Source organism: Vibrio sp. 2-Bac 85 (assembly GCF_037546705.1).
Classification (GTDB): domain Bacteria; phylum Pseudomonadota; class Gammaproteobacteria; order Enterobacterales; family Psychromonadaceae; genus Psychromonas.
In genome coordinates this window covers 1-57,671 of record NZ_JALAAB010000004.1, presented here as the reverse complement: position 1 = coordinate 57,671, position 57,671 = coordinate 1, and the positions used below count along the sequence as shown (strand labels likewise).

The 57,671-nt window shown below is 37.1% G+C and carries 44 protein-coding genes and 2 pseudogenes (1 of these 46 running past the window's edge); 22 read left to right on the top strand and 24 right to left on the bottom strand.

The features are described 5' to 3' along the window. Positions 1–581, bottom strand: the start of a protein-coding gene (locus MT390_RS06020) for a DNA internalization-related competence protein ComEC/Rec2 (RefSeq protein ID WP_499440139.1). The gene continues 2,062 nt to the left of window position 1, outside the view; the window shows 581 of its 2,643 coding nt (coding positions 1–581); the start codon lies at positions 579–581; its stop codon lies beyond the left edge, outside the window. Between the two features lie 33 nt (positions 582–614). Here MT390_RS06020 and MT390_RS06015 point away from each other — a divergent pair, with 33 nt between their 5' ends. Further along, entirely contained in the window at positions 615–1,133 is a 519-nt protein-coding gene (locus tag MT390_RS06015; RefSeq protein ID WP_166369097.1) for a DUF2062 domain-containing protein, read from the top strand. Between the two features lie 569 nt (positions 1,134–1,702). Next, positions 1,703–2,338, top strand: a complete 636-nt coding sequence (locus MT390_RS06010; protein WP_499440137.1) for an outer membrane beta-barrel protein — start codon at positions 1,703–1,705, stop codon at positions 2,336–2,338. Positions 2,339–2,464: 126 nt separating this feature from the next. On the opposite strand, the gene pepN is transcribed toward MT390_RS06010, so the two are convergent. Continuing rightward, complete coding sequence (pepN, locus tag MT390_RS06005) at positions 2,465–5,080, bottom strand: aminopeptidase N (protein ID WP_499440364.1); 2,616 nt, start codon at positions 5,078–5,080, stop codon at positions 2,465–2,467. Positions 5,081–5,269: 189 nt separating this feature from the next. Further along, positions 5,270–8,020: a bifunctional acetate--CoA ligase family protein/GNAT family N-acetyltransferase gene (locus MT390_RS06000; RefSeq protein ID WP_499440136.1), complete on the bottom strand. Its 2,751-nt coding sequence runs from the start codon at positions 8,018–8,020 to the stop codon at positions 5,270–5,272. 257 nt (positions 8,021–8,277) lie between these two features. On the opposite strand from MT390_RS06000, the gene MT390_RS05995 reads away from it, so the two are divergent. Continuing rightward, positions 8,278–9,621: an MATE family efflux transporter gene (locus tag MT390_RS05995; RefSeq protein WP_299664614.1), complete on the top strand. Its 1,344-nt coding sequence runs from the start codon at positions 8,278–8,280 to the stop codon at positions 9,619–9,621. A 213-nt stretch (positions 9,622–9,834) separates the two neighbouring features. On the opposite strand, the gene MT390_RS05990 is transcribed toward MT390_RS05995, so the two are convergent. Both MT390_RS05990 and MT390_RS05985 read right to left on the bottom strand, forming a co-directional pair. Next, complete coding sequence (locus tag MT390_RS05990) at positions 9,835–10,686, bottom strand: hypothetical protein (protein WP_499440133.1); 852 nt, start codon at positions 10,684–10,686, stop codon at positions 9,835–9,837. 33 nt (positions 10,687–10,719) lie between these two features. Beyond that, positions 10,720–11,649 carry a LysR family transcriptional regulator gene (locus MT390_RS05985; protein ID WP_499440131.1) on the bottom strand — a complete coding sequence of 310 codons (930 nt, stop codon included), beginning with the start codon at positions 11,647–11,649 and terminating at the stop codon, positions 10,720–10,722. A gap of 262 nt (positions 11,650–11,911) precedes the next feature. Here MT390_RS05985 and MT390_RS05980 point away from each other — a divergent pair, with 262 nt between their 5' ends. Further along, positions 11,912–12,910 carry an NADP-dependent oxidoreductase gene (locus MT390_RS05980; protein ID WP_499440129.1) on the top strand — a complete coding sequence of 333 codons (999 nt, stop codon included), beginning with the start codon at positions 11,912–11,914 and terminating at the stop codon, positions 12,908–12,910. Positions 12,911–13,189: 279 nt separating this feature from the next. Then, a complete protein-coding gene (locus tag MT390_RS05975; RefSeq protein ID WP_499440128.1) occupies positions 13,190–13,873 on the top strand; it encodes a haloacid dehalogenase type II in 684 nt (227 codons plus the stop codon). 428 nt (positions 13,874–14,301) lie between these two features. Here the strand turns inward: MT390_RS05975 and MT390_RS05970 are convergent, their stop codons facing one another. Both MT390_RS05970 and MT390_RS05965 read right to left on the bottom strand, forming a co-directional pair. Then, the gene (locus MT390_RS05970) at positions 14,302–14,925 is read right to left on the bottom strand and encodes a LysE family translocator (protein WP_499440126.1); all 624 of its coding nucleotides are present in this window, start codon (positions 14,923–14,925) and stop codon (positions 14,302–14,304) included. Position 14,926: 1 nt separating this feature from the next. After that, positions 14,927–15,118, bottom strand: coding sequence for a DUF1127 domain-containing protein (locus MT390_RS05965; protein WP_499440124.1), 192 nt, complete (start codon positions 15,116–15,118; stop codon positions 14,927–14,929). Between the two features lie 287 nt (positions 15,119–15,405). Here MT390_RS05965 and MT390_RS05960 point away from each other — a divergent pair, with 287 nt between their 5' ends. Together MT390_RS05960 and MT390_RS05955 are read left to right on the top strand one after the other, a co-directional pair. Then, positions 15,406–16,821 carry an aminotransferase-like domain-containing protein gene (locus MT390_RS05960; protein WP_499440123.1) on the top strand — a complete coding sequence of 472 codons (1,416 nt, stop codon included), beginning with the start codon at positions 15,406–15,408 and terminating at the stop codon, positions 16,819–16,821. A gap of 209 nt (positions 16,822–17,030) precedes the next feature. Then, complete coding sequence (locus MT390_RS05955) at positions 17,031–17,843, top strand: phytanoyl-CoA dioxygenase family protein (RefSeq protein ID WP_499440121.1); 813 nt, start codon at positions 17,031–17,033, stop codon at positions 17,841–17,843. A gap of 252 nt (positions 17,844–18,095) precedes the next feature. Here MT390_RS05955 and MT390_RS05950 read toward each other — a convergent pair whose 3' ends face one another. Further along, positions 18,096–18,614: a TetR/AcrR family transcriptional regulator gene (locus MT390_RS05950; protein ID WP_499440119.1), complete on the bottom strand. Its 519-nt coding sequence runs from the start codon at positions 18,612–18,614 to the stop codon at positions 18,096–18,098. Between the two features lie 200 nt (positions 18,615–18,814). Between MT390_RS05950 and MT390_RS05945 the strand changes: the two genes are divergently transcribed. Both MT390_RS05945 and MT390_RS05940 read left to right on the top strand, forming a co-directional pair. Next, complete coding sequence (locus tag MT390_RS05945) at positions 18,815–19,441, top strand: glutathione S-transferase family protein (RefSeq protein WP_499440118.1); 627 nt, start codon at positions 18,815–18,817, stop codon at positions 19,439–19,441. 215 nt (positions 19,442–19,656) lie between these two features. Beyond that, positions 19,657–20,349: a cupin domain-containing protein gene (locus MT390_RS05940; RefSeq protein WP_499440116.1), complete on the top strand. Its 693-nt coding sequence runs from the start codon at positions 19,657–19,659 to the stop codon at positions 20,347–20,349. 311 nt (positions 20,350–20,660) lie between these two features. On the opposite strand, the gene MT390_RS05935 is transcribed toward MT390_RS05940, so the two are convergent. The 6 genes from MT390_RS05935 to MT390_RS05910 form a co-directional block, all read right to left on the bottom strand. After that, positions 20,661–20,960, bottom strand: a complete 300-nt coding sequence (locus tag MT390_RS05935; RefSeq protein ID WP_166369065.1) for a 2OG-Fe(II) oxygenase — start codon at positions 20,958–20,960, stop codon at positions 20,661–20,663. 598 nt (positions 20,961–21,558) lie between these two features. Next, positions 21,559–23,613, bottom strand: a complete 2,055-nt coding sequence (gene glgX / locus MT390_RS05930; protein WP_499440114.1) for a glycogen debranching protein GlgX — start codon at positions 23,611–23,613, stop codon at positions 21,559–21,561. Between the two features lie 269 nt (positions 23,614–23,882). Continuing rightward, positions 23,883–25,847, bottom strand: coding sequence for a putative bifunctional diguanylate cyclase/phosphodiesterase (locus tag MT390_RS05925; protein WP_499440113.1), 1,965 nt, complete (start codon positions 25,845–25,847; stop codon positions 23,883–23,885). 468 nt (positions 25,848–26,315) lie between these two features. Then, complete coding sequence (locus tag MT390_RS05920) at positions 26,316–27,125, bottom strand: Cof-type HAD-IIB family hydrolase (RefSeq protein WP_499440111.1); 810 nt, start codon at positions 27,123–27,125, stop codon at positions 26,316–26,318. Between the two features lie 114 nt (positions 27,126–27,239). Next, complete coding sequence (locus MT390_RS05915; RefSeq protein WP_499440109.1) at positions 27,240–29,144, bottom strand: RecQ family ATP-dependent DNA helicase; 1,905 nt, start codon at positions 29,142–29,144, stop codon at positions 27,240–27,242. Between the two features lie 87 nt (positions 29,145–29,231). Then, positions 29,232–29,729 carry a MarR family winged helix-turn-helix transcriptional regulator gene (locus tag MT390_RS05910; RefSeq protein ID WP_299664659.1) on the bottom strand — a complete coding sequence of 166 codons (498 nt, stop codon included), beginning with the start codon at positions 29,727–29,729 and terminating at the stop codon, positions 29,232–29,234. A gap of 106 nt (positions 29,730–29,835) precedes the next feature. Here MT390_RS05910 and MT390_RS05905 point away from each other — a divergent pair, with 106 nt between their 5' ends. Beyond that, positions 29,836–31,065 carry a multidrug effflux MFS transporter gene (locus tag MT390_RS05905; protein ID WP_499440108.1) on the top strand — a complete coding sequence of 410 codons (1,230 nt, stop codon included), beginning with the start codon at positions 29,836–29,838 and terminating at the stop codon, positions 31,063–31,065. Between the two features lie 190 nt (positions 31,066–31,255). Here MT390_RS05905 and MT390_RS05900 read toward each other — a convergent pair whose 3' ends face one another. The 6 genes from MT390_RS05900 to MT390_RS05875 form a co-directional block, all read right to left on the bottom strand. Beyond that, the gene (locus MT390_RS05900; protein WP_166369055.1) at positions 31,256–31,552 is read right to left on the bottom strand and encodes a hypothetical protein; all 297 of its coding nucleotides are present in this window, start codon (positions 31,550–31,552) and stop codon (positions 31,256–31,258) included. A gap of 68 nt (positions 31,553–31,620) precedes the next feature. Continuing rightward, on the bottom strand, positions 31,621–32,043 hold the full coding sequence (locus tag MT390_RS05895) for a BLUF domain-containing protein (protein WP_166369053.1): 423 nt from the start codon (positions 32,041–32,043) through the stop codon (positions 31,621–31,623). Positions 32,044–32,164: 121 nt separating this feature from the next. Beyond that, entirely contained in the window at positions 32,165–32,545 is a 381-nt protein-coding gene (gene gloA2, locus MT390_RS05890; protein WP_166369051.1) for an SMU1112c/YaeR family gloxylase I-like metalloprotein, read from the bottom strand. Positions 32,546–33,770: 1,225 nt separating this feature from the next. Continuing rightward, positions 33,771–35,753 carry an LTA synthase family protein gene (locus MT390_RS05885; RefSeq protein ID WP_499440107.1) on the bottom strand — a complete coding sequence of 661 codons (1,983 nt, stop codon included), beginning with the start codon at positions 35,751–35,753 and terminating at the stop codon, positions 33,771–33,773. Positions 35,754–36,385: 632 nt separating this feature from the next. Further along, complete coding sequence (locus tag MT390_RS05880) at positions 36,386–37,012, bottom strand: DNA-3-methyladenine glycosylase family protein (protein WP_499440106.1); 627 nt, start codon at positions 37,010–37,012, stop codon at positions 36,386–36,388. A gap of 220 nt (positions 37,013–37,232) precedes the next feature. Next, a complete protein-coding gene (locus MT390_RS05875) occupies positions 37,233–39,032 on the bottom strand; it encodes a sensor domain-containing diguanylate cyclase (protein ID WP_166369045.1) in 1,800 nt (599 codons plus the stop codon). A 619-nt stretch (positions 39,033–39,651) separates the two neighbouring features. On the opposite strand from MT390_RS05875, the gene MT390_RS05870 reads away from it, so the two are divergent. From MT390_RS05870 to MT390_RS05860, 3 genes and pseudogenes are all read left to right on the top strand, one after another. Next, positions 39,652–40,587 carry a helix-turn-helix domain-containing protein gene (locus tag MT390_RS05870; protein ID WP_499440104.1) on the top strand — a complete coding sequence of 312 codons (936 nt, stop codon included), beginning with the start codon at positions 39,652–39,654 and terminating at the stop codon, positions 40,585–40,587. Positions 40,588–40,787: 200 nt separating this feature from the next. Then, positions 40,788–41,906 (top strand): MBL fold metallo-hydrolase, encoded by a 1,119-nt coding sequence (locus MT390_RS05865; protein ID WP_499440102.1) that lies wholly within the window; start codon positions 40,788–40,790, stop codon positions 41,904–41,906. A gap of 103 nt (positions 41,907–42,009) precedes the next feature. Then, positions 42,010–42,176: pseudogene (locus MT390_RS05860) on the top strand (nitroreductase family protein); the annotation flags it as partial. A gap of 335 nt (positions 42,177–42,511) precedes the next feature. On the opposite strand, the gene MT390_RS05855 reads toward MT390_RS05860, so the two are convergent. Genes MT390_RS05855 through MT390_RS05845 form a run of 3 tightly spaced genes read right to left on the bottom strand, consistent with a single transcriptional unit; the run spans position 42,512 to position 47,166 of the window. Further along, positions 42,512–43,828 (bottom strand): c-type cytochrome, encoded by a 1,317-nt coding sequence (locus tag MT390_RS05855; protein WP_499440101.1) that lies wholly within the window; start codon positions 43,826–43,828, stop codon positions 42,512–42,514. 6 nt (positions 43,829–43,834) lie between these two features. Then, positions 43,835–44,368: a (2Fe-2S)-binding protein gene (locus MT390_RS05850; protein WP_499440099.1), complete on the bottom strand. Its 534-nt coding sequence runs from the start codon at positions 44,366–44,368 to the stop codon at positions 43,835–43,837. Beyond that, the gene (locus tag MT390_RS05845) at positions 44,365–47,166 is read right to left on the bottom strand and encodes a xanthine dehydrogenase family protein molybdopterin-binding subunit (RefSeq protein ID WP_499440098.1); all 2,802 of its coding nucleotides are present in this window, start codon (positions 47,164–47,166) and stop codon (positions 44,365–44,367) included. The genes MT390_RS05850 and MT390_RS05845 overlap by 4 nt, the downstream gene beginning before the upstream one ends. Before the next feature lie 947 nt (positions 47,167–48,113). Here MT390_RS05845 and MT390_RS05840 point away from each other — a divergent pair. From MT390_RS05840 to MT390_RS05800, 9 genes and pseudogenes are all read left to right on the top strand, one after another. After that, positions 48,114–49,364, top strand: coding sequence for an ABC transporter substrate-binding protein (locus tag MT390_RS05840; protein WP_166369039.1), 1,251 nt, complete (start codon positions 48,114–48,116; stop codon positions 49,362–49,364). Positions 49,365–49,465: 101 nt separating this feature from the next. Then, positions 49,466–50,362, top strand: coding sequence for a carbohydrate ABC transporter permease (locus tag MT390_RS05835; protein WP_499440096.1), 897 nt, complete (start codon positions 49,466–49,468; stop codon positions 50,360–50,362). Continuing rightward, the gene (locus tag MT390_RS05830) at positions 50,352–51,197 is read left to right on the top strand and encodes a carbohydrate ABC transporter permease (RefSeq protein WP_499440094.1); all 846 of its coding nucleotides are present in this window, start codon (positions 50,352–50,354) and stop codon (positions 51,195–51,197) included. The genes MT390_RS05835 and MT390_RS05830 overlap by 11 nt, the downstream gene beginning before the upstream one ends. Positions 51,198–51,207: 10 nt before the next feature. After that, positions 51,208–52,320 (top strand): ABC transporter ATP-binding protein, encoded by a 1,113-nt coding sequence (locus MT390_RS05825; protein ID WP_499440092.1) that lies wholly within the window; start codon positions 51,208–51,210, stop codon positions 52,318–52,320. A 349-nt stretch (positions 52,321–52,669) separates the two neighbouring features. Continuing rightward, on the top strand, positions 52,670–52,858 hold the full coding sequence (locus tag MT390_RS05820) for a hypothetical protein (protein WP_499440091.1): 189 nt from the start codon (positions 52,670–52,672) through the stop codon (positions 52,856–52,858). Positions 52,859–52,909: 51 nt separating this feature from the next. Then, the gene (locus MT390_RS05815) at positions 52,910–53,233 is read left to right on the top strand and encodes a carboxymuconolactone decarboxylase family protein (protein WP_499440090.1); all 324 of its coding nucleotides are present in this window, start codon (positions 52,910–52,912) and stop codon (positions 53,231–53,233) included. 369 nt (positions 53,234–53,602) lie between these two features. Further along, positions 53,603–53,896: a putative quinol monooxygenase gene (locus tag MT390_RS05810; protein WP_499440088.1), complete on the top strand. Its 294-nt coding sequence runs from the start codon at positions 53,603–53,605 to the stop codon at positions 53,894–53,896. A 189-nt stretch (positions 53,897–54,085) separates the two neighbouring features. After that, the gene (gdhA, locus tag MT390_RS05805; RefSeq protein ID WP_499440086.1) at positions 54,086–55,429 is read left to right on the top strand and encodes an NADP-specific glutamate dehydrogenase; all 1,344 of its coding nucleotides are present in this window, start codon (positions 54,086–54,088) and stop codon (positions 55,427–55,429) included. Positions 55,430–55,596: 167 nt separating this feature from the next. Further along, a pseudogene (locus tag MT390_RS05800) lies at positions 55,597–55,872 on the top strand (type 2 periplasmic-binding domain-containing protein); the annotation flags it as partial. Between the two features lie 340 nt (positions 55,873–56,212). Here the strand turns inward: MT390_RS05800 and MT390_RS05795 are convergent. After that, positions 56,213–57,211 carry an LLM class flavin-dependent oxidoreductase gene (locus tag MT390_RS05795; RefSeq protein WP_499440084.1) on the bottom strand — a complete coding sequence of 333 codons (999 nt, stop codon included), beginning with the start codon at positions 57,209–57,211 and terminating at the stop codon, positions 56,213–56,215. Between the last annotated feature and the right edge of the window lie 460 nt (positions 57,212–57,671).

Below are 57,671 nucleotides of genomic sequence, written 5' to 3'. Positions count from 1 at the left end.
AATTGGTGCACTTGGCCCGCTTGAACTTGCAGGCTAGGTTTATACCAACGCATTTCAACTAATGGGCAAAAATCACAACGTTGTTCATTGATGGAAATAATACTTGCTATAAAATAACCAGTATTTTTTGTATTGATTAATGATTTAACCCTGACAATTATGGTATTGTCTTGTTTGCTAAGTGTAGAAGAGGTCTGACTTACTTGTTGCTTATGTTTCTTAATGTTTGAAATATTATTTACTAATTGATGATTCCCTGGTTCAAAATTGGATAGTGAAGTACGCGAAGTTGACTGCAGATGAGCTAAATCCTTTGCTAATAAAGGTGTTGCTAACAGATCATTGGCAAGTAGCGGTTTATAGTTAATGGATTCAAAAGACCCGCCAAATAAACTAACGTAACTAAAAAGGCTAAAATAAAGTGCTGTAAATGGCAAAATTGCCAAATACCGCCACTTTGGCCAACATAAAAAAACAAAAATACACAGCGCACAACTGAATATACCACTATAATTGACTAATTGTGGCCAATACAGAGTGGTAACAAAAACAGCGATTGAGAGCCATATTGTTATTCTCATTTTTTCCCGTTTACAAAGATAAAGTTTAATTATATGCCAAAAAAATTTATTAAACGTTTTTCCCCTAATCCAGAAACATTAAAAGCCCACCCGCATTTAAAACACTTTGGCGCTAAATTACAAAACCCCAATTTATGGCATATAAATAGGCGAAGTGCAGCAGGTGCGGTTGCCGTTGGATTATTTTGTGCGTGGATGCCGATCCCTTTTCAAATGTTACTTGCCACTTTTGTGGCGATGTTTTTTTCTGTGAACCTACCAATATCAGTTGCTCTGGTTTGGTTATCTAATCCATTCACTATGCCGCCATTGTTTTATGGCGCCTATCGTTTGGGTGCATTTATCCTGCAACAACCTTTAATGGACTTTCATTTTAAACTTTCATTTCATTGGATTATTAATGCCTTAGAAACCATTGCACCGGTTATGTTTTTAGGTTGTTTTATTCTTGGTTGTATTAGTGCATTTGTTGGTTATTGGGGCTTTACCGTATTCTGGCGTTATAGTTCTGCACAGAAATGGAAAAAAAGAAAACGTACGCCAAAACGTTAACTTGTCTATTAAACTTTGAACCTAAAGTAATAACCTAACGATTAAATTCTATGCCAAAAATATCATTAAGCTTAGATGACAATCGCTAAAATAATATTCATTCTCAATATTTGGTTCAAATTCCCTCGCATTTGTCACTTAAATTGAAGAGTAAATAGCCATCAAGCCTATGTGATTTCGCTTAATGCATTGGGCGGATTGATATGACACATCCATTCACTCTTGTCTTGGGATAATTTAATTTTTGCTTGAGATAGCTTGGAATAATAGGATAGAACGCTGTCATTGTGATAATAAATTACATTTTACAGTTCGGTTCATTTTGTGCACTTCAAAGCTAATTATCAAATTTTGAATTCAAGTATTAACTGAACGCTAATAAAGCGCTCGAGTTTATGGATTATTTAATTTATTCTATCTCTACATCAGCATTGTCAATATTATTGAATATTTTTTATTGTTCTCAATGCTTACTCATTATCGGTTAGCCCTAATCCTTCAACTTTAGTTGTTTTTAATAAAGTCAGTTATTAGTGGTGATCTTCAAAATTTTAACATTGGAAACGCCCATGAAAATGTATCAATACATAATGCCTACTTTACTACTTAGTACTTTTTCATTGCCTACTTTGGCAGAAAGCCTAAGCACGGAAACCGAAGCTAGTAACGATTATGTGACCATTACAGGCTATTTAGGCGCTCGTCTCAATCAAGATATTAAGAATGATTACAGTGGGCAAGATGTTGACATTAGTTCTGAGCTCGCACAGGCCATTTCTCTCGGCTGGTATTACGCTAAAAACGCAGAGGGTGAGTTAATATTTTCTAATAGTAAGCAAAACTTCTCATCTCCAAATGACTTCGATATTGATGTTTATGTGCAATACCTACACGTGGGTGGCAGAATATTATTTAGAACTAACTCGCCATTCTCATCAAGCATTGGATTAGGGATGGGTGCGACTCACTTTAATCCATCGGGTAGTCGTTATGATGCAAAATTTGCTTTTTCTGGTAGCGTTTCAGCGGGTATACGTTATCAATTGACTGAGCAGTTTGCACTACGTAGTGATTTACGTGTTTATGGAACCTTTTTAGAAAACAGTGACGAGATGTTTTGTAATAATGGTAGCTGTTTATTAGATGCTTCTGATCATCTGTATGTCGACGCAGAATTATTAGCGGGCATTGAATACAAGTTTTAAAGATCTATCCTTCGATTCTTATTTCTACAAAAAAACCTTTCTAATTTAGAAAGGCTTTTTCTCAAATTTGATTACTGTACCACTACAAGTGAGCGTTTTTAAAATAACAGCTTAGCAAATGTAAGTTTATTTTTGCGCTAATGCTTTAGTCACTTTTTCGTACAGATCAACAGCCAAATCAGGTAATGCGAGTAAGCGATTTAACTGCACTTTTATTAGCTCAATACGCTTTTTATCAAGACGTTTAAATTGAGTTAATGGCGTTATCAAACGTGAAGCGACCTGTGGATTTTGACGATTAAGTTTAATCAATTGATCCGTTAAGAACGCATAACCACTGCCATCAATATTGTGAAAGCGATAAGTATTGTTCTGTGCAAATGCCCCCACTAAAGAGCGTAATCGATTAGGATTATTAAAATCAAAACTGCGATGAGTAAATAACACTTCGATATTATTAAGTGCATTATCTGAAGGAATGCTAGCTTGCAGTGCAAACCACTTATCCATCACCAAACCATTCTCAAACCATTTATCATCAAAAGCCTGCATAACGGCTTCACGGCAAGGTAATAAACCATTGTTAGCGGCAGTTAACGCACCCAGATAATCGGTCATGTTATTACAATTTGCAATTTGTGCTAACACATATTCATCTGCTAATTGTTTATCAACACGGGCAATGAAGGTTAACGCTAAATTTTTCAATTTACGTATCGCAATATCATTAATATCGGGCTGATAAGCTTTTAACTGTTTATGGCGTAAATAAGTATCTACAAACAACTCATGCAACTGTGTTGCAATCTCTTGCAGCATAAAATCACGCGCTTCATGAATAGCATCCACATCAACTACTTCAAACAGCTCACGCGCACCATTTTCACTAGTAAAAGTAAACATATCAGCAACTAGAGAAGGATCTAATGTTTCACTAACTAATACAGATTTAAATCCATCAATGAAAATAGAAGGTAATGACAGTGTTTGACCTTTGTGTAAGGCACGTACATTACTTACTAAATATTTATTAAATAAGGTTTGCCCTGCATCCCAACGAGAGAACTCATCGGTAGCAAAGCTCATGATATCTAATAACTGCTCATCACTATAAGCATATTGATATTTAACCGGCGCAGAGAATCCACGGAATAAACATGGCACCGGGTGACTTTGAATATTTTTAAATACAAAGGTTTGCTCTTTTTGAGTCAAACTTAACACGCGATTCTTTTTACCCGCTAATAATTCAATTGAATTACCATTGCTATCTAGCAACTCAATATCGATAGGAATATGCAGTGCGAGCTTTTTGCTTTGGTCTGCAGTTGGCATCGTTTTTTGCTTAAATGTAAGCTGATAGGTGCGATTAGTCGCATCATAATGATCAGTAACAAAGACATTAGGTGTACCCGATTGTGAATACCAACGTTTAAATAAAGTGAGATCAATACCACTTGCATCTTGCATTGCAGCAACAAAATCATCACAGGTAACGGCTTGACCATCGTGGCGTTGCACATACAATTGCATACCTTGTTGGAATTTTGTTTCACCTAATAGTGTATGAAGCATACGGATAACTTCTGAACCTTTTTCATACACGGTTAAAGTATAAAAATTATTCATCTCCATCACACTTTCAGGACGAATAGGATGAGACATCGGTCCGGCATCTTCAGCAAACTGATGGTCACGCATAGTCATCACATTAGCGATACGATTAACGCTGCGGCTACCTAAATCAGAACTGAATTCTTGATCTCGGAAAACCGTTAATCCCTCTTTTAAGCTTAACTGAAACCAATCTCGACAAGTAATACGGTTACCTGTCCAGTTATGGAAATACTCATGTCCAATAACCGCTTCAATGCCCAGATAGTCTTGGTCTGTTGCGCTTTGGGAATTAGCTAATACAAACTTAGAGTTGAAAACATTTAACCCTTTGTTCTCCATCGCGCCCATATTAAAGAAATCAACGGCAACGATCATATAGATATCTAAATCGTATTCTAAATTAAAACGTTGCTCATCCCATTGCATGGATTTTTTAAGCGAGATCATCGCGTGTTGTGTTTTGTCTAAGTTGCCTTTATCAACAAACAAAGCCAATTTCACATCGCGTCCACTTTTTGTTACGTAACTATCTTCTAAACAATCAAAGTCACCAGCTACCAATGCAAATAAATAAGCAGGTTTAGGGAATGGGTCTTGCCAACAAACAAAGTGACGACCGTTATCGAGCTCACCTTGGTCTACTTGATTACCGTTAGATAACAAAAAAGGATAAAGCGTTTTATCTGCAATCACTTTAGTCGAGAATTTAGCCAACACATCGGGACGATCTAAGTAATAAGTAATACGACGGAAACCTTCAGCTTCACATTGTGTACAGAAAGCATCACCCGATTTATATAAACCCTCAAAAGCTTGATTCGCTGCGGGGTCTATTTCAGTATTAATTTCTAACTTAAATGACGCGGGCAGGTTGTTAATGTTCAAGCCTCCCTCAACCAATTCAAAATCAGTATAATCAACATCATCTACTAAAATAGAAACTAAATTTAGTGCCTCACCAAATAAAAATAAAGGCGTGCTCGCTTGGCTAACACGTTCAACACGACTAACGGCTTTGACCTTTGTTTGGTTATCAAACAAATCGAATTCAAGGTCAATACTGGTAATTGTATAATCTGATGGACGGTAATCACTTAGGTGTTTTTCTTGTGGATTTTTTTCTATATTCTCTGCTACGAGAGAGTCGACTTGGCTCATTATTTATACACTCTTAAGTCTGGGGAAATAATACGCTTAATATACAAGAAGGCTTACTATTTACTAAGCCTTATTTGCATAGAATCTTGACACACAATGATCTAAACATTGAATTAGTCATGTTAATAGGTTGAACTAACATGTAATCTCGGCTAATCAGACCGAAGGACTTTTGTTTAGTTCCATATGCATATTAATCACCCCTTCTTCTATATCTCTTTCTGTAGAAAAGCCTAATTTTTTGGCCAATGTTGCCATGCCTCGATTACTCAGCATGGTCATTCCAGCCAGATATTTAGTACCTTTTGATGTTTGATAACTAATTAATTTATTGAGCAGAACTTTACCTAACCCTAACCCTTGCATCTCGGAACTAACCACCATCCCAAATTCAGCTTCGGTATTATCTGGATCAGTAGAAGCGCGAATCACTGCTAACGTTTCTTGCTCTTCAGAACCCACTAAACGCACAGCAATAAAAGCCATTTCTCGCTGATAATCTATTTGCGTTAACATCGCCATCTCTTCGTGAGTCATTGATCCTCGTTGTGAGAAATAACGTTTGTATCTATCTTCTTTGGTTAACCCATCATCAAAAGTTTGATGCCTGACTTCATCTTCAGCTTTAATCGGGCGAACTAATACCTTCTGACCATCTTTGAGCGTGACTACCTCTTCTAATTGCTTTGGATAAGGGCTAATAGCAAAACGATTAGCTAAATTATCGCTATTGTTAGCGTTAGTGCGAGATAATTTCACTTGGCTATCAACGATGATCACATCACTGCCAGAAACTAATACCGGATTTAAATCTAAATCGTTAATTTCTGGATTATCCAACAACATTTGAGATATCTGCGTTAACATCAAACATACCGCTTGCATATCAAAGTCCTTAGCATGTTGCTTCACTTTGATTTTTTTATCCTTAATACCTTGAATCACTAGGTAACGTGCAAGCGCCATATTTAATGGAGGTAAGGCAACCACTGCATTCTCTAAAGTGGTTTGTAAATCACGCGCATCGCTGTCCTGTGAAATAGCAATAACGGGACCAAAAATAGCATCTTGCTTGATCATGACTCGTAGCTCTAATGCTAGTCCAGACGCCACCATTTTCTGTAACGTAAAACCATTTAATCGCACATCAGGCAAAGCGGTTTTAATACGTAATTTAATGGAATTTAAGGCAGAGTCTAATTCTCTGGCGTTATTAATGTTTAACATCACACCATGCACTTGAGATTTATACTGAATATCAGGTGAATTAATTTTTACCGCCAATGGATAACCAATAACTTTTGCTTTTTCGATAGCATCTTCAATATCTTTAGCGATAGCGGTATCAATGGTATTAAGATGATAGGCGTCTAATAAAGGCTTAGTAAAATAAGTATCCAATTTAACGTTTTGTGGCAATAGTTGTCGATCATGATCTGCAAACTCACAGGTGGCCTGCAGTTCAAAACGCTGCTTAATGTACTCGGCAGCGATATCAGCTTCGTAAATTAAATGATCAGGCAATGTTGTTGGAGTTTCCATTAATAACTTTTTATTACGACGATATTGTACTAAATGCATAAAAGCCGTGATCGCACCATTAGGCGTACGAAATGTCGGAATTTTTGCATTAGCAAACATTTGTCGCGCCGGTTTAGCCGCTTCTTCTCCGGCCCAATTGGTTAAAATATTAATCTGTTTACGCTTTGGATGCTGCTTAATTACATCGATAATTGCTTGAGCTGTCTCTTCACTGTCAGATAAAGCAGAGGGTGAATGCATGATCAGCACAGCATCTACTTTATCATTGTCCATTAAATGCCCTAATGCCGTAGCATATCGCTTAGGATCCGCATCTCCAATCATATCAATGGGATTGTTATGCGACCAATTCACTGGCAAACATGCATTTAATTTATCCATTACTGTGTCGTCTAGTTCCGCTAACCGGCCCCCTTCTTCCACTAAATTATCCACGGCTAAAACACCTAAGCCTCCGCCATTACTAATAATAGCAAGTCGTTCTCCATGTAAATAATTGGAATAGGCAAGTGTTTCTACTGCGGCAAATAATTCGTGTAAATCATGTACTCTAAGCATGCCGGCACGCTTAATTGCCGCATCATAAACACTATCATGGCCAAAATCACCGCGACTGTGCAACGCCGCTGCTTTAGCGCCAAGTACTGAACTACCTGATTTAATCACCAACACCGTTTTATGTTGTGCAATAGCCCGTGCTGCAGATATAAAATCGCGCGCATTATCAATATTATCGATATACAGCAAAATAGATTGGGTTTTAGGATCTCTAGCTAAATAATCTAATAGTTCAGCAAAGGAGATATCTTGCGCATCACCTAGCGAAATAAAGGCAGAAAAACCGATTCCCTTGCTGGTTGCCCAATCTAATACCGTGGTACAAACCGCAGCAGATTGAGAAATAAAAGCAATATTACCCGGTAGCGCATTACAGTGCGCTAAACTAGCATTCACTAAATTATGTGGATTAATGATACCTAGGCTACTCATGCCTAATAGACGAATTTTATGTGTCGCTGCAATATCATAAATACGGGTAGAAACGACATGGTCGCTTTCGGTGGTTACAATAATAGCGGCATGGCAACCTTTATCCGCTAATGCCTCCAATATTTTTGGAATGCGAAACTCATTAGTACAGATCACAGCTAAATCAGGCACAATTGGCAAGTCACTTACCTGTTTATAAGCAAGCACACCATGTACAGAGGTATATTTAGGGGTTACAGGCATAATAGGCCCGTTAAAACCTGCAGCTAATAAGTTATTCATCACTAAATAACCCGCTCGCTTAACATTAATAGATGCTCCGATAACGGTGATCGACTGCGGATTGAAAAAGTGTTTAAGTAACTGCAAACTCATAGAAAACTCGCCTCATATAAACATTAAAAAAATTGCTATTTGCTATCATTCACGACAAGCCAATCATGAGCCGCGGAATAAACAGATTATGTACATAAAAGTGAAAATATAACGGCTATAAGTTTACCCTTTAAAACGAATCCTGCTGTGTTTTTTAAACAAAATCAGAGCCATATCATTTAAATATTTTACGAATTCATTTGCTCACTTTGAGTACTAAGCTTACACTCGCCCTTTTGCCCTGCTCGGAGTGATTTGTGCCTTTTATTATTGAATCTAAAAAAATTATTAAACTCAGCTTACCGATATTTATTGCGCAGTTTGCACAAACTGCAATGGGGTTTGTAGATACAGTAATGGCAGGTGGAGTAAGTTCAACGGATATGGCAGCAGTAGCCATCGCATCGAGCATTTGGCTTCCTTGTATTCTGTTTGGAGTGGGTGTGTTGATGGCTATTGTGCCCTTAACTGCACAGGCACATGGTGCAAACGATCTGCTACAAATTCCTAAAACAGGGCAGCAAGGTTTATACCTAGCATTATTATTATCTATTCCAATAGCCGTGATTTTATTTAACGCCGGCTTGTTAATGAATATAATGGATATTCATGATTTATTAGCGTCGATCACCGTACAATATTTGTATGCCATGATTTTTGCTATACCTGCTTTTTTGCTGTTTCAGGCCCTGCGCAATTATATCGAAGGTTTATCACTAACCAAACCAGCAATGGTGATTGGATTTTTAGGCCTGATCGCAAATATTCCACTTAACTGGATGTTTGTTTACGGTGAATTGGGCGCACCAGCTTTAGGTGGTGCAGGTTGTGGAGTCGCCACTGCAATTGTTTATTGGTTGATGACATTTGCATTAGCGGGTTATGCTTTTTATACAAGAAAATTAAAGCATTATCCTCTGTTTACACAATTTACAAAACCCGACTTTAAACATCTATTGTCTATCACTAAGTTAGGCTTGCCTGTCGCCGTTGCTTTGTTCTTTGAGGTCACTATTTTTGCCGCAATAGCGGTCTTAATTGCACCGCTAGGTGCTAATATTGTGGCCTCCCATCAGATTGCGATTAACTTCTCAAGCATGGTCTTTATGTTACCAATGAGTATCGCTAATGCGGTTAGTATTCGTGTTGGCTTTAATCTTGGCCAAAAAAGAAACGAAGAGGCAAAACAAGCCAGCTATGCAGGACTTGCTATTGGTTTAGGCCTGTCGGTAATAACAGCGCTATCTACTGTTATTTTTAAAGAAAACATTGCCTTATTATATTCAGATAACCGAGCAGTTATCGACCTAGCTATTACGCTGATTCTTTTCTCTGCTATTTACCAATGTGTTGATTCGATACAAGTAGTGGCAGCCGGCGCATTGCGTGGTTATAAGGAGATGACGGCTATTTTCACACGTACTTTCATCTCTTACTGGGTAGTTGGGTTACCACTGGGTTATATCTTAGGCATGACTGACTTGTTAGTTTCGCCACTTGGAGCCAAAGGATTTTGGATAGGTATTACGGTTGGTTTAACCGTAGCTGCGATCCTATTAGGTCAACGCCTATATACGGTACAAAAGCATCGCTTTGCCTAATAACTCGAATAAGAGTGGTTAGTTTAAAAGGTGATAAACTAAAGTTATAGCAATAGTGATCGATATAGTTATTAAAGCAAAAGCCTAATAATTGGCATTGATGAATAATACTTTAATCAATGCCAATATTTTTTAAATCACCTTTCGACATTTGCTTTAAGGTTTAAATGGGCTTAATGTTTAAAAGTACTTAATGCATAATTGTACTTAATGTTAAAATGGGCTTAGCCCTTTAAATAACTGCCACGTCATCCTATAGACTAATAAACAAAGTAATAACAAACTGGCTAAGATAATCCCTATCACAGACAGCGTTGATAATAAATTCAATCCCCCTGTTAAACCAGAATCCCATTCACCACCTAAATATTGATAAAATCCTTGTACTATTAGGTAAATGACCAGTAAAAGTATCAACCCGCTCCACGATCCTTTTAGGTCCTCCTTTGAAGGAGATAAATGTAAACTGATCGCAGCACATAAATAAGCCCAAGTAGCAACATGATAAGGAGAAGTTAAATAAGCACTTTTAAAGAAGTAGAAAAGGTCACTGCTTAAAGCAAGTAGCGAATGCAATTGAAGGGAATATAAGTCGTTCAGGAGTGCGCTTTTGATTATAAACAATAAAGTACCGCTATCCTCTAACATTAACAATGTTAGTAAATAAATACAGCCCAGCCCGCCGAATAAAGGTGCGATACCAATCAGGAAGTTACCCAACACTTTCCATAATTGACGGTTATCATAAGAGTGTGTCACATAACCTAATGTGCCACGTCGGTCAGGATTAAATAAAACCATCCGCTGAATTTTATGACCGAATAATACACAACATAATGCATGACTTAGCTCATGAACAGGCGTGCCAATCCAAGCACTGATATAAATGAGTCGGCCACTTAACATGTTATTTGCAAATATCAATATCGATTTTTGTAAAAGAAAGAGGATCCCTACCAATACAAAAAACACACCCACATGACCGCACAAGGTAACTAACTGAGTCACTGACCAAGATAACCACTCAACCGAGAGACTATTTATAAACTCTAGAAATGCTGACATTAAATTGTGCCTACTAATAAGTTTGGTTACTTTTTAACGTGATACTTGCCCGGAGTCTACTTGATAAGCTTTAATCCTTGCCACCAAAAAATCTATTGCCGCTTTTAACTTAGGCACTTTATAACGTTGTTTTTGATACAGTAAATATATGCCTAAATTAGGATTCTGAGTTATGACTAAAGCAGGTTTTATTGCTAACTCGATTAATTCACCGGATTGTAAATAAGGCACTAACGCCCAACGAGGCATCATTAAAATACCTTTACCAGCAATAGCTTTCTTTAATAACCAAGGTCCATGATTAGAAATTAACACGGGTGGCGCAGATACATCCTGCCATTGTTCATTAATTTCACATAACCATGGTGTTGGTCCATTTGGGGTTTTAAAATACAACCCATGATGTTGCTGCAGGCTTAATGCGTTATTAGGATAACCGAAGCTAGCAATATAACTTTCTGCACACACGGCAATAAAATCATTATCCATTAATCTGATCGCCACAACACGTTCATCGGGGGCGTAACCGCCTCGAATCGCGATGTCAACTTGATCTCTTGCAAGTGTAGATAATTCATCACTTAAATTAACATTTAAGGTTATTTTCGGGTACAAACTTGAAAACTCATCTAACAGAGGTAATAGAATTTGTTCACCAAACCCAACCGTGGAACTAATATTTAGTACTCCCATGGGTGTACTTTGATATGAACGCACAGACTCATCGGTTATTTCCAATGATTTTAAAATTTCACTGACTTGTTGGTAATAACGCTGACCAATCTCAGTTAATGTCACCACGCGAGTTGAACGCTTTAATAACGTAGCACCGAGACTCTTTTCTAAATCAGCAATCCGTCGAGACAGAGAGGAAGGCGGAACAGAAAATACGTCTGCAGCCTTAGTGAAACTTCCTGCATCAACAACTTGAACAAAATATTTAAGGGCACGTAGCTGGTCCATAAGATTCCTAAAATGTTTTAGTGTTTGGCTTACTTTTTAAGGTACTTTATATGTGTATATATCTATTCATTGCTCAACGAAATGAATACTGATCAGGATTGAATTTTCTAATATCCAGTTCAGATGCTATCAATCTATTAAATATCTTTATTATTGTCTTTAAGACAATAGTAAATGCTAAATTAGCTACTATATCTTACTGTTTAAAGTTGCCATAATGATTTCAAGCAATACGTTCAATCTTTAATAAAAGGAACATACAATGACAACATTTACAGCCATTAACTTAGTTAAACGCCCTCAAGGCGGAGCAATTGATTCTTCGTTATTTGATGTAGTACAAAAACAAATACCAAGCGTTGCACCGGGGCAAATTTTAGTAAAGCAAAATTACATGTCATTAGATCCTGCTATGTTTGGTTGGATGAGTCCGGACACTAATAGTTATATTCCACCCGTTGCATTGGGTGATGTAATGCGTAGTTCTGGCATTGGTGAAGTCACCGTTAGTAATCACCCCGACTTTACCGTTGGCGACCGAGTAATGGGTATGATGGGATGGCAGGAATACTGTTTAAGTGACGGCCAAGGTCTTAACAAAGTAACAGCTCCCCTTCCTGATGAAAGTATTTTATCAGTGTTCGCGCTACCAGGTTTAACAGCTGTACAGGGTTTGTTTAATGTAGGTAAACCTCAAAAAGGCGAAACCCTAATCGTTACTGGTGCAGCAGGATCAGTAGGCTCTATTGTTGGCCAACTTGCAAAAGCCGAAGGCTTACGTGTGATTGGTGTGGTGGGTAGCCAGGAAAAAGCAGATTGGATTGTTAATGAATTAGGATTTGATGCTGCCATCAATTACAAAAGTGATGATTTAGATGCTCAATTAGCTACCGCTGCACCCGATGGTATTGATTTATTCTTTGAAAATACCGGGGGCCCTATTCAGCATTTAATCTTCGATCGAATCAATGCGCATGGGCGAGTAGTTGTTTGTGGTCTAATTTCAGATTATCACAACGAAGTACCCGCAGCAGGACCAAGTTGGTTAAATATCATTAAACGTCGCATTACTATTCAAGGTTTCACTATGCCTGATCACTTTCATCAAGTACCTGAGTTATTAGAAAAATTAACTCCCTATGTGATGGCCGGAAAAATAAAACATCGCACGCATTTATTGGATGGATTAACCTCTGCCATTGATGGTTTGAATCTTTTCAGCACCGGCGCTAATAAAGGCAAGTTGATCGTTAAATTATAAAAAAAGCTGAAATTATAAAAAACTTGAACTATAAAGAGCTTAAATTATAAAGCTCTTTGATTTGTTACTATGGGCTTAACACGGGCTGAAGATTACATTTTAATTGGCAATGAGTAATCGCCAAATCCCAAATGTAACTGCTTTAGATTTGCCGCACACTTTGCATGTGTGGCTTTTTATTTGTATTGTTTAGCAAATAATTAATTAAGTTAACTTTCAAAGTAGAACCAACTGAACCAATTGGAAGAACTGAAACCATTAAGCTAAAGAGGAATAACGATGACTCGCAACACCATATTATTTGATATCAATGAAACCGTGCTTAATTTAAATTTATTAAAACCTAAGTTTGCTCAAGCCTTTGGTGATGAATCGGTCACCGCACTTTGGTTTTCTACCCTATTACATTCATCAACGGTAGCTTCATTAACCGGATTAAAAACTGGTTTCGCAGCATTAGCCGCTGATATTTTAGATAACATAGCCGCCCGAAAAGGCATTAATTTATCGGCTAGTGACCGAGATGAATTGCTTGCAACTTTCGCTAGCCTAGCGGCTCATGATGATATAAAACCTGCATTAACACATTTACGTGAGCAGGGTTACCGCACTATTGCTTTCTCAAATTCATCATTAACCTTAATTAACAAACAAATACAAAACGCAGGGTTAACGGATTACTTTGATGAAGTTGTTTCCGTTGAAGAAACCGGTAGCTTTAAACCCGATCCTAAGGTTTATAAATTTGTGGCTAATCACTTAGGGCAACCTATTTCATCCCTACGTTTAGTGGCGACACATGATTGGGATACACATGGTGCAATGTCCGCTGGTATGATGGCGGCCTATATAGATCGTTCTGGTGCCCCTTATCACCCGCAATATTTGAAACCAGCTATTGAAGCCACCAATATGAAACAAGTGGTTGAGCAAATAATCAAAGAAGACAGCGCGAGTGAATAATTTGAAGTAGGCAATCTAAAGCTGCTAATCAGTAGCTTCTAATTGGAAGCTGCTACTCGGAAGCTTCTAATCGGAAATAAGGAATCATACAAAAGCCAATAAAAGAAATTAATAAATAGCCTCTAATCATTGATTAAATCTATCTTTAGTAAAAAACACCGGTTCGTATTTAACTGAATCGGTGGTTTTATATTTCAAGAATATTATTGCAAATACTCAATACTGTTTTATAGCGTCTAACATTCACATCATATTTCCTGCACATAATTTATTTATGATTTAAACCCAAGACTCAAAGAAAAAACCGTTTTAATGATACTAGCAATAATAGTCATTGTTAGAATGGTAACAGTAAAAGTAGTTATATATGAATATTGCTACTACAGTTAATTCTTGATCTTGAGTCGAATAATAATGTGCTATTTAAACTAATTTAAAATGAAAAATAGCGTGCCTACTGTCAACCCACCCATTACATAGTTAAAGTATTTTTTACGTTTTGGCGTGGTTAATAGTTGAGAAATGGTTACACCGAGATAAGCCCAAAGACTAATTGCAACAAAACCAGTGATAGCAAAACAGAGCATGATCCATAATCCAGACTCAATATACTGCTCTCCTGCAATCGTAAAGCTACTGATACTTCCAACACTCATCGCCCAAGCTTTTGGATTTACAAACTGAAAGCAGGATGCTGAAAACAGGCTCATTGGTTTACTCTTAATATCTTGGTCATCAACTTGTGAAGGAGCTAACGTTGCAACCTCAGTAGATGCCGTTGTTATCTTCCAAGCAAGCCAAAATAAATACAATGAGCCGACGATGTTTAATACTTGATATAACTCAGGGTAACGCTCAAACACAATACCAAAGCCTAATAATATAGACGCTAATAAACAGGCAATGCCAATCACAATACCAAAAATATGCGGTAAGGTTCTTTGGTAACCAAATTGGGCGCCAGAGGCAAGCAACATAACATTGTTAGGACCTGGCGTTACCGACATAACAAATGCAAATACGGCTATAGCCAACAATAATGACGAATCCATATTAGCCTCCCTTCAGTAGATAGAGAAAATGGCTAGCAGCAAGATTAAGTAACTTATTTTTATTTAATTCTTGTGCGATCTCAGCTTTAGTTAGCCCTATATCCTGAAGTATAAAATCAGGTAAATTTTGTAATTGTTTACGCGTTTTATAAAGTTTGATCAGCTTTCCTATTTTGTTTATTTTATTCTCCATACCCATCTCCTTAACAATTACTGTGAATATTCATTGTAAACAAGCCGACAACTCAATACAGATCCAAATAAAATTACTTTATAGATACAGATGACCAATATAAATGACTGTATGGCTCACAATGCATTAAACTGTATGGTTATAATTTAATATTGACGAGTATATTAATACAGATAGAAGTATCATAAATGTATCAGTCCGTTTCTATTGAGCTAGAAACAATAAATTGAATTTAAGATTTATCACTTAATGATTGAAATCGATATTAATAGGGAAGCAGGGATAGCATGAAATTATACGATAAAGTCGCAAAGGGCTTACGAGAAAATATTCACAATGGTTTGTTTGTCGCCGGAGATAAATTACCTTCAATTCGTCAACTGGTTGCAGAGCATAGCGTCAGTATTTCTACCGTACAACAAGCTTATCACCAGCTTGAGATGGAAAACTTAATTGAAGCCCGCCCTAAATCTGGCTATTTTGTTGCTTATAAACCGATCGCTGCCACACTGCCAGTGACCTCTCGCCCAGCCCAACGCCCAATCGAAGTCTCACAATGGCAACAAGTACTAGAAGTACTGCTTGCCAAAGAAAATGTTTCAACAGTACAACTACAACATGCAATGCCTGATATGACAGTACCCAGTTTAGCGCCACTATTAAAAAAGATGACCTCACTGATGCGACACCAAGCCTCACTGAGTTTACCCTATGGTAATATTGAGGGCTCCTTAGTGTTACGAGAACAAATAGTTAAGCTCGCGACTTATTCGGGCTGTGCACTGCACCCTGATGATCTGGTGATCACTTCCGGCTGCCAAGAAGGTTTATCCGTCTGTTTACGTTCTGTTACAGAACCTGGCGATATAGTTGCCGTTGAATCACCGAGTTTCTATGGTTCAATGCAAGCCATTAAAACCGCCAACTTAAAAGCTATTGAGATCCCAACTAATGCTGAAAGCGGATTAAGCTTAGAAGCCTTAGAGCTTGCACTAGAGCAATGGCCAATTAAATCTATTTTAGTGACTCCTACCTGTAATAATCCAATGGGTTACAGCATGCCAGAAACGGCGAAAAAACGCCTTTATCAGCTCGCTCAGAGTTATGATATTACCATCATTGAAGATGATATTTATGGTGATATAAGTTACCAATCTCCTCGTCCAAAAAGTATTAAATCCTTTGATGAGGATGGCCGTGTTTTATTGTGTAGCTCTTTTTCTAAAACCGTTGCTCCAGGGATCCGTGTTGGTTGGATCGCACCCGGTCGTTATCGAGACAAAGTGACCCACGTAAAATATGTAAGTAGTTCAATGTGTCCAACTTTACCACAATTAGCGATAGCAGATTTTATCAAAGGTGGCGGTTATGAACGGCATACTAGAAAAGTACGTTTACTTTATAAACAAGGGCGAGATCACCTTATTCAATGTATCAAACAATACTTTCCTAGTGATACTCGTATCAGCTATCCGGAGGGAGGTTATATTCTATGGGTAGAATTGAATAAACGTTATGATGCGGTCAAATTGTCGACGCAGTGTAAGCAAGGTAGCGTCAGTATTGCTCCGGGTATTTTATTCTCTGCTACGGGTAAATATAGACACTGTATGCGTCTTAATTTTAGTGAAAAAACAGAATTAGAACGTGAACAGGGTATAAAACAACTTGGTCATTATATCGCTAAACAAGAACAGGATTAAGCTTGTAACTTCTTGGGATGTTTTGTTGCAATATTTTGTTGCAGTGTTGGCATGATTAGTTTTTTGATTTTAATTAATTTGCAGTTATTATACGCAGCAATTTAGTTAGCTAAACATTCAGAATCAATGATTAATTAGCCATTAACTAATATCCGCTATATCTGTTATTTCTTAAATATACTTTTATTCGCTCGAGGCACTGCTCGTTAATGTTCAACAACACTCAAGACATGAAACAAACATATGACCATCAAGGTTACTTTGTGATACGTAACTATTTTAATGATGCTCAAATAACTGCGCTTAGAGAAGTAATTTTAACCTTTCATAATGCATGGAAGCAGGCCAATAAAAGGTTTTACCAAGAAGAAGCATTTAACTCGTCACTCATTACTGGCAGTGAGTATCTAAATGATGATGATCGAGTTTCTCTTTTTAATTTTATCAGTTCAAATAAAATAATGGATATTGTTAATGCGGTGATCCCTAACCACCCTGCTTTTATGAATACTCAATTGTTTTTTAATCCATACAATCAACAACAAGAGAACTTTTGGCATCGAGACTGTCAATATGATCACAATCTTGCCGATCAACAAAAAGCGATTCAAGAAACACAAGTTTTGCACCTTCGCGTACCACTATTCGACGAACCAGGTATGGAGCTTGTTCCCGGGTCCCATAAACGCTGGGATAGCACTGAAGAATTAGATGTACGATTAGCGCGTAAAAGAAAATTTAGCAGCGATGCTTTATCGACAGGTAAACAAATTGAATTAGCAGCAGGTGATCTATTAGTATTCTCTGCGGATATGATCCATCGTGGAATATATGGTTTAGATAGGTTAGCTTTTGATATTTTAGTATTTGATTCAGCAGGCGATTTTGTAGATTATGTTGATGATGACTGTTTGCCCAATCAACAAATGTTAAAAGAAATAAATAACCCTAGTTTATTTAACAACACCCTAAGATTAAAAGCATTACAGTTAGCCAACCACAGCGACGAAGTTATCGTTTAAAAAGCACACTTAACAAGAGTTCTGGGGATCAGTTCCGAAGATGGGTTTCGTAAATTAATTCCGGAGAAGCCAACTACTTAACACAACTAGTCTGACACAGAGGGCTAATGGCTATTTTGGTTATGCAGTTCCGTTAGTTTTGCATAGTTCAAGGCGAATTATTGAAGCAATAACTGGTTATTGAGAGATTATTTAACGAAGAAATCTGCGGAAATAACGATGTTGTATCGCTTTGCTTATCCAAAATTGAAGTTATTTAGTTAACAACTTAAAATAACTATGATCATTCAGTGCCTTACTGATCATCATTCCTCCTTCCAACACACTCATTGTCATGATAGCTGCATAAGCTGGATCTTGTTCATTATTTGCGCTATGTGCTGTTCGCAACCAAGATAAATTTAGTTCGAAAAAACGTTTAACTTCTAAACGCACTTTATCGGGTAAACTTTCACTTTGAGCACCTAATAAACCACATAGACACATTTTGTCATCCTCTAAAAGTGCCTGTCGAAAAAGGTCAGTATAAATATCAATAGGATTTTGGCCTTTTTCTTTAATCTCGTTAGGCTCACCTAATGCAGATAAAAAAGAATTAGTATATTGATAAGCAAGCGCGGCACCTAAATCAGCTTTAGTTGGAAAATGGTAATGCACACTGGCACTTTTAATGCCGACTTCAGTCGCCAGCTCTCTAAAGCTAAAATTATTATAACCACCAAGACGAACTTTATTTTCCGCCGCTTTTAAAAGTGCTTCTTTTTTACTCATTCTCAAATTTCCTATTAATTAGAAAGAAATTATCGGCCAGTTGATCCTTATTTACAAGGGGTTTTAATGCTTTAGCTGCATTCTATTGTTAACTCATATTATTTTAAATGTTGACTTGAGGTAAACTTCATAATATAACCTACCTATCGGTAGATAGGCAATGTAAAAACATTGTAGTATAAACTTATAAAGGAAACCCCATGAAAATTTATGACGTAGCAAACTTCCCTAATCCCCTTCGTGTTCGTATTGCTTTAGCAGAAAAAAATGCGCTAGATAAGGTTGAGTTCATCCCAGTTGATATAATGAATGGCGAACACCGTAGCGACGCCTTTTTAGAGAAGAATCCGCAGGGCACTGTTCCACTGCTTGAATTAGATGATGGCACTTATATCTCAGAATGTTCCGCCATCATTGAGTACATTGATGCAGAATTTTCTGGCACTTCATTAACCGGTACAACGCCAAAACAACGTGCAGTAATTAGTATGATGCAAAAACGTGCAGAGGAAAATGTATTGGATGCAGCTGCTACATACTTTCATCATGCAACCGATGGCTTAGGTCCAACATTAGAAACCTATCAAAATGCAGAATGGGGTCAGAAGCAAGGTAAAAAAGCACTACACAATATGGTTTATTTCAATAACGTATTAGCAAAATCAGATTATGTCGCCGGCGATACCTTTACTGTCGCCGATATCACGTTATTTGCAGGGTTGATTTTTGCAGGGTTCGCACAAATTTCTATCCCTAGTGAATTAACATCTTTACTCCAATGGCAAGAAAAGCTGTCAAAACGAGCAAGTGTTATGACGGTATGTTGATCTTTAACGATTTTTTCATACCAGTATTTTAATACCAATGATACTAACTATATTAGCTAACATAGTTAGTATGCCTTACTTTTTATTAGATATTTAAACTAACGTAAACACATGTTTTACATGTAAAAAATAACAAAAAAAGTGATTCAAGCCAGTAAAATAGGTGCATCGCTATTATGATTGGTTTAATTTAAGAATCGAAAATAGGAATGAAAATGAAAATATCAGCAGATTTTAGCCAACGTAAAGTTGTACATAGCGAATCACTTGAATGGCTGTCATCTCCGATGATAGGTGTTAATAGAAGACCGCTTGATAGAGTTGGAGATGAAGTTGCTCGAGCGACTACTATCGTACGCTACGCACCTGGAAGTGAATTTTCTGCACATGTACATACAGGTGGTGAAGAATTTCTGGTACTTGAAGGCACATTTCAAGATGAACATGGTAGTTTTCCAACGGGCTCATATATAAGAAATTCCCCACAATCTAAACACCAACCTCGTTCAGAAACAGGTTGCATAATGTTAGTTAAGTTGTGGCAATTTCAACCTGAAGATAGAACTCATGTGCGATTACAAACACAATTTATGGGGCAAGTTGCACACCCTGATCATAAAGGAGTCTATCTAACCCCACTTTACAAAGATAATTATGAAGAGGTAAGTTTGTTGTATTTTTCGCCTGATAGTGAAGTCAATATGAAGGTTGAGGGAGGTGCAGAGTTACTAGTACTCGCAGGCGCATTATTAGAGCAGAACGATAAATTAATAAAACACAGTTGGTTACGAATACCGGTAAAGGGAGAGTTTAATGCAAAAGCCGGTCCTGAAGGAGCAAAAGTATGGATAAAAACAGGCCACTTAACCGATGTTGATAAACAGATAGAACGGGTTGAGAAAGTATAATTAGCTTGAAATGCAACATGAAGAATTTATTAAGTTATAAATTAGAGCTATTCACAGTTGCCGTTGAGCACTTAGATTCAGATCATAAGTAATTAACGTGAAAGCTAACTGGTAAATATTTACTGATCTACATTTTAGTAAAGTACAAAAAAGTAAACATAAGCACAGTTCCAGACTAAACAAGCTAATTTTACAAGCTCAATGTACAGGTAGAAGTGTCAGTGACTTTAATCATGTTGCTAATTGAGCTATTTCTAATTAAAGCCACGTTGCTAATACACTTACATCTTTCAGAGCCTTAGTGTTTCCACCTAAACGTGTAAAGCAAAACTGAGTAATACTCGCTTACCGGATTCAATTTTTGAAACGCTATGGGGGTATAAATCAGGTCGAAATAAATAGATGCGGTTGGCTACATTAATAATACTCTTAGCACACTTAAACACCCCTCCCACCTTAGGCTGTCGTAATATAAAATTAAGTTTGTAATAACGTCCTTTTTCTACCAAATCAATATGTTCCATCACACTGTGGTTAATAGGGTAAGTGACATAATTAATAGAAAATAGTTTACTACTAAATATGCTCTTATTGGTGACTGTGTTGGTCATAATTCCTCAATTGATATCGATTTAGTTGTTGTTCTTATTTAGGTTATACAGTAGCGATTTAAATTGCAGTGCCGACTTACTTTGCAGTATCGATAACATTAAAAATGTGTTGGAAATGATAATGATCCAATAGACATTTTTAACCTGAACGAAATGAAACTAACATGAAATAGCAATAACTTACAGTCATTGAAAAGTGAAGTTTTTTATCAATAACAGACAACCTAGGGGAACTAGCCTAGCGCCTGATGCTGTTATTAAAGTTAATTATACTTAGGAACAAAATATTATAACGACTAGCAATACCAAGAGAAAAGATTAGCGACTATTGCAGTTTTGAAAAGTAATTATAGTGCGGTTCGCTTTATAACGTTAATCCGTGAATAACGTTATATTGTTTATACTGGTACTCACGTTTATACCCATGCAACGTCGTTAACATTTATCGGTGCATTACCCCTACAACCAAGCGTTTTACACCAAAACAACTAGCAAAGACTACCCCCCCTTTTTAGTCTTTGCATCGAGCAAGTGCCAGTTTAGGAAGTATCACCTGACTCGAGAATCGATGTTTAACACAAAACACTAAAATCGCTCTTTAACTTGTCAAAATAACAACTGACCGAGGTGCAGCTAAGTAGCTATCCTTGAACCAGTACTTTTTATCACCTTCAATATGTATATCTTTTCCACCACTCAAAGCCGTATCCACCGCTCGTAACCATTTCCCTGAAGGGGAAGTAGGTAATTCGAAATGTAATTCTTCCCAATAAGCATTAAAAATGACATATGAAACACTACCACAATGAGGATGCTGACTTTCTAGTGCAATCGCATGTGAGTCATCGCTCCAATTCGGTTTATTAAGTTTTATTCCATGCCAACTGATACCGGCCTGCGCGATAATGTCATGTAATGAATTTCGGTTTGTCTCATCAAAACAAACCAGTTCCAACATTGAACGTTGATCCAGTAACGCTTTAGTAAAACGAAATTGTTCACTATTTTTTTCAAGGTCAGTCCAATCAAGCCAAAAATCAATATTATCCTGACAATAGCCATTATTATTGCCTTTTTGTGTTCGTCCTATTTCGTCACCCATCAATAACATCGGAGTGCCCAAGGATAACAAGTTAATCACCATCATATTTTTCATTTGTTGAGCACGTAACCTTAAAATTTCCGGGTCATCCGTTTCGCCTTCAACTCCATGATTCCAACTAAAGTTATGGTCACAACCATCTTTATTATTTTCACCATTTTCTTGATTGTGTTTGTCGTTATAACTAACCAAATCAGCCAAGGTAAAACCATCATGACAAGTAATAAAGTTGACCGATTTAGCAGGTTCAAGAGAGCGATCTCCATAAATATCTGGACTGCCAATTAAGCGAGCTACAAACTGTTTGATCATGCCGTTATCACCTTTGACAAAGCGACGTACATCATCACGGAAGTGCCCATTCCATTCTCGCCAACGCTGTCCAGCTAAACTGCCAACTTGGTAAAGGCCACCTGCATCCCATGCTTCTGCAATTAATTTAACCGGAGAAAGGATCGGATCAGTATCGATACTCCACAATGTAGGCGGGCTTAACATCGGCTGCCCTAACTCATCTCGCGATAAAATTGATGCTAAATCAAATCTGAAGCCATCGATATGCATTTTTTCAACCCAAAAGTGCAAGCTATCAATGATCATGCGGCGTACCACTGAATGAGTGCCATTTAGCGTATTACCACAACCGCTGTAGTTCATATAATGTTTCTTATCTTGCGATAAAATATAATAATCTGAACTATCAAACCCGCGAAATGAATAAGTCGGGCCTTGCAAGTCGCCTTCTGCTGTATGGTTATAAACTACGTCTAAAATCACTTCTATATCGGCGGCATGTAATGCTTTGACCATATCTCGAAACTCGTTGATTGGCCCAAGCAAAGATTTATCCGCACTGTATTCACGGTGTATTGAAAATAAAGAGATGGGGCTATAACCCCAATAATTTACTAAGCCAGCATGGTGCTCGTTAGGGTCAAATTGATAAACAGGCATTAGCTCTACAGCTGTAATGCCTAATTTTTGTAGATACGGTATTTTTTCTATAATGCCTGCGTAGGTGCCTCGTTTATCTTGATCCAATCCAGAGCTTGGATGACGTGTGAATCCACCCACATGCATTTCATAAATAACTGTTTTTGCAAAAGTATGACGTGGATGACAATCATCTTCCCAGTCATAATTATCAATATCAACAACAACACCCTTTAAGCATTTATCAACATTTGCATGTTGTCCAAGTGCAGCATCGCGAGAAAAATTATCGCCTCGTTCAACTAATAAAGCATAAGGGTCGAGTAATATTTTTTTAGGATAAAAATTTACTTTCTTATTCGGTCGATAAGGGCCATCAACACGAAAACCATATAATTGCCCAGCTTTTACACCTTTTACAAAAATGTGCCAATAAAAGGCCGTTCTATTATCTACATCAGATAATTCAAAAACATGAGAAGGTAACAGTGCATCTTTATGATCGAAAAAGATTAATTCTACTGTTTTAGCAAGACGAGCATAAACACAAAAATTTGCACCTTCAGAGGTAAATGTAACGCCTAATTTGTCAGGAACACCATCACAAGTTAAAAACATATCTCTCTCCCAGATATCTTACCAATCTCAAATAACTTTACTGCATTAAGCATGTTCCTTTGTGCTCAATAAAGCAAAAAATAAAAATCAAATTAAACGGAATGAGCAGATAATAATAATCAGATAATAATGATCAGGGGTATTAGTCAGATTACTTTGATGTGATACAGAAAAAAGAAAAAACAGTTACTTCCAATTGCCCGTATAGGTTAAATAGTCTGTATAAGTTACATGAGCGCTATTAATAATTATTCTTAGAATTAATGACTTCACTCAGTTGAATTAGCAATTTTATTGGAGTCTGTGGAGAGTAGATTAAAATTACTTTGCAAATAATCATTAACTTGCTTACTTTCTATCGGTTTGGAGTATTTATAGCCTTGCACATAATGTACACCAAGTTTTAATAAAGCATCGGCTTGTGCCTCGGTTTCTACACCTTCAGCGACTACCGAGAAACCGAGTGTGGCAGCAATATGCATCACTGCAGAAATAATGGCCCCACCATGACAATCTATGTTATCCACGAATGATTTGTCTATTTTAACCATATTAACGGCTAAGTTTTGCATAACGGAAAGTGAAGAATAGCCAGTGCCAAAATCATCAATCGAGACTTTAATTCCCATTGTTTGAAGCTGCTTAATCTGTTCCTCTATAAACACAATATCAGACGCAAAAACAGACTCAGTAATTTCTATATACAACCGCTCAGGTACTAATTTGCTGTTATTTAATGCATCCTTAACGATGTTTATAAACCCAGCATCTTGGAGTTGGATCACCGAGACATTTACACAAATAGCAAGTGATTGTTCGGACTGCCATTGTGTTGCTTGTGCACAAGCGGTTTGTAATACCCACGCCCCAACTTCATGGATCAACCCATATTGTTCAGCAATACCAATAAAATTATCTGGTGGGATATTTTCTCCATCAATTTGCCACCTTAATAACGCTTCAAAAGAAACCACATTAAGCCCTTGCGCAGATAGAATAGGTTGATAGACCAAACGAAGTTGTTGCATTTCAATTGCTTTAGACAGGCCATTTTTTAAATGTAGCTCGTAGGAATAAAGCTTTTCCATTTGCTCTGAAAAAATACCCACAGTCGATCGCATCTGTTTTTTTTGATAATACATTGCCATATCAGCAAATTGAATAAGACGTTCCTCTGTATTGGCTTGTTGTGGATAAAGCGCAACACCTATGGTCGCACCAACCGACAAAATACTATTTTCAATAGCAATAGGTTGAGATAAAACGTCTATTAATTGCTTCGCATTTTTAACGATAAGTTCGGGATCATACTCTTCAAATATAACTAAAAATTCATCCCCACCCCATCGACACAATAGCGGTGAATTAAGCATAAATACTTTTAACCGCTCAGCAGTTTTTCGTAATATTTCATCTCCAGCTTTATGGCCAATGCTATCGTTTATTTTTTTAAAACCATCTAAATCAATAAACAGTAGTGCAAAAGGAGAACTGTTGGTTGTTGTTAATTGCTTTAGCTGGTTTAGGAAGGCAGTACGATTATATAAATGAGTTAAAGGGTCAAGGTTTGATAGTTCATAAATTTTTTGAGTTCGTTGCTTCACTTTCTCTTCCATACGGAGAATTAGGTTAGCATTTTGATTTTTTAAAAAAAGTGTATGTCGCGTAAAGTCAGCAGACTTTCTAGCAATAACGATGATCACCAGAGTAAAAGAGATCCCTAATACACCGAGTAATTGAAAATTATATTTATCAGATAAAAGTAGCGAAATTGAACCCGGTAGTAACAATATCAAAGGGTAAAACATGACCGTAAATTTATGCGCAGTAAGTACAGCAACAGAGCCACCAGCCATAGAAGCAATAGCGATAATAGTGGTTGCTACTTCAATATCCTCATTCATGGTTGTACTATGTACTAAATAGATAGCCCATAAAACTGCAGTTATATTTGCCCCTGTGACAAAAAATAAAACAGATCTTTTACCATCAAATTCAGTATTTTGTAACTTTATTTTCCACCATGCTACATCGACAAGCCTGACTAAAAGAACAAAAGTCATCACGAACCACCAATCTAACGTGAAATGCTCAACGGAAGGATAAGTAAAAGCAAATACTAAAAAGGTAGACGTAATAAAGGTAATAAAAAGGCCAGCGAATGCATTGCCATATAATAATATAGCTGCATCACGGTCCATGTCTTTATCAAATTTTGTAGTAGTGTTGGTCACAAAGAATGCTCGATATTATCTAAAGTATTAATTCTTGAATTCAGCAAGAATGTATCAATATACACCATTATTGGTATTTTTGTATTTCAAGGAATTTTCAAATAAGTAACTGAGAGTAATTGATCGTTAATATTTCCTAGACTCGCATCATAAATGAATACGTATTTAAACAATAATTGCTTGGCTATTACAGTAGGTTATAACAACTTGGCTATTACAAACAGATAGACTAGGCATGGTATGAACTTTAGGAGAATAGGAATGATGTGAATCTTAGGAGAATAAGAATGCATGCTTATTATGCATGCACTCAATTATTTTTCTTTTGTAGGTGAGATTATTTACACTCGCTAGCATTCAAAATTACTGTACCACTACAAACTAGCAAGCAGCGAGAAAATAGCATCCTGCCAGGTAAAACCTATTAGGCATAAAGATTAAGATCTAACTTAGAATGATATAGTTGATTTATACATTTAATACAAAATCATTGATTACTTTAGCAACACCATGCTGATCATTTGTCACGGTAATATGGTCTGCCACTGCTTTAATGTCATCGGTCGCATTACCCATTGCCACACCTAACCCTGCATATTGGAGCATATGAAAATCATTACCAGCATCACCCATACAAATAACCTGTTCAGCGGGAATTGATAAATGATCAGCTAAAGCTTTAACACCAATACCTTTATTACTGTCTTTATTTAAGAACTCTAAGAAAAAAGGAGCACTTTGCACAATAGTAAACTGCTCATATAAAGCGGCAGGTAATTGCGCAATAGCTGCAGATAATTTGTCAGCATGATCCACTAACATTACTTTTAAAATGGCTTCATCATCAGTTAACTCTTCAAAATCAATGAGTGTAATTGTATCGCCATTTATTACCGATTCATGAGTCGTGTAATCATTATGAGCGGGTGTAATTAGCCCTTTTTGAGGTGAAAAAGCATGAATATTTATATCCAATTGTTTAGCAAGATTAGCCAGTTGTTTCGCATCATGCCCTGTCAATATCTGGCTACGAATAATGGTCTCACTTTTTACTTTTTGCACTACAGAAGCGTTATAACTTAATACATAGTCATCATCTGACAACATATTTAACGCTTCCAAAGACTCTCTCATGCCACTCGTTGGACGACCTGATACTAGGACGACTCGTACTCCTTCTGCTCGTGCAGCGTCAATCGCAGCTTTATTTTCACTAGAGATTTGTTTATCGCTATTGAGTAAGGTGCCATCAAGATCTAAGGCAATTAATTTGTACATATTCACTCCGCTATATTCATACATCTTTATTTGAATAGTTTATTTAAAAGTATTGTTGTTAAAATGCTGTTCTTTAAAGTCGTATTGCTAAAATTTTTGCCACTAAAAAATCAATTATTGATTCTGTATCCAAGCTAAAACATCGGCAAAACGATAACGCTCTAAGGCTGCAAACCCAGAGAGTTGACGTGCTTTAATACGTGTAAAAAGCGGTGTTGTCAGACCACAAAAAAAGCGAGCCTGTAATACCTCGCTATTATGCTCACCCAATTTACTTGTAATTTCAGCACTCAATTGAGCAGCATTGTATTGTTGTAGAGGCGTTAAAGCCTCAACCACAGGCATGATTGCGGGGTGTCCAGCACACACGGAACAATGTCCACAGGGCCCCGTTAAATTATTATCAGCAAAATAGTTTGCAAGTTGTAAGTTTAAACACTGGTCACTGGCAAAGAAGTCCAACAAATGATGGATACGCTGAATTTCGCTACTTTCCTTTTGTAAAAATCGCTGCGTTAATTCACCGCGTAATTGCGCACTGATTTGTATTTTATTAACTTTATACACCTGCGTCATTTGCTTTGTTTGTAACTCGATCAAACCTTGTTGATCTAAATAGTCGATGGCGGTTAACACTCGGCTTCTTTCACTTTGATAAGTTTGCTGCATTTTTTCGAAGTTTAAAGTAAACCACGTACGCGCTCTATCCGACGTCGCTAAAATGGTTTGCACAAATTGTGCGCGTTCTCCATTAAAGCGATTAACTAACTCTTGTTCTGGCACTAAGAGTTTGTATTTATATTCAGCATAATAGCTATAGGCAGGTTCTATCACATGCTCTAATTCTAAGTACACCAATAAAGTTTTGAGTGCTAACAAACGGATATTAGACTGTGTTGAGAGGCTATTCATAACCACCTCCCAGTTACCTTCAGTTCGATCTATTTCATTAATAATAAAATCGATCGCCGTCCCTTCTGGTGTATCTGCATAAACAAAGTTTTCTAATACGTTCAGGTTATTTTTGTTGGCTAATACTAAACATTCAGAGCTGTTACCGTCTCTGCCTGCTCGTCCAATCTCCTGTGCGTAATTTTCAATTGATTTAGGCAAGTCATAATGCACTACAAAACGGATATCACTTTTATCAATACCCATACCAAATGCAATGGTGGCGACGATTAAAGATATCTGCCCCGCCATGAATTGCTGTTGAATCTGTTGTCTTTGTTCATTACCTAATCCCGCATGATAAGCAGTGGCTTGTATCCCTTGTCGTAATAAAGATTCAGCCACCTGTTGCGCGGTTTTTTGTAAAGTCACATACACAATACCTGCAGACTGTTGACGAGTCGTTAACCAAGGCACCAAGGTTGCTAATTTCTGCTCTTCACTTACCCCAGTAACGGCTAGGTTGAGATTGGCGCGATAAGAGCCCGTTAAGGTAATATGATTGAGTGCAATGTTAAACTTAGCGGCCATATCCTCAATTACTTGTTTTGTCGCCGTAGCAGTTAATAACAGCACTTGCGGGATAGCAAATTCTTCACGATAACGCGCTAACTTTAAGTAATCAGGTCTAAAGTTATGGCCCCACTCACTAATACAATGTGCTTCATCAACCACTAATAATGAAATAGGTACTTTCTTTAAAAATGCCCTAAAACGTTCACTATTAAGGCGCTCAACAGAAATAAACAAGATATCAATCTCTCCGTTTGCAACATTTTTATAAACCTGTGATGATTCTGCGGGACTCTGCATCGATTGAATACTTGCAGCAGCAATGCCTTTACTATGCAAAAAGTCTAATTGATCTTGAATCAAAGCTAATAAAGGAGACACTACCAAGGTAAGATGTGGCAGATGCAATGCAGGTAATTGATAGCATAATGATTTACCTGAACCGGTAGGAAATATTGCCGCTGCACTGTGGCCATTTAATAGCGCTTGTATGACGGGTTCTTGCCCGGGTCTAAATTGCTCAAATCCAAAATATTGCTTTAATGAAGCATGCATAATATAAAACCTAAATAGTATGTTAACGGTTATGACGCACTGATTGGTGAAAAACACGACTCATTATAGCGTTTATGATTTCCAAATTTATGATGTTCGACTCTCATTATGATCTAATACTTTTTGTAACAAACTTTCTAACTGTAAACTTTCATTCTCAGATAAGCCTGCGAGTAACTGCCGCCCTTGCTGCTGTATCGTCGGCATGATCGTTTCAACAAGTTGCTTACCTTTTTGATTAAGCTGTACCAGTTTACTGCGTTTATCATGCGGATTTTCTAATCGCTCAATTAACCCCGCCTCAGCTAATCGTACTAACACTTTTGTTAACCCTCCCGAACTAAAGAACATGCTTTGATATAATTCAGTTGGCGATAAACAATAGGGTAAAGGACTTCGTCTTAATGCTGTTAATACAATAAAATCTGCATGTTGTAACTGAAATTGTTCAATACATTGGTCGATGCCATTGTTAAAAAGGTTATGCAATCGTGACACTTTTAATAAAGAAAATGACATCGTCTTAGCACATTCGGGCCAATTCTGTTGCATCCCTAACTCAATTTCTCGCACACTATTTTTCACCGGACTTCCTTTAAACAGAGGTTTTAATAATCTAACACCAATATATCTTGCGAGAAAGATATGATCCACTTATTATCTTACTAGCAAGATAAAATAGAGGTCAAAAATGATTCAAACCCAACCAAAAACAGTCAGTATGGCATTAGTGATAACACTGTCATCTATTTATGCAGTTTCGCCCTTTGCTATTGATAGTTACCTACCAGCGATACCGATTATTGCAGAGGAAATGCAAGTCGATATTTCGATGCTGTCTGTTACCGTGAGTTTATACATTTTTGGCCTGGCAATTGGTCAGTTAATTGGTGGCCCGTTATCAGATAGACATGGTCGATTACCGATCATGATTCTAGGTTTAGGTATTTTCGCTTTTGCCAGCATGTTGCTCACTACTAGCTCCCATATTAGTATGTTATGGATATGGCGAATTTTGCAATCAATCGGTGGTGGCATTGCTATTGTCGGGGTACCAGCCACGATTCGAGATAATGCAGAAGGCAAAGAAGCCGCGAAATTGTTTGCCTTAGTTTCATTAATAATGATGATAGCGCCCTCTATCGCACCTACTATCGGTAATTTCATTTTATCTTTACATAATTGGCACGGGGTTTTCTACTTTATGACCGCCTCCTCTTGCTTCGCTATTTTGATGGCCATTAAGTTCGTCCCCCATCAATCATCGAAACGAAAAAAAGAGTTAGCCATCACCATCGAACGTAGAAAAGGGATTCGATTCATTGATGTGTTTAAGCACAAACATGGCATTGGTTACATGATTGCTCAGGGCTTTGCGTTTGCAGTGATGATGACGTTTGTGACCAATTCAGCAATGATTTATATGGGTGTTTTTGAAGTAAGCAGTGATGTTTTTTCAATGTTATTTGCGGCTAACATCGCAGGATTAATTGTTATCAATCGCTTGAATACGTTTTTATTAAACCGTTTTGAACCCGCTACTTTATTACGTTGCTTCCTGACTATGCAAGTGTTTGGCGCTCTATTGTTAGTGATATCCAGCCTGTTAGAGACTAAAATTCTAGCCTTTACTGTGGTCGCGTTTGTCATTACGATCAGTGCAAATGGTGGCATCATGGCCAACTCCAATGCCTGCTTTTTGAAACACTTTGGTAAAGATGCCGGAACAGCTTCCGCCGTATTAGGCGCTTTTCAATGTACCATGGGTGCAGCCATTAGTGCCTTTGCCGCTTTTATTAGCATGGGTTATCTACAACCGGTGGTTATCATTATGCTGATATCTTCTGCGACAGCACTGACAGCTGCAATTCACAGTAACAAACAAGCACAGATTGCGGAGGTAACGGACGAAGTTAATTGATGGGCAAAGCCAATTGATGCAAAAAATTAATCTAACTTTGCTTGATGGAGATATCAAGATGAGGAGCAGCTTAAACGAGCGTACTTTTTCTTCAAATCACCTTGTTTTTCAAGTAATTCTGCTTTTTCAAATTTATATTTATAAAAAATTACTGCTAAATGAAGCATACGTTTTATAGTGAATTTTAAAGCTATAGCAAACTTAAAAAATGACCATAGTAGATTTTTTCGCCCACCAAGGATTCAATTTCCAGACTGCTCGGAAAAGAGGCCCATTTTTTAGCCGTTGCTTTCACTGCGTCTTGGTTAACCCAAGTTAATTGCCAACAAAGCTGGTCATCTGACTCTGTATTTTGAATAATATCGTAAGAGCTAATCACAATACCCGCTTGGTTTATTTCATCAAACAGTAATAAACTCAATGCCATAACTCTTGGAATATGTTTTTTTTCAACTTTGAAAATAGCCACTTCATAACAAAGGCTCATACACTTCCTTTCTGGTTTAAATACAAGGTTATCAATACTTTTTTAAAGCTATGTGAAGGTATGTAATGTTAAGTAAAGTTATCACATAAGGAAATAAATACTTTCTTTCCTCTATTGTTACTCTCTTTCAACATATTAATTGGCGAAAGTGTTTTATCCAATCCTTCATACCCATTGGTAATTTTATTAATTGCAGCTTGGTCTAGTGATTTAAAAGCCATAGACCAATCTTTAAATGCTCTTTCATGAATTGCACCCTCATAAAAAACACTCACGCGAGTATGTCGAGGATCTTCAACAATAGTATCAAACAAGGCTTGAACAGCACTTTTCTCACCTTCTAAAATTTGCATGACCTCGCGTTGGTGATAAATCATCATACCCGAGATCCCAAGTTGTTTATTTTTGATGCGAGCTTTAGTCAATAACTCTAGCAATTCCTGTTCCGATAAACCTTGCGGGGCAATACTGGTATAAAGTAATTCAAACATATTGGCTTAACCTATTTTCCACCTAATTTATTGATTAATATGGGGTAGTGACTTCGATAAATTGCTCACTCCTTAAAAAAGGATACGAAATTATAAGAAATCATCAGCCATAAATAATACTTTATTCATAAATTTCTAACGGTAACCCATCGGGATCACTGAAAAAAGTATATTTTCTATTGGTATATTCATCAACCCTAACCGGCTCGACCTCAATACCAGCAGCAATTAAATAAGCTTTAACAGACTCTACTGAATCGACACTAAAGGCTAAATGTCTGAGCCCTAATGCTTCAGGATAACTTAGACGTTGTGGCGCATTATTAAAAGAAAACAATTCTATTTGCCCACCATCGGGTAATTGCAAATCAAGTTTATAGGAGTCACGTTGTTCTCGATAATTTTCAGCTACTATTTGTAATTTTAGAATCTCAGTATAGAAACGTTTTGAAACGGCATAATCCGAACAAATAATAGCGGCATGATGAATTGATTTGAGCATTTTAAATCCTATTTTAATATCGTCTAAATGTATAAGCATTGTTGAGGAAGCCAAACGAACGACACAGCTTAATATGAAAAAGATTAACATATTGATAGTTAATAGCATTAGGTTTTCATTTTCTGCAGATGAGATCATATTCTTGAATTCAAGTAATAAAAGATAAGTAGCCCGTGAAAAACTCTCATTTATGATCGAACAACTGAATAAACATAATAATGTAGAACAATGTAAAAATATTGTTTATATCATTAGCCAAGTCACACCAATAACCTCTTTGTCACACCAACCTCTTTTTTTGAGATAAGCATTACTTAATACCCCTCTCACTCATGGCATTCAGTGATACCTAAATAGGTAGCAAAGATAATCACTTAATCAACTTTCAAGACTTACTTAAAGCAGTGCTTACCGCAACCATTGAACGTTAAGAAAAATAAGAGTGCAGCAATGAAACTAACTGATAATGAGTGATAAAATTATCACCAGTTAAAGACACTAATAGATTGATAAAACATATAAAGTAGAACAAAAAACTAAAATAACGTGGCGTTTTTGTTGCAATGTTTTTAAGGTAAAAAAAAGACTGAATTTTCATTAAAATACTCACATAATTAAATTGTGTAAATATTTTATTGCCTGAAACTTAAGATTTGCTTTAGATAAACTGAAGGTTCACTGATTACCTATTTAAATAACTAGATTTTACAAATAAATATAAACTTTAAAGCACCGGAAAAACTGCTACTTAGGCCTTAAGGTATACAGATTCTCCGGGTAATAGTAATGAATATACTTACCACCACTTTACTATGGTAATCCTTGATAGGAATTCACTCATTTTTGTAATGGTAACTGCTCGCTTTGCGTACGCTTCATTCTTATTAGGGCTAATGTAATGACAGCTACAATAAGCGGTATAAAAGAAACCCAAAGTACAATTTTCCAACCATTTTACAACGAATTACTGGCTATTTGTAAAACTTGCGAACAGCTAGATCGATACTGCACTTTATTGTATTACTCGAAAATTACACTACACCAAATAGTCAGTACCCCAAAATAGTGAGTAACCATTGTCTCTTGTCTTTATTATTTCCCATAAAATGCATATTATTGGAGACACAAAACTTCTTAGAGTAAATAGACCATTTTATGGCCAACAAACTTTAAACTACAAACAGCCTCGCAGCTTTCATTACTAGCTAAGCTATTTTGAGGTGCTTTACTGATCACTAATAAGGTAACTTTTTTGTGCCGTATAATAGTCATTTTTAAAGGCTAAACTTCCCCACATCGCATTAGCATGGGCACGCCTAATGATGGATTGCTGTATCGGCTTTTCACTCAACAAATCTAACTGAGGATCATATAAGTAAGAACTTGCTGCTTTGCCAGGACTAAAAACAACTACCTGATTATCTTCTGTCATCCAAGCAAAATCTTGACCGCGTTGCATCATTGCTCGTTGTTTTTCAATAGGCACTTGTTGTGTTAAGTCATGTCCAATGATCGGATTCTGACTATCAATACCCGCTAATGATAATAAAGTAGGCAGCAAATCTAACTGACTTACTAAACGGTTATCAGCACGATGCTCGATACCACCTCCAAAAATAACAGCAGGAATTTTAAAGTGTCCAATGGGCACATTCAACGCTCCACCCGCTCTATTATCGTGGTCGGCAACCACCACAAATACTGTATTGTTCCAATAGGTTGAATTTTTTGCTTTTTCAACAAATTTACCTAACGCATAATCTGCATATTTAACCGCGTTTTCAACAGTTTGTTTAGGCTCATTAAACAACGTAATTTTATCATCAGGGAAATCATAAGGACTATGGTTTGAAGAAGAAAATACCAAACTGAAAAATGGCTTATGTTGCGCAGATAATGCAGTAAACTGCTGGTCGGCTTTATCATATAAATCCTCATCGCAAGCACCCCAAGAACCAATAAACGCCGGTGATTTAAAAGTCGCAAGATCTTGCATATCAGCAAAACCATTGCCTAGAAAAAAGCTTTTCATATTATCAAAATGACTTTCTCCGCCGTAAATAAATTGAGTGTGGTATTGCTTCTCTTTTAATAAGTCAGCAATACTAAAAAAGTTAGTTTGGCTTTTACCTAGCTTAACCACAGAGCGAGCAGGCGTTGGAGAAAAACCTGTAGTTACCGCTTCAATACCGCGCACTGAACGAGTACCACTGGCATAAATACGCTCAAACCCCCACCCTTGTTGATAAAGCTTATCTAAATTAGGTGATAAATCCTGACCCCCAAGACTTTTAACATATCGTGCACCGTGGCTTTCTAACAATAATATGACAATATTTTTGGGTTTACCCTGGTACGTTGCCCTATGATTTGCCAACGTCGGCTTAGCATCTGTTACTTTCCCCTCCGTAACAAAAGCAGATTGTTCTATATTCATTGAATCTCGTACTTCTGAAATAATAGTGTCAGGCCCAATACGAGGATAAAAATCTTCAGCGCTTTGTTCACTGGCCATCTGTTTAATAGCAAACATTAAAGAATAAGAAGAGTTTAAAGTTAAATCATTAATCAGAGGATCACTTGAGAATGCTACCATCGCCGGATTTAATGGACGGTGCCCTAAGGTTGAACGGGCTCCCATCACTCCTATTGCAACCACAACAAGCGCAACGAGTGGACGCCATTTCCATTGCGTAACCGTAAGCCCCTGAGTCACCCGACAACTTAACTTCCAACCTAAGGTTAGCGCTGTAATGGAGGCTAGTAATCCGATCAATAGTTCAATTTTATATCCGCCCCAAAGCATTGCTAAGACTTCTTTTGGGTAAATCAAATACTCTATAAATAAACGATTAGGGCGAAGATCATATTCAATGATAAAAGCAGGCGTGACCACTTCCATATAAACAATCAACCAAAGTCCAAAAGTGATCCAACCTCTCAGCCCCCAAATACAGATCCTCCCCATTAAATGTTTACCTGATAGTAAGCTCATCAATAATGCAGGTAATACAAATAGATAACTAATTGAGGCAATATCTATTCTAAGACCACTACTAAGAACACGTAACCATCCGTCGGCTTCACTCACTCTATCGAACTGCCAAATAGACAAACCTAAACGTGACACAGTAAAGATCAGCAATATAATTAAGCTGGTGATCAAAATAGGATAAATTGGGCCTAATTTTGCTTTTAAACGTTGCATTTATTTCTCTTAATTATATTGAGTCGAATTGAAACATCATTTTTTCAAAACAGTAGTTAACCTTAATGAACTGATTTCAAGGATTTAAATCAGTTCAGTTAAAGCGATTTATTTCTTTTTAAAACAACATATTGGAAAGGTAATAGAAGGAAACTCAGATCTAAAAAAAGAGCTTAAACAATGTGATAAAGATACAATAAATGGTTTTAACGACAAATGTATGGAAGCACAAAGCCAAGCAATAGCGGCCAACAACAGCGCGACCATAAACAAAACTAAAACATTGATATAAATGATAAAATAGGTAAGAGATGAGGCAGCTTGAAGTACTTTTATTGACACAAGCTGGAGAGTCATAGGATTCATTGTTTTCATTAAAATATCTGCTCAATTAAATAATGCAGATATCGTATCCCTTGAAACTTAAGGTTTACTTTAGAAAAACTGAAAGTTCACTGAATGTAATTTGAAAGCGCATTGCTCTGGCAAGGAACAACTGCGTTTAACAGAGTTAAAACGCAATAAGCAAAAGGATTAGTAATCAGAGTCGGTGATAAATTGACTGTTCGGTAGATGTTCAAACAGTAGATGCTCAATAAAATATTAGGATTTTTAACTTAAGGTTTTTTAGCTTAGGCTTTTTTAGGTAAGTTAAGTTGATGATAATACTGCCAAAGGAAAAGAGCCCCCGCACTTTGCCAAGGTGACCAATGCTTTACAATTTCACGTGCTTGTTTTGCCGTTGGTTTTTCAGGTACCCCTTTGAGATGTTTCAAGGCCACTAATAAACCTAAATCGTCAGCCGGAAACACATCTTTTCTATCTAAAGAAAACATGAGATATATTTCCGCACTCCAGCGGCCAAACCCCTTAATTTCGGTGATTGCTTTAATCGCATCATCATCGCTCAGCTTACCCAAATTATCTATATCAAACCGATTCGTTGCGATCGCTTCAGCTAGGCCTTTGGCATATTCAACCTTACGCCAAGATAACCCCGCATCTCGAAGGCTCTGATCCGGAATATTAAGAAGGCTTTCAGGAGTGAGATCCTCCATCAAAGCAACAACGCGATCTTTAATGACCATAGCCACCTTCGTCGATAATTGTTGGCTAATGATGGTAGAAAGGAAAGTTTCAAAACCCTCTGGGCTGCTTCTCTCAGCAGGTAACCCAATCTCTGTATACGCCTGTTTAATATCTTCATCAATAAGGCTAAGCGCTTCCATTCCAAGCATCATATTTTCTTTGTTCATCATTACCTCATATAAAACGTGTCGGCTACAAGGAGCTTTAGCGGTGCAAGATGCAGCGGTCTAGGCTAATAAACTAAGTAGCATGCTCAACAAATGAATGCATTTAGCACACATAGCTATTTATTAAATAGTGCAAGGTTAAAAGTACATGCTTAAAAGTAATTGAGTAAAGGAGCTTGAGTATGGCAGTTAGGTTTTAGAAGTGATTTCCAGAGTCAATCGATTAACTATCTGAAAAAACTTTATTTGAAAATACAACTGTTCTATTTCTCCCATTTTCTTTGGCTTCATAAAGCGCCTTATCCGCTCTATTTAATGCTTCACTTATATGATTATCATCGCGATAGTTAGTGCTCGATATGCCTATACTGATAGTAAATTTTATATTATATCGTTCAATACTTATCGTGTTATTTTCAACTACACGCCTTAACTTCTCAGCTATTGCCAATGCGCCGGTGCTATCAGTGGAGGGTAATAATATTGCAAACTCCTCACCACCGAACCTTGAAACAATATCAGCAGCTCGCGTGTTGTCTATTAATATTGCGGATAATACTTTAATGACTTCATCACCGATGAGGTGCCCGTAGCTATCATTAATACCTTTAAATTTATCGATATCTAGCATAAGGACACTAAAATTATTACTCTCTCTTTTAGCAACTTGTAAAAAGCCCTGTGCAACTTCATTAAAATACCTTCTATTATACAAATTAGTAAGGTAATCATGATTAGCCTGTTCTGTGAGTTTATTTTGTGCTTCTTCAAGTTTTTTATTGGCATTATTTAATTCGTCAATCACAGTATTCGATAAATTAGTGAGCGCATCCAACACGATAAAGTGTTTGTTTTTAAAAACATTCTTCTCTTCATTTTTAACTGTATTTTTTTGCACTGTATGTATGATCTGTTGATTAGTATTTTCAGACAGCCCGAGTATTGTCAGGCTAATATTAAGAAAATTGTTTTTACCGTGCTTATGAAAAATTTCACCGAAAGTAAAAAAACCAGCAATAGGTGCAACACAATTCAGAGGCTCTAACTCCTGCACAATATCAGATTGTAAAAAAGCAATTCTTGACGCACAGCTATAGGTGAAAATAGCTTCAAATTGTAAAAGAGAATATTCTTGAATATTTTTTCTTGCTCTTTGAAGAATTAAATTAACATTCCCAAACGCCAGCCTGACTTTGTCGCCGACCTGTAAGTTTCCAATTGATAGAAGCGATCCATCTTCTTCAAATTTATGGGTAAAGACTCTACATACTTCCATACCATCATCTTCAATTTTTAATAAAGGAAACTCGGTTGCAGAATGCGGTAATCCATCGCCAACTGCATCACCTAAATATTTTTTGTAAATATCACTCACTGAAATATTGTCTATTTCGTAAAGATGATTCTTATCAGCCTTGGTCACCGTCATAAACTTACCAATAGGTTGCCAATTTAATTGGTAATCAGTAAATACTTTTAAAACGTCGCTATTAAGGGAAACGACAACAGCGCCTTTGCGGTATACACCTTCATTATTAAATAAAAACGTGTTTTTTAACGCCCCATTTTCTGCCGCCATACCACCAGCGATAGGAATGTTAGAATTGATTGAGGAGATGCCATCAACAACTTCACTTCCATTGGTTAGCAGCCCATCAATAAAGATGATGGCAACTTTTGTATCATTCTTAAAACTTGTCTTTGCGATATTTCTACCAAGCTCATAATCATCATCATGGTGAAAATAATAAGAATTAAAGCCTGTGAATTCAAACTCCATAATAGAAATCGAGATGGTATTTTTAAAAACTTGTCCGTTATGGATCTCTCCTGCCGTCGTTGTACCAATAAATGTAATACCACTGCATTTTTCATTAATAATGGATTGAATTTGTCTCACTTCACTTTCTGTCACCAAGCCACTGAAAACTTGCATTAATGTATTTTTAGAATCGACATGGGATAAATCTAAATTTTGTTTTAAATCAGCTAAGTTTTTATAATTATGGTTAGTGACTCTCATAGATTCCTCTTCAGTACAGTACTTTAAATTACAATTTATGCGAAACGTTCATGCTGTTACGACTATTTACAGGAGAAAATAAATACTTTCTTTGATAAACGTTAATATTAGGCTAACTCGACTCACCTTGCCCCAATGTTATTCAAGTAACTTAACTAGCTATCGTGATTGTTATCCCTACTTTCACCAACAAAATAAACTAAGGATTAGAGTAAAAATGGTTTATGTAGTGAGTCTACAGATAAGCCCATTGCGATTGCAATCAACAATTCATCCAAATAATTTCACCAAACAATTTAATTAAGCGGCCATAAATAATGATAAAATTATGGTAAAAAATATAATGGCATTACTTACCCAAATGAGAGTATGAACGGTTAGCTATATTTTCAACCTAAGCGACTAATTTATTTGCAGGTAAAATAAGAAGTGGAGAAAAAGAGTACAGGTGAAAAGAGTATAAAAAATTGTTAGCCAAAATGAACAAAAGCAACTCGCAAGTCCCTGCTTGCAAAATATAAAGGGTAACCAGTACATAATCAGTCCTAAGCTTTTGAGCATAGTGTCTGTTTGTATTAATATAGCTTTTATTGTGTACTCTTCGAAAAGATGATTGTTCATGAAAAAACGTCTAGATATACCCTCACATTCTTACACTGAAGCGTTTGATAAAGTTCAACGTGCTCTCGAACAATCACACCCATTACTGGACCCACAATTACCTTTCTTAGTAACAAGATTTGAGTTAATGAGTGGCGTTGGCGTGGTTAATTATCCTCACCGTCATGATTGTTATGAGGTGTTATATATCAGCGAAGGTGAAGGGATTCATATTATTGATTTTGTGCCATACCAAATTAAACCACCGATGTTTTTTTTCCTATCAAAAGATCAAGTTCATTTTTGGCAACTGATAAAACCATTAAAAGGCTATGCCCTTCTTTTTACTGAGGAGTTTCTAGGTTTTTCATCTTCTAATATTATCCGATCTCAGGACTTTTGCATTTTTAATGATACAACTGATAGTCCTTGGCTTTCTGTTGCAGATGAAAACTTGAGTGTGTTTAATGGATTATTTGCCGACATTGAGCAGGAATTTCATCACGAAAATGCCAGAAGTATTTCTGTGTTACGTGCTTATCTACATATCTTGCTTACTAAAATCCATCGATTATATCTCATTGACCATCCCGAAATGGGCTCTGTAACCTCATCATCTTTGGTTCGCCAATTTAAGCAATTAGTATCTGAATATTTTATTACAGAACATGGGGTTCATGATTATGCAAAAAAAATGGGGATTACTACCAGCCATCTTAAAGACACGGTAAAAGCTATTACGGGATCTGCGCCGGGCAGTATTATCCGTCAACAACTTATTGTTGAAGCGAAACGACTACTTGCTCATAGTAATGTCACTGTTGCTGAAATTGGTTATTGTTTGAACTTCGAAGATGCTTCCTACTTTGGTCGTTTTTTTAAACGCGAAACAGGTATGAGCCCTCTTGCTTTTAGACAGCAAGTTAGGAATAAATATCAAATCTCACCAGAATAGATCCCAAGCAAAAACTTAATTTTTTCTCACATCGATAAACTATATTATTGAACCGCGGAAAGTGCCAGAAAATATGCGTTCAGTCTCTTTATAGAACCAGTGCTAAGGCAGAAAATATACTCCTGAATGAAACATACCTGTTGAGAGGCTTTTACTTTTTAGTGATGCCAATCATCGAGTAATACAAAGGAGTATGAACAATGACATTATCAAAAAAAATAGCAAAAAAATTGCCAAAAAGGTTGTTAAAAATATTGTTACCGAGACGTATGCATAATGTACTAGGTGCATGCGCTATTGTCGCCCTCTCTTCATTATGCGGAAATGTACAAGCCTCGGATAAATTTGATATAGAAGCGGTAAAAACAAAATATAATTCAATAGATTACGTATATACGTCCATACCAGAGCGAGGATACAACTACTACAAGGTTGCTGACAATGCTTACTATATTCATAATGAGTTCGATAGCATGGTCTTTTTTATTACCGATATTGGTGTAGTCGTTTATGATGCAAGACCAGAACTAACACCAGGTGTATTAGATCTCATTCCCAAGCTAACAGATAAAAAAATCACTCATGTAATCTACTCCCATCATCATAGAGATCACGCTGAAGGTATGCACCTTTATGTTGAATCAGGCCTAATGGCAAAAGATGCCAAAATCATTGCACAACGTGAAACAGAAGAATTCTTAAAAATTGCCCATGAAGATTTACCGGCAGAAAGAGCAAATATGCGTCCAATGCCAAATCTTGTCTGGGATGATGAGTATGTACTTGAAACCGGTGGACTGCGCTTAGAATTTAAAAACTATAGCCGAAACTGGCATTCTCATGATGATGCCGTTGTTTATGCACCTAAACAAAAAATCCTATTTGCTACGGATACATTCCACGCGAAATCAGCTCCTTGGATCCATTTTGGTGAAGCAAGCGATCCTATGATGACTTGGAAAATCCCACAAATATTATTAGATGATTACCCTGATTTTGAATTTGTCATTACCGGACATGAAAAAATAGTTGCGACACACGAAGATCTAGAACAATACAGAGATTTAATCGCAGATATGCAAAAGATCATGTGGGAAGTGGTTAAATCGGATGGCTTCCATGCAACGATGAAAGAAGCTGGACTTCGCTATAAAGATGGTTCTGAGTGGTGGAACTACAGAGAAGGGATTGATCTCGCCGCTGAGTTATGTGCAGCAAAATTTGTTGAACGTTGGGCACCAAAAGTACGTAATGCGAGCTTAAATGCAAAAGAAAACTTTAGCATGATGTTTATGCAAAACATGATCCTTAACCCATAATTATGTATAGGGTCCTCGAGTAAACTATTCAATATACTCACGGCCAGTTTCAAACTCGCCGTGAGTTATCGTTTATTTTTTATAAAAATATTTGAAGTAAAAAATGGTTCATCCAATCCTATAAGATCTTAACCGCCGCTATTCAACAAAAAATATCACCCAAGCAAGCGTATCTCTGCTTATAATATGGCTGTGATCACAGAAGCGCTAAATATGACTACTTCATCCGTTAATACACAACCGTGGAAGTTTATTGTTATTGAAAGTGATTAAGCAAAGCAACGACTACATGAAACATTTGCGAACAAATAATAGTAATAAATGAGGAATCTTTCGAAATCACTTTCTTCTAGGTAAATAGCCTGTCTTTCATTACCAGCTGATGATGAATAATAAAGATGATATGATAATACGCACCTGAAAATTCTAACCTCAACTGACGACTCATCCCCTAGCCCTATAATTAATAGTGAATACTACAAATCTAGCTTAAATAATCCATACTTAGATTCAGATGAACAATGAAAATCTTGGCGGCATTTTTTGGGAACTTCTCCCCCTCGTATAACAGAGAGGGAGAATATTAGGTGAGTTTAATAATGGGGTTAATTATGCACTTGTACTCCCATATGATTTAAATAACCATCTTCATTTAATTGTTCTCTCACTTCTTTTACTTTTGATGCGGTGACGTCAGAACTGATTTTATTACCCCATGTTGTATTCGCAAAATTAACTAAATTAGCAACATCCTGATCTGAGATACTATCTGTAAAAGAGGTCATTGCTACAGACCCTTTTACTAAACTTTCTTGCTGTTTTGGAAGACCTCGAAGGACCACTGCAATAGCATTAAAAGCAGAATTGTCATTGAAGATGGAGTTCTTATTCAATGCGACTACTGCATTGGGTTTTCCTAAACCATCGGCTCCATGACAGCCAGAGCAATACGCGGCATAAGTTTTATAGCCTTTGTCTGACTTTTGTTGAGCAGATAAATAAACCCTAGATGATGTGAGTAAAGCATCTACCTCCTCTGGTTCCATATCCAATAGATATACAGACATTGCTAAACGTTGTGCTGGCGTTAAATGGCTTAAACTTTCTTGAATAACCAACTTCATACCTGCAAACGTTGTACCTTGGTCAGAGTTACCTGTTGCAAAAAAATCGGTTAAAGAGCTTAATGTCCAACCATTTTTCTTTAGCGCTTCTGGGGTGATAGCAACTGCATTCCAACCTTCAATGATTTGGCCTTGTAATGCTTGATCTGTTTTCATAGCGAATAATAAATTTCTTGGGGTATGACACTCACCACAATGACCTGAAGCCTCAACTAAATATTTTCCTTCATTCCATTGTTCACTCTTGCTTGTATCCGCTTTAAAATCAGTGTCATCAAAAAACATTTGATTCCAAGTGCCTAATGTAAAACGAATATTTGCAGGAAACATAATATCATTGTTTATATTTTCAGCTGGAATACCGGTGATAGTTTTCATATAAGCCCACAGTGCATCCATGTCTTCATCACTTAATTTACGATAAGATGTGTAAGGCATCGCAGGGTACAAGTTACCGCTGTTTTTAGAATAACCATATTTTACGGCATGATAAAAATCTTCACGGGTATAATTTCCGATACCATATTGTTCATCCTGCGTTATATTGGTCGAATACAGTGGGCCAAAAGGTGTCTCGAATTCTAATCCCCCAGTATAATCTGCACCGCCTTCTGTGGTGTGACAAGCTAGACAGTCACCTTCATAAGCAACTGCTTTACCCCGTGTTATTTTCTGTTCTAATATCAATGCAGATTTTTTTTCTGCAGCAACTTCAACATGTTGTCCACTCCCGTAATAGACAAACAGAAGTAAAGCGGCGAGTATGACAATAAAACTGACACTGATAATTTTTTTCATAATCGCCTACTTAATGAGTTCAGGTTGCGAAAGAATTAATGTTTCCATTGCCTCATAATATTTCACATAACCGGTGCACCGGCAGACATGTTCCCCTAATGATGCTTCAATAGACTCTCGTAGCTGTTCTTTTGCAATTGGCGTTTTCTTTAATTCTTCGTAATAACCAACGGCTTCATTAACAAACCCTGAAGTGCACCAACCACACTGAAAAGAAAAGTTTTCAATGAAGGCTTGCTGTACTGGATGCAGTGCTAGTTCTTGTGTTTTAACATCAATCCGAGCATGCCCTTCCACTGTCGTTAATTCCATGCCGTTGAAGGCTGCAGCACCAGTAATACAAGTCCTATGAGTGTTATGCCCTGTCATCGTTTTTTCTAAAATTACACAGGCATGACAAATACCAGCTCCACAACCAAATTTAGTGCCGGTTAAATTTAAATATTCATGTAAAAAGGCAATCATCATCGTACCTTCTGGTACTTTTGTTGGACCTACTTTTTTGCCATTTAAGGTAAATTCTACTTCGTTATAATTCATCCGTTTAATCTCTTTTTAATTTGTTCTGCGGTAATTGGCGTTTGATCGAATCGTTGTCCTGTTGCATGAAATATAGCATCTTGAACTGCTGAGACAACAGGCATCATGACGACTTCTGCAATGCCTTTAGGGCGCGCTGTTTTATCTGATGTAGGTAGAATTTCAGAGGTCATTGTCCAAACGTTTACATCTCTTGCCATCGGCACGTGATAACGATTAAGGTTCCATGTACCGTTACCAGCACCTTCTTCAAATGAAGGTAAGTATTCGTGTAACACATGCCCTAATCCCATGACTAGCCCTCCTTGAATTTGACCGTCAACGATAGGTTTAGAAATAACCGGTCCTGCGTCAAGTACACTGTGAGTACTCAATATTTCAACCTTGCCAGTATGTTTACTGATTGCTAATTCGATGAGGCAATCACAAGGTGCGTAATAAGTCACCATGGCATTGTTATATCTGGTACTTGGGTATTTAACCCAATTTCGTTTAATTAAATGATATCCGAGATCATCCATGGATTGTTTTTTAGAAGTTGTTGCGCCATTGCCGTAACGAACGGCTACTGCGTCTAATGAGTGAATCCGTTTATCACCTTCAATCTCGAATTCAGCTTCAGTCCAAGACCAGCGATTAACGGTATGAGCAACAGAGCCTGTTACTAAGCCTTTCTCATGTGCCTTTTTAGCTAATACTCTCAGTGATAATGGTTTATTATCTTCAAATGTTAATTTGCCATCACGCCATTTAGCATTGCTTAAATCAGATTTGGTATCTAGTTTCCATAGTAAACGCGCAGCAGGCAAAATACCGTACAAATAAACTATATTACATGCACCTTTTGTTGCTTCTGTCTGGAAGGTCGCTGAGTCTGAAGCACTACTTGCCATATGCTTAACTGGTGTCCATAGAGGATCTTTAGACATTTTATCTTGTTTTTCTTGGCTGATAATATATGGGTTATCTGTTTCATACAGTTGTAATGCTTTCCATGTTTCGGTAACGGCTATCTTCACTTCCCCAGCTGCTTGGCCAAAAAAATCATGTGTCAATAAGCCTTGGCTTGTCTGAGCTCCAGAACCCATTTCCATGTATTCTATTTCAAGAATTATTTCGCCGTCAGCTGTAATATTAACGGCCGAATTTGGTCCAACATTACCAGTGCCATAGTTTTTTGATAATAGTGAATAACCTACGCCAAATAATTTATCAGGGTTGATTGCTTCAAAGCTTTTTTTGTTAGTAAATCTTTGTTGCCAAACAGGGTGTTTTTCCGCTTTATCTAATATTTCTAAGTATCGGAGTTCACCATCTATTTGGGCACCTTGCGTATTAAGATCATTAGTTTTTAATAGATTTTTTCGGCGAATTTCAAATGGGTCCACATCTAGTTCAGCTGCTGCTTGAGTGATCATCAAGTCAATCACAGGCATACATTGAACGGATCCATAACCCCGCATTGAACCAGAGGCTACATTACGAGATTGGAAAGCGGTCGCTTGTAAATCACTTTTAGGAATATTAAATATACCTTGCATGGCTGACATACCAGCAGAGGCAACACTTGCTGAAAAGTTTTCTCGGCCACCACCATCAACTTCTGATTTAGATGTTAACGATTCAATCTTCAATGTTTTTTTATTGATAGCTAATTGGTTATGGATCTTAAATGGATGACGTTTTAAGCCTGATTGAAATTGCTGGTATCGGTCATTTGCAATACGGATAGGGTTGCCATCTGAAAATAAACTCGCAGTTAACGCATAGAAAGGAAATACTGAATGATCTTTTGCGCCAAACCCTCCACCTACAAATCCAGAATAAAGCACTAAGTTTTTAGTTTCTTTACCTTGCTTAGAGGCTTTAACCATATGCACGGCCATTTCAGTAAAATCAGTTGGGTCTTGACAGGTAACCGCTCCATGAAGCGTTTTTTCTTTATCATCGTACCAAATATTAGCCGCTTCAGGTTCTAGCATCATTGGGTCAATAATTTGTGTTTGGTAATGTCTATCAACTACATGCAAATCTGGATTCGCCATATCTTCGGCTATTTTATCAGCATAAAACATACCTCTTTCACTTAAACTTCCATTCACATTTTTGGTTGTAGGCCATTTAGGTTGTCTTAATTGATAAGCAGGAAAAAATAGCCCATCTTTAAAAGGCGAGTAGATATCGACACCTTCAGTTTTATCCCCTGCAACTCTAATAACTCGCCACGATGCATAAGGATTACGTTTATAAAGTGGAGTTTTATCACCGTACTCAACTAGATTAGGGTTAAAGTCTAAACGTGATTTCGCAGCGTTAAAATCATCAAATTGGTCAAATAATAAAATAGCGACAGGGTGACCGATGAAATGAGGTGTTTTACCTTTTGGTAGTAACATATCTTCACCATGAAACTCAGGTAAATAGATATCATTTTCTATTAAATCTTCTGACAATATGATTTTTGTTGGCGGCTTTTCTAAGAAACTTAAATTGATATCTTTGAATATATGATCTGCTTGCGTCGCACAAACGATGTAACCATGCCATTGGTTATCAGGCCAGTTTGTAAAGTCTTTAGCTCTAAAATCACGAGCAAAAACTTTTTGCCCCGTTACTTTTTGAATCGCATCTACGCGATGCTTAGCTTGATTGCCTTCCGCCCATGGTTGATTAGGTTTGTATAAATAGTTTTGTTCTCTACCAGAAGCGGCTCTAGTAAGTGATGCAAATGAAACGCTCACGCCAGCAATAACCATTGTTTTTAGGAAGTCTCGGCGACTTTGTGTAAATTTTTTCATTATAATTACCTACATTTATAAGTATAAAGCTTCATTCGCATGCTATGAATATCCAGACCACAGACTCAAGTTATGTTGAGTTTTTACTATGTGTAATCACCCGACATAAAATAATCTGCTTCATATTAGTACTTTTAGGAGAGCCTTAAATTGAACTTAATGATATATATTGTGATGAGCTAGCACTTATTTTAAACCCTATGGATAACAATTTAAATAAAACGATTAGATATTACTGATTGTTTTATATTAAAAATATCCACGTAGTGCTTTGTTAATGCTGAATATTACAGTCTAAACCATTTTAATTGAAATATATAATTAATCTACTTTTTAATGATAAGGCTGTGGTTTTCTTCTCTTTTAAGCTGGCTTCATTGATGATCTTTAAGGAGTGATTTTAAAGGTATTTTTAAGGTGTTTTTAAGCTTCATATCTTTCCTTTTAAATTATGTTATGTTTTACCCGCAGGTATAATCTACTTGCTAACGAATAATGTACTTTAAAATAAGCACTGATTTATTTCATTTTATTCCACCAGAGTTATGGCTCTTATCATCGCAACAGAGCATTTTAACAGCGCATCCACTGCTAACCCGTATAGAGAAGCTTGTTTTCCGGCCATACAATGCCAACTACTCCACTGCCATTCATCAATTCAAAATGAAAGACAGGCCCCCACTTTCCATTGTTAAATTTCCATATTTCAAAGCAAATACTAGCTAGATATTATTAACATCAATATCACAACTCTTGTTTGTTTAATCACCACACATTTTAGTTTTCGGTTATAGTCTTTTGATTAGCCGACTATTTTAAATAGTTGTTAAAGCACTTATTTTACAACGTAAATTACATTATTTAGCATTAAAAAATAACGGCTATTCGGTAAATTTTTAGTCTGATCAGCATTACGGCTATCAGGTTTCTTTGATAAGGGAAGTCATATGAAAATTTCAAAAGTGGTTCTAGGTGTTTCATTAGCACTCGGTCTTTCAGTGGCAGCGCAAGCTGCAGAAGTAGAAGTATTGCATTGGTGGACTTCTGGCGGTGAAGCAAAATCTATTGCAGAGCTGAAAACAATGTTAGAAGCGAAAGGCCATGTATGGAAAGACTTTGCTGTTGCTGGCGGTGGCGGTGAAAGTGCCATGACAGTGTTAAAATCTCGTGTCGTTTCTGGTAATCCTCCTGTAGCTGCCCAAATCAAAGGCCCAAGTATTCAAGAGTGGGGTGAAGAAGGCGTATTGGCTGACCTTGATGACCTAGCTAAAACAGAAGATTGGGACAATCTGTTACCTACCGTTGTTTCGAACACAATGAAATATAAAGGTGAATATGTAGCCGTTCCAGTCAATGTCCACCGTGTAAACTGGATGTGGACAAACCCTGAAGTATTTGAAAAAGCGGGTGCGACTGTACCAACAACGTGGGATGAGTTCTTTGTTGCGGCAGACAAAATTAAAGCAGCGGGCATGACAGCTGTTGCCCATGGCGGACAGCCTTGGCAAGACGCAACAACGTTTGAAACAGTTGTATTAGGTACCGCTGGTGCAGAATTTTATAACAAAGCATTCATTGACTTAGATCCTAAATCATTGAATAGCCCTACCATGATTAAGGCGTTAAAAGTTTTTCATAAAATCAAAGACTACACCGATGCGGGCTCACCAGGACGTGACTGGAATCTAGCGACAGCCATGGTGATTAATGGCGAAGCGGGTATGCAATTCATGGGTGATTGGGCAAAAGGTGAATTCACTGCTGCGGGTAAAATGCCGGGTAAAGACTATCTATGTGTAGCTGCACCAGGTACAACCAACGATTACACCTTTAATATCGACAGTTTTGTTATGTTTGAAGTGGATGACAAAGAACTACAAAAAGGCCAAAACGATTTAGCGAGTACTATACTAAGTCCTGCTTTTCAGGAGATATTCAACTTGAATAAAGGCTCAATTCCTGCTCGTTTAAACCTACCTATGGATAAGTTTGATGACTGTGCAAAAATATCAGCAAAAGACTTTGTCAGAACGGCTAAAGCAAACACCTTATTACCTAGTATGGCGCACGGTATGTCTACGTTCTCTTCTACTCAAGGTGCAATCTTCGACACCATTACTGAGTTTTACAACTCAGATTCAATAACGGCAGAAGCCGCAGCTGCAAAACTAGTAAAAGCAGTCGCAGCCGCTCAATAAAGTTTAACCCTTTAATTCATCCGGATATCAGCTATTTCTAGTTGGTATCCGGCTTTCATTTTAGCTATCTCATTTAGCTATTTAAGAGGATCGATCTTCTTATGAATAAATCCAGCGCTCCCCGTCAATCGCTAGGGGAATTATTACCAAAATTAGTCGTAGCGCCAACTTTTGTTGTGGCAGTGATTTTTATCTATGGCTTTATGTTGATGAATGCTTGGTTATCCTTTAGCTCATCCCGTATGTTGCCAAAATATAATTGGGCAGGATTTCTTCAGTATGAAAAGCTGTTTGCCAATGATCGTTGGTGGGTAGCCGCTGAAAACCTATTTATATTCGGTGTTTTATTCATTGTAATTTGCTTAGTACTTGGATTGTTTATGGCGATTTTTCTGGATCAGAAAATTCGTGCGGAAGGCGCTATTCGAACCATCTATTTATACCCGATGGCACTGTCTTTTATTGTTACCGGTACGGCCTGGAAGTGGATATTAAATCCTGAACTGGGGATCCAACGATTAGTGCGCGAAATGGGATTTGAATCATTCACTTTTGATTGGTTAGTCAACACGGATATGGCCATTTATACCGTGGTTATCGCTGGTGTCTGGCAATCATCAGGTTTCGTTATGGCACTATGCCTTGCTGGTTTACGAGGTGTTGATGACAATATAATTAAAGCAGCTAAGGTTGATGGTGCTTCAATGCCACTTATCTATCGAAAAATAATTATTCCAGGGTTACGCCCAGTATTTTTCAGTGCATTTATAATACTTACCCATATTGCAATTAAGAGCTTCGACCTCATTATTGCCTTAACAGGAGGAGGCCCCGGATTCGCGACCGATGTGCCTGCTACCTTTATGTACACCTTTTCCTTTACTCGTGGACAAATCGGATTGGGTTCAGCAGCTTCTATGATGATGTTAATGGCGGTTATTACCATTATCGTCCCGTATCTGTATTCGGAGCTAAGGGAGAAAAATAATGAACATTAAAAGAGTTTTGATTTATAGCATTCTAGGCTTTGCCGCCCTTATATATTTATTGCCTCTCGTAGTTATGGTGATCACTTCGCTTAAAGACTTGGACGAAATCCGTTCAGGCACCCTATTATCAATGCCACAGGCTTTGAACTTAGATTCGTGGGATAAAGCATGGGGCTCTGCCTGTACAGGAGTAACTTGTGAGGGCTTGAAAGGCTACTTCTGGAACTCAGTATTGATCGCAGTCCCTGCCGTCATAATCTCTACGGTAATAGGTGCATTAAATGGATATGTACTGACCAAATGGAAGTTTCGTGGTAGTACTCTATTTTTTGGCATGTTACTGATTGGTACGATGATCCCATTTCAGGTTGTCCTATTGCCAATGGCGCGCATGCTAGGTTTTCTTGGGCTTGCAGGAACCACCTCTGGCTTGATCATGGTACACATCATTTATGGTCTGGCATTTACTACATTATTTTTCCGTAATTATTACATCAGTATTCCTTCAGAATTAGTCAATGCCGCACGTATTGATGGTGCTGGATTTTGGATGATTTTCCACCGTATTATTCTACCTCTTTCAATACCGATCATTGTTGTATCCGTTATTTGGCAGTTTACACAAATATGGAATGACTTCTTATTTGGCGTAGTTTATTCATCAGGAGATTCACAACCCATTACAGTTGCACTGAATAATCTGGTCAATACGAGTACGGGTGTTAAAGAATATAACGTAGATATGGCAGCTGCCATTATTGCAGCACTACCTACCTTGTTCGTCTATATCGTTGCCGGCAAGTATTTCGTTAAAGGACTCACAGCAGGCGCTGTTAAAGGTTAAGGGACATTATATGCACGCTTTAAAAATACAGAATATTGAAAAAATCTATGGAAAAGTCAAAGTACTCAAGGGCATTGATTTAGAGATACAACCGGGTCAGTTTTTGATTTTAGTGGGTCCATCTGGCTGTGGTAAATCTACCCTGCTTAATATGATTGCCGGTTTAGAGCCTGTTAGTAATGGCAATATTTTTATTGGAGATAGAGACGTCACGCACTTAGATCCAAAAGACCGTGATATTGCGATGGTATTTCAATCTTATGCGCTCTATCCAAATATGACCGTTCGTCAGAATATTGAATTTGGTTTAACCATTCGTAAGACGGAAAAATCAGAACAAAAAAAGATTGTAGAAAAAGTGTCAAAGTTATTACAAATAGAATCATTACTGGACAGAAAACCTAAGCAACTTTCTGGTGGCCAACGGCAACGTGTTGCAATGGGCAGAGCCTTAGCCCGCGATCCTTCGATTTTCTTATTTGACGAACCTCTATCAAATCTTGATGCTAAATTACGTGTTGAGATGCGAGGTGAAATTAAAGAATTACATCAGCGAGAAGGAACCACCATTGTTTATGTTACTCATGATCAAATTGAAGCCATGACATTGGGTGATGTTATCGCAGTGATGAAAGATGGTGAAATACAGCAATTTGGACCACCACAAGAAATTTATGACAATCCGCGTAATCAATTTATTGCCAGCTTCATGGGAAGCCCTTCAATGAATTTCATCCCTTGTCAGGCTGAAAAAGTGGATGGTGATATGCCGACTATGCAAATAACTCTTGAAAGCGGCAATGAGAAAGTGAAGGTGCCAATTAAACAGAGTATTAAAGGATTAGAAGCATACGCTGGCAAATCTGTTATTTTGGGTATTCGACCAGAGCAAATTACTCAGCAAGGTGAAGAAAAACCCGATAGCGCCATGTTGAATTGTGATGTCGAACTTATAGAACCAACAGGCCCAGATACCCTAGTGACAGTGAGAATAAATGGTGTAAAAACGGTTTGTCGTATCCACCCAACTGCAGAAAGCAAAGTCGATAAATTAATGCCATTATTGTTAGATATGTCAAAGGTAGTGTTTTTTGACCCCGATACACAGGAACGTATTTATTGATGGTTAATTTGAATGTAGATTGTTAATGCTTAAGTTATTAGCCTAAACCTATTAATAGTTAACCACAGATTAAACACAATAATCTGTGGAGCTATTTTAGCTTTCGCTAATAGCTTATAAAGAAAGAAAAAGATCAATAAATTAATGCATATTTCGTCGTAATTCGTTTTTACTGGCAATCCAACTTTACCGGTATGCGCTGCAAATGCGGCTAATTCATCTAACGAGCCTACCGCCCTTGGTAGTCTTTTCCATAACTACCAAAGTTTATGGCTGTCCACTAGTTATAGTACTCTCACTGATTTAGAAAACATTTCATTAGAAACGATTAGAAGTAGTCTCAAAGATAATGAGCTTAAACCCTGGAAACGCAAAATGTGGTGGCACCAGAAGCAAAAAAAATAATTTGATATCATCTAAAGAAGCCTTCGGTTTAATCCCTAATGTTGAAGATGTAATGGCGCAGGCGCCCACTTTGTTAACTTCTTATATGGTAGGTTGGCATCAGTTTAATCAGAACAGTTTGTCATTAAAATAAAAACAGGTAGTTTACCAAGCAGCTAATTTTGAGAATAATTGTGAATATTGCATGCCATGGCACACTCTACTTTCAGTGCAATCAGGTATGTCAGATGACGATGTAGAAGCTTTAATAAATGGCAGTCCGTTAAGTGATGTAAAGTTAGAAGCTTTACGCCTTTTTACAAGAGATCTTTTAAGAACCAGAGGGAGCATTGAACCTTATGCTTTAAATGCTTTCTTTGACGCTGGTTATGGTGAGCAACAAGCATTAGAGGTTGTGCTCGGGCTTGCGGTTAAAACGATGAGTAATTATACCAACGCTATTGCTCAAACACCTTTAGATAGTGTGGCTAAGCATAAGCAATGGAAAAAGCCTTCATTGAGAGGTTAAATCAATTATGTGTAAACCTCTGTCTAGTGGGTTTACATATTTAAAGCTTTCAGTAACGACAAAGCTTCCTTTATAAATAGGTTAGCTTTTTAATTATCCGTAGTGCAGTAAAAAGTGATTTGTTTTTCCTTTTTAAACTAACCTTATGCTCGAAATATTTACCACTTCAAAGTGCTTAAGCTTGTCTTCGTTTTATCAATTTGCAGTTTAGGGCATATTGTTAAAGTGGCCCCTACAACCAATAAATCATGTATCACTAACAAAATGTTATTGTTTCAGCTTGTTAAAAATACCCTATAAAATCTCTATATGAAACGTTACAAGTTAGCGTGTTAGCCCCTGTTTACTTAATTTATTGTAGGAAAAATTATGTCTATTAAAGTTATTTTAGAGTTAAAAGCCAAACCAGAAAAACTGCAAGAGTTAAAAGATGTTTTAGCAGTTTTTATACCAGAAACAAAAGCATTTGATGGATGTTCTGATATTAAACTGGTTCAAAATCAAGATGACCCTTTACACCTAACAACCATAGAAAATTGGGATTCTCGAGTATATAACGAGAAATATCTAGCGTGGAGAACCGAAACTGGAGGGCTTGAAACTCTCAGCCATTTAGTATCAGAGCCTCCAAAGCTCACTTACTTCGACGAGCTTAAAGCATAGTAATAACTACCGAAATTTAGAGTGCGATGCATTGCACGAGATGCTAGAGCAATTAATCGCATGTTATTTTTACCAGGTGTTTCTCAAATTTTGATATTAAATATAATTTTAAAGCTTTTATACCAACAGATAAAACTCAGCAGCTACTTTATAAGTAAGCTACTGCCATGTTAATAGGAATAATTAAAAATGAATGAAGATTTAACCATAGAGCAGTTTATGGTGGGGCTAATTAAACGTAACCCTAACGAGAGCGAATTCCACCAAGCGGTTAAAGAGGTTGCAGAGTCTGTGATCCCTTTTATAAATAAAAACCCTAAATATATAAAAGCACGTATTTTAGAGCGTATGACCGAACCAGATAAAGTTATCTCGTTTCGTGTTGCTTGGGAAGATGATCAGGGGGATATTCAAATCAATAAAGGGTATAGGGTACAATTTAATAACTCTATTGGGCCCTATAAGGGCGGCTTAAGGTTTGACCATTCTGTAAACCTAAGTGTATTAAAGTTTTTAGGCTTTGAACAAACATTTAAAAACAGTTTGACTACATTACCAATTGGTGCGGGTAAAGGAGGGGCAGACTTTAACCCTAAAGGAAAATCTGACAGGGAAATTATGCGATTTTGTCAGTCTTTTATGACGCAACTTTATCACCATATAGGTCCAAATACTGATGTTCCCGCAGGAGATATAGGTGTTGGTGCCAAAGAAATTAGTTATTTATTTGGCCAATATAAGCGACTTACTCATCAATTTGAAAGTGTATTAACAGGAAAAGCTTTAGAGTTTGGTGGAAGCCTTATCCGTACAGAAGCAACGGGTTATGGTAATGCTTATTTTATGGAAGAAATGCTTAAACACGCCGGTCACTCAATAAAAGGCAAGTCTGCGTTAGTATCTGGTTCAGGAAACGTCGCATTGCACTGTGCTGAAAAAATCATTCAACTTGGGGGCAAAGTGCTAACAGTTTCAGACTCTAGTGGCACACTTTATGTGCCTGATGGAATTGATCAAGAAAAACTTATGCTACTAAAAGATCTGAAAATAAACCGTAAGCAACGTCTCTCTGATGCAACAGAATTGTTTGAAAGTAAATACTTGGAAGGTCAAAAACCTTGGAGTATAAAATCTGATTTGGCTTTTCCTTGTGCAACCCAAAATGAATTAACGGGTACTGATGCTAAACTATTATTCAATAATGGCTGCATTGCGGTATCAGAAGGCGCTAATATGCCATGCACTCCCGAGGCTATTGAATTGTTTAAAGATAATAATATCTTATATGCTCCAGGAAAAGCGTCAAATGCAGGTGGTGTAGCCGTTTCTGCTCTAGAAATGTCACAAAACAGTATTCGTATGTCTTGGACTGAACAGGATTTGGAAGAGAAACTCCATGGCATTATGAAAAACATTCATAACCAGTGTGTGCGCCACGGCGATGATAAAAGTAGAGTGGATTATATCAAAGGTGCCAATATAGCTGGGTTTATAAAAGTAGCTGACGCTATGCTAGCGTATGGTGTAGTTTAGCGACGATATGCTCAGATCAAAAAGAGTATGATGATGTATAGTTTTACTTGGTGACTAAGCTCTACATGTTTACGCATCATTACGGGGTATTGTTACTAAAAAGGCCGCAGTATTATTTATTGCGGCCTTTTTGTTTATTACATGGTTTTCCAGAATGCAGTGTTACTAATTTTAAAGGCTCAATTGATGATTGGTTTAAGAAATTTGGCTTAGAACGTAATGTTGTTGTTTCAGCACCCTGTTTTTCTATTGTGCCAATGTATCTTGAAACTACCGACTCAATTGCATTTTTACCTTCAAGAGCAATTAAAGGTTTGAATTTAATTGAAATTCCACTAGAGCAATCGCCAGACTCATTTGATGTTATTGCCGCGTGGCACCCACGCTACAATGAAGATGCCCTGCAAAAATGGGTAGTTTCACTACTTGAAATTGAGTCGTGAGTAATGGGAGCTACTAGCATCAATTAAAGACTAAATATTTTTGATAAAGCTTATCTAATACCAATTCCATTAAGTATGTGATCTAAATTTTACGCCGAAAAAATAATTCAGTTCTAGGCGTAAATTGATGTAAATGGTTGTTCCCTTTGCGAAATTTACAACAAAGAAATAGGTTGTTTTAGCAAGTAAAATAGATCAGCTATTTATTGGGATTGGTATGATTATTGACCAAAATCTTCCCAACACACATACAAGCATCAGGCTAAGTTTTATGATCTACTTAGCCTGATTCAGGTTTAGATTGATATTCAAAATTACCTATACCATATCGCTTTAGGATTTATGCTTGATTGATATTGGTTATGGCCTCTGCTGCAATACTATAAGATCGCAAACGATCTTCATGTTTATATATAGGACTATTAATAATAAGTTCATTAGGTTGATAAGTTTTTATTAATTGAGAGAGTTCATCTGTGACTTTCTCTAAACCACCTGTTGCACCACATCGCAACGAATGATTAACACGAGCAAATGTCGCGCTATCTAGCACCGTTTTAATATCTTTAACAGGACGCGGTAATAAGCTAGGTCTACCTGAGGTTACATTAGCAAAACCTTGTAGATGAGAGGTTCTAATAAACTCAGCCTCTTCATTTGAATCCGCAGCAAAGACATTAACCGAAAACATAAGGTACGGCTGCGCTAATTGCTTTGAGGGTTTAAAGTTTTCACGATAAACTTGTGCTGCTTGTGCCAAGGCATCAGGTGAAAAGTGAGAAGCAAAAGCAAACGGTAACCCCAAATGTGCAGCTAATTGTGCTCCGTAAAGGCTAGATCCAAGGATCCACAGTGGTACTTTTGTTCCTTCTCCAGGTACTGCTCGTATTGCTTTAATTGATGATGTTTTATCTTTAAAATAGCCTTGTAATTCCAAAATATCTTCAGGAAATTGCTCATTGTTGCTCAAGGTGCGACGTAACGCTCTTGCTGTATTACCATCAGTTCCAGGAGCGCGACCTAAACCTAAATCAATTCTGTTCGGGTATAAAGTTTCCAATGTACCAAAATGCTCAGCCACAACTAACGGTGAATGGTTAGGCAACATGATACCACCAGCTCCTACACGGATACTGTTAGTTCCTCCGGCAATATGGCCAATCACCACTGAGGTAGCTGCACTAGCCACACCTGGCATATTATGATGTTCAGCAACCCAGTAGCGCTTATAACCTATTTGCTCAGCATGTTGAGCTAAAGTAAGTGAGTTTTTTAATGAAATAGTGGCAGTTGACCCTTCAACAATGGGCGAAAGGTCTAAAATAGAATAGTTTGTCATCAGAATGTCCTTATGCTTAGCATAATTAATTTATATTTATCGAGGGTGAAATCTTTACTTAATGTTCGAGTAATTACTGGATAATGACTAAAGTAATTTACAAAATTAAAAAGAATCAGTAATGGCTAAGACACAATCAACACCTTACTCATTACTGTTTAAGGTTAAATTATTTTAATCCCAATTATTGGTAGAATCATAGTCATTGCATCTTGCGCCAAAGAAGCACTGCTACTCAATAATAGAATTGCCAATGCTGCGATTTGTCGTATTGTTTTCATGTGTATCTTCATTAATTGAACTGGATTTTATTTGATGATGAAATTCTAAACCACTATATAACTAACAATGCTAGACAGCCAAAACTTTTACAATTAAAAAATGAGTTAATGATGCACAAAGTTGAGTGAAATATGGTCAAAAAACTGTAGATTCTCGTCAACAGATGAAAGTTGAAGAT

Coding starts and splice junctions, on each gene's coding strand:
- MT390_RS05820 (WP_499440091.1), top strand. CDS start 52,670: ATGAGCTTAAACCCTGGAAACGCAAAATGTGGTGGCACCAGAAGCAAA.
- MT390_RS05945 (WP_499440118.1), top strand. CDS start 18,815: ATGAAAATTTATGACGTAGCAAACTTCCCTAATCCCCTTCGTGTTCGT.
- MT390_RS05880 (WP_499440106.1), bottom strand. CDS start 37,012: ATGATGAACAAAGAAAATATGATGCTTGGAATGGAAGCGCTTAGCCTT.
- MT390_RS05975 (WP_499440128.1), top strand. CDS start 13,190: ATGACTCGCAACACCATATTATTTGATATCAATGAAACCGTGCTTAAT.
- MT390_RS05950 (WP_499440119.1), bottom strand. CDS start 18,614: ATGAGTAAAAAAGAAGCACTTTTAAAAGCGGCGGAAAATAAAGTTCGT.
- MT390_RS05965 (WP_499440124.1), bottom strand. CDS start 15,118: ATGGAGAATAAAATAAACAAAATAGGAAAGCTGATCAAACTTTATAAA.
- MT390_RS06015 (WP_166369097.1), top strand. CDS start 615: ATGCCAAAAAAATTTATTAAACGTTTTTCCCCTAATCCAGAAACATTA.
- MT390_RS05810 (WP_499440088.1), top strand. CDS start 53,603: ATGTCTATTAAAGTTATTTTAGAGTTAAAAGCCAAACCAGAAAAACTG.
- MT390_RS05875 (WP_166369045.1), bottom strand. CDS start 39,032: ATGAGAGTCACTAACCATAATTATAAAAACTTAGCTGATTTAAAACAA.
- MT390_RS05885 (WP_499440107.1), bottom strand. CDS start 35,753: ATGCAACGTTTAAAAGCAAAATTAGGCCCAATTTATCCTATTTTGATC.
- MT390_RS05915 (WP_499440109.1), bottom strand. CDS start 29,144: ATGCATGCTTCATTAAAGCAATATTTTGGATTTGAGCAATTTAGACCC.
- MT390_RS05980 (WP_499440129.1), top strand. CDS start 11,912: ATGACAACATTTACAGCCATTAACTTAGTTAAACGCCCTCAAGGCGGA.
- MT390_RS05955 (WP_499440121.1), top strand. CDS start 17,031: ATGTTCAACAACACTCAAGACATGAAACAAACATATGACCATCAAGGT.
- MT390_RS05935 (WP_166369065.1), bottom strand. CDS start 20,960: ATGACCAACACAGTCACCAATAAGAGCATATTTAGTAGTAAACTATTT.
- MT390_RS05895 (WP_166369053.1), bottom strand. CDS start 32,043: ATGTTTGAATTACTTTATACCAGTATTGCCCCGCAAGGTTTATCGGAA.
- gdhA (WP_499440086.1), top strand. CDS start 54,086: ATGAATGAAGATTTAACCATAGAGCAGTTTATGGTGGGGCTAATTAAA.
- MT390_RS05960 (WP_499440123.1), top strand. CDS start 15,406: ATGAAATTATACGATAAAGTCGCAAAGGGCTTACGAGAAAATATTCAC.
- MT390_RS05840 (WP_166369039.1), top strand. CDS start 48,114: ATGAAAATTTCAAAAGTGGTTCTAGGTGTTTCATTAGCACTCGGTCTT.
- MT390_RS05870 (WP_499440104.1), top strand. CDS start 39,652: ATGAAAAAACGTCTAGATATACCCTCACATTCTTACACTGAAGCGTTT.
- MT390_RS05920 (WP_499440111.1), bottom strand. CDS start 27,125: ATGTACAAATTAATTGCCTTAGATCTTGATGGCACCTTACTCAATAGC.
- MT390_RS05850 (WP_499440099.1), bottom strand. CDS start 44,368: ATGAATTATAACGAAGTAGAATTTACCTTAAATGGCAAAAAAGTAGGT.
- MT390_RS05845 (WP_499440098.1), bottom strand. CDS start 47,166: ATGAAAAAATTTACACAAAGTCGCCGAGACTTCCTAAAAACAATGGTT.
- MT390_RS05905 (WP_499440108.1), top strand. CDS start 29,836: ATGATTCAAACCCAACCAAAAACAGTCAGTATGGCATTAGTGATAACA.
- MT390_RS05825 (WP_499440092.1), top strand. CDS start 51,208: ATGCACGCTTTAAAAATACAGAATATTGAAAAAATCTATGGAAAAGTC.
- MT390_RS05855 (WP_499440101.1), bottom strand. CDS start 43,828: ATGAAAAAAATTATCAGTGTCAGTTTTATTGTCATACTCGCCGCTTTA.
- MT390_RS05985 (WP_499440131.1), bottom strand. CDS start 11,649: ATGGACCAGCTACGTGCCCTTAAATATTTTGTTCAAGTTGTTGATGCA.
- MT390_RS05835 (WP_499440096.1), top strand. CDS start 49,466: ATGAATAAATCCAGCGCTCCCCGTCAATCGCTAGGGGAATTATTACCA.
- MT390_RS06010 (WP_499440137.1), top strand. CDS start 1,703: ATGAAAATGTATCAATACATAATGCCTACTTTACTACTTAGTACTTTT.
- MT390_RS05830 (WP_499440094.1), top strand. CDS start 50,352: ATGAACATTAAAAGAGTTTTGATTTATAGCATTCTAGGCTTTGCCGCC.
- MT390_RS05795 (WP_499440084.1), bottom strand. CDS start 57,211: ATGACAAACTATTCTATTTTAGACCTTTCGCCCATTGTTGAAGGGTCA.
- MT390_RS06000 (WP_499440136.1), bottom strand. CDS start 8,020: ATGAGTTTGCAGTTACTTAAACACTTTTTCAATCCGCAGTCGATCACC.
- gloA2 (WP_166369051.1), bottom strand. CDS start 32,545: ATGCTCAAATCAATTCATCATGCCGCTATTATTTGTTCGGATTATGCC.
- MT390_RS05865 (WP_499440102.1), top strand. CDS start 40,788: ATGACATTATCAAAAAAAATAGCAAAAAAATTGCCAAAAAGGTTGTTA.
- MT390_RS05940 (WP_499440116.1), top strand. CDS start 19,657: ATGAAAATATCAGCAGATTTTAGCCAACGTAAAGTTGTACATAGCGAA.
- glgX (WP_499440114.1), bottom strand. CDS start 23,613: ATGTTTTTAACTTGTGATGGTGTTCCTGACAAATTAGGCGTTACATTT.
- MT390_RS05990 (WP_499440133.1), bottom strand. CDS start 10,686: ATGTCAGCATTTCTAGAGTTTATAAATAGTCTCTCGGTTGAGTGGTTA.
- MT390_RS05900 (WP_166369055.1), bottom strand. CDS start 31,552: ATGAGCCTTTGTTATGAAGTGGCTATTTTCAAAGTTGAAAAAAAACAT.
- MT390_RS05970 (WP_499440126.1), bottom strand. CDS start 14,925: ATGGATTCGTCATTATTGTTGGCTATAGCCGTATTTGCATTTGTTATG.
- MT390_RS05815 (WP_499440090.1), top strand. CDS start 52,910: ATGCCATGGCACACTCTACTTTCAGTGCAATCAGGTATGTCAGATGAC.